This window comes from Serratia sp. Nf2 (assembly GCF_003028435.1).
In the GTDB taxonomy this organism is placed as follows: Bacteria; Pseudomonadota; Gammaproteobacteria; order Enterobacterales; family Enterobacteriaceae; genus Serratia; species Serratia marcescens_L.
Window position 1 is genome coordinate 1 of the sequence record NZ_PYTW01000003.1, and the last position, 57,671, is coordinate 57,671.

The following is a 57,671-nucleotide window of genomic DNA, read 5'->3' on the forward strand; positions in this document are numbered from 1 at the left end:
GCACACCGACGCCGATACAGGAAGCCGCCAGGCCGGCGACGAACAGCGCACCCGCCGCCACCGCGCCTGCGGCGGCGATCAGGCCGCCGACAAGGGTGCCGGCAATCATGCCGGCCAGGGCATGGGAGTGCCCGATGGTATCGCCGACGCGGGCCGCTTCGGTCATCGTAAGGTCCTTTTACGTGAAGAGTTCATCGTTATGCCGCCCGGTAGCTGTTCAGCACCTGCAACAGCAGGGCGTCGTCTTGCGGCGTCAGCTTGCGCGCCATCGCCAGGGTGAACACAAGCACCCGGCCTTCCGCCAGCGCGAACACCGCCTGGTTTTGCCAGATGCGCTTGCCGTCGCGCAGGTAGCTGGCGCGCACCCATTCACCGGCGGTTAATCCATCGCCCAGCGTCGCCGGCTCGCGGCTTTTGAACGCCCAGCCTTTCAGCCCCTGCGCCAGCGCATCGAGCTGGCGGGTGACGTAGCCTTCCAGGTTCTCCGCCGGCTGCAGCGCATCGCGGGAAATATTGATTGAGGGGGAAACATCATCGCCGGCCAACAGCACGTTGACGGTGCGATCGGCATAGCCTTCCGGCAAAGCGACGCTGCCTTCGCTGAAAGCGCAGCGGGATAAAGCGGACATGCGAGGATCCTTTTGCATAAATAATGCTTAAGCATCGCATAACTTAGCCTTGAAATAAAACCATCAGGCACCGCCAATGTTGCGCGGCGTGACCGCGTTCACTGTGTACAAGGCCGTGGCCGGAACCTTGCCCGGGATCGGGCCGTAACATTACAGAATTATCTGAAACCATCGGCGCGCCGACGCCCTGATTATGGCTATACTCGGCTATCGCCCTTTTCAGGAGATCAGGATGCTGAGATTCACCCGTAGCGCGCTGCTGTGCACCACGCTGGCCGCGTTCCCCGCCGCCGCCGAAACGCCGAAGTTCGGCCCGGAGCTGCAGGGTTTTCACTACCCTTACCCGTTACAGCAGTTCAGCTTCACCTCGCAGGGGCAGCCGTTAAAAATGGCCTATATGGACGTGCCGCCGGAAGGCACCGCCAATGGCCGCACCGCGCTGTTGCTGCACGGTAAAAACTTCTGCGCCGCCACCTGGCAGGACACCATCAAGGCACTGAGCAAGGCCGGCTACCGCGTCATCGCACCGGATCAAATCGGCTTTTGCTCCTCCACCAAACCGGCGCATTACCAGTACAGCTTCCAGCAGCTGGCGCAAAATACCCACGGCCTGCTGCAGAATCTGAACATCAGCAAGGCCATCGTCATCGGGCACTCCACCGGCGGCATGCTGGCCACGCGCTACAGCCTGATGTATCCGCAGGCAGTGGAGCAACTGGTCATGGTCAACCCGATCGGCCTCGAGGACTGGAAGGCCAAAGGCGTGCCGTGGCGCAGCGTCGATCAATGGTTCAAGCGCGAGCTGAACACCACCGCCGAGGGCATCCGCAACTATGAGCAGCGCACCTACTACGGCGGCCGCTGGAAGCCGGAGTACGATCGCTGGGTGGATATGCTGGCCGGGCTGAACAACGGGCCGGGCCATCGCCTGGTGGCGTGGAACTCGGCGCTGATCTACGACATGATCTTCACCCAGCCGGTGTATTACGAGTTCAAGGATCTGCAAACCCCCACCACGCTGATGATCGGCACCGCCGACACCACCGCCATCGGCAGCGATATCGCCCCGCCGGCGGTCAAGGCCAAAATCGGGCATTACGCGGAGCTGGGCAAACAGGCGGCGAAACTGATCCCGCACGCCACGCTGATCGAGTTCGCCGGGCTGGGCCATGCGCCGCAAATAGAGGAGCCGGCGCGTTTCCATCAGGCACTGCTCAAGGCGCTGCAGCCCTGAGCGGCCGGTTGGCGCAGCCGCCGCGCGGCGGCTAAACTTTCAGCTGGCACTCAACGGCAGGAGACAGCCATGCGACAGATTATTGCCAGCGCCTTCGTCAGCCTCGACGGCGTGATGCAGGCGCCGGGCGGGCAGGACGAAGACCGCAGCGGCGGCTTTCGCTTCGGCGGCTGGACCGCGCCTTACTGGGATGACGCCATTGCGGAAACGATGGGCGATCTTTTCTCGACGCCGTTCGATCTGCTGCTGGGGCGGCGCACCTACGACATTTTCGCCGGCTACTGGCCGCAGATCACCGACGAGGCCGATCCGTTTTCCGCCGACATCGCCCGCGTGTTCAATCAGGCCACCAAGTACGTCGCCACCCACCACGGCGAGACGCTGGCGTGGGAAAACAGCCAGTGGCTGGGGCGGGACATCCTCGCCCGGCTGCGCGAGCTGAAGCGCACCCAAGGGCCGGTGCTGCTGGTGCAGGGCAGCAGCACGCTGATGCAACAGCTGCTGGCTAACGATCTGGTGGACGAACTGCGCCTGCTCACCTACCCGGTGCTGCTTGGCGGCGGCAAGCGGCTGTTCGATGACAACGCGGCGCCGGCGGCCTTCACGCTAGCCCACTCGGTGGTCTCGCCCGGCGGCGTGATCGTGGCCCACTACCGCCGCGCCGGCGCGGTGACGACCGGCTCCTTCGTGGCGGAAAACGCGGCGGCGGCCCAGCCGTAAAAAAAGGGCCGTTCGGCCCTTTTCTCTTTCCCCTTCATTGCCCTCAGGCAAACAAGATATCGCTCTGCTCCACCTGCCCGACCACGTGGATCTTGAAGTCGGCGGCATAGCTGTTGCTCTGGGTGTTCATCAGCAGATCGGTGGTGCCGTTGAAGGCGTCGAAGTTGAGCTGGATCTCGCCCTTCTGGCCGCTGAAGGCGCTGCCGCTGTCGATAAAGCGCAGCTCGCTCAGGCTGTTGTTGAAACGCAGGCCGGAGAGATCGATCTTGTCGATGCCGTGCTCGAAGTCTTCAATCACGTCGAACGCCGCCACCGTGGACTCTTTGGCATTGAGATAGACGAAATAGTCGGTGAAGTTGTTGGCATCTTTGCCGCCCCACAGATGATCCGCCCCCAGGCCGCCGTACAGGATGTCGGAACCGGCGTTGCCCGCCAGCAGGTTGTCCTGATCGTTGCCGATGATCACATCACGCCCGCTGCCGCCGATGGCGTTCTCGATGATCGCCCCGCGCGCGATGGCGACGTTCTGCGTGCCGCCGCCGACGCTGGAGAACGCCCCGTCGTTCAGGTTGATCATCTGCTGCTGGCTGTAGCCGGAGAAGTCCAGCGTGTCGTTGCCGCCGGCGTCCCACACCGCGAAGTTGACCGGTTTGCCGTTGTCCGCCGTGGCGGTCAGGAAATCGCGCCCGGTGTTGGAGTTGAAGCCGTACACCGTGTCGCCGGTGCGGGTGCTCATATTGGCGCCGTACAATTTTTGGATCGCGGCGATATCATCCACCATCGGGCCATAGCCATACATCCCTTTGGTGTCGGCGCCGGTGTAACCGGCGTTGAAATAGCTCATGATCGAGTATTGCAACGAATCCTGATAGTAAGCCGCGTCGTTCTGGTAGCTCGGATTGCCCAACGAGGCATCATAAGATCCCGGGTGCGCCAGCCCCAGGGCATGCCCCAGCTCGTGGGTGAAGGTCTGGCTGCTGAAGTCGCCGCTAACCGGCGCCTGATGGGTGGCGAAGTTTTTGTTGAACCACACCGTGCCGGCAAAGGCGTTATCGCTACCCGGTTTGGAACTCGGCGGGTAATAGGCGTACGCGTTGATGGCATTCGGGCCGCTGCCCTCAGCGGCGCTGCCGTCGGCGCGCTGGGTGAAATACGCGAAGGTGATGTCCGCGCGGTGGTTAATATCGGTGGATGCCGTTTCGGTAAAGGTCACGTTCGCCACGTCGGCCCACGCCTGCATCGATTTCAGCGCCTGTGCCTGCGCCGCCTGAGTCAGCGGTTGCAGCCCTTTGTCACCGTCACCGGTCTGGCCGATGCGGTTCAGTGCGCTCTGCGTCAGGAAGGAATAGGTCAGCGCCACCGGCTGGTGATACACCTGATCGCCGTTGTGCGTCAGGCCCGGCCGCGTCAGCTGATCGGCGGCGCGATCGAAGCTGAAGTTATCGCGGATTTTACCCAGGTTGTTGATGGCTGCCCCGCCGCGCTGGTTGCTGTACAGGTTGGCGTTGTCCAGCGTAAACAGCGCGCCGTAGCCCAATCCGTCATAGCGGCTGCCGGGCTGGTGATAGTAAAACTGATAGTTATGATCGTTGGGGGATGTGGCGGACAGGCTGGTGAACTCATCATCATCTTGCAAAATGTCGTTGTGGCGACTGCTCATTGCATTCTCCTTTTACACAGTAGGAATCCACTCGCTTTGTAAGACTATTCATCAGTCGTTCTAATCTAAGCCAAGGCTTAGGATTGACCAGTATAGTAATTAACCCCGACGGCGCGACCCGACGCCGCCGTGCATCATCGCGCCGGGCGTTAAGACGGAAATAATCATAACGAGTTGTATTAGCGCAGTATTAATGAGAAAGATAAGCGTATCGGCGGGCTAATGACTCGTCTTTTTGAACATGTTATCGCCGGTTAGATCAGAATAATCGAGGATTAAAAAACCTAATCCTTGCCTCATCATCCCGCAGGGAACATGCTAAGGTGTGAATGGACAGCCGAAAGGAGTGACCCGATGCCAACCCATTTCCTTATGCGCGCCTTGCGCCGCGCCAGCCTGACAGGAGTCGTTATGAGCGTATTGTGCAGCAGTGCCCTGGGCAGTTCACTGCCGTTGCTGGAACCCGCCGCGCTGAAGGGCGACTGGCAGCTCGCCGCCATCGGAGACGGTAAAACCGTCTGCGAGGTGCAGCTGAGCGACGAGGTGGTGGCCAACACCAACGCCTTCCGCTTCAGCGCCTCCGCCCAGTGCCTGCAACCGCTGGCGCTGCAAACATTGCCGGTCGCCTGGCGGCCGACGCCGGACGGCATGACGCTGACCGACGCCGAAGGCAGCATGGTGGCGTTTCTGGCCCTGACCGCGCCGAAGCGCTATGAGCTGATCGATCGCGGCGGCCCTTCGCGCTTTATGCTGATCCCGCGCTAATCCCTCAGGCGAACAGCAAGCCGAGCAGCGCGCCGCCCGCCAGCACCCACAGCGGATGGAGGCGCTTGCTCATGCTCAGCCCCGTCGCCAGCGCCACGATCGCCGCCAGCCGCCAGCTGGGTGCGGAGGCCTCGGCGATCAAGATGCCGCTGGCCGCCACCAGCCCCACGGTCAGCGGCACCAGCCCGGCCTGCACGATGCGGCGCCACGGGCGATCCTTAAAGCGCCGCCAGGCGCCCATCACCAGCAGCGTGACGATGGAAGACGGCCCGAACTTGGCGACTGAAGAAACCAGCAGCCCCGCCCAGCCGGCCACATGCCAGCCGACCAGCGGCACGATCATCATGTTCGGCCCCGGCGCGGCCTGCGCCATGGCGAACAGCGCGCTGAACTCCTGGGCGCTCATCCATTGATGCACCTCCACCACCTGCCGCTGCATTTCCGGCAGAATGGTCATGCCGCCGCCAAACGCCAGCAAAGAGAGCTCGGTGAAGATCAGCGCCAGCGCTATCAAAACCCCGCTCATGACGGCCACCGCCACATCAGCAGAATGCTCAGCGGCGCCAGTACCAACATGGTCGGCAACAGCGGCAGGCGCAGCCAGGCGATGGCGATCAAGGCCAGCGCGACGATCGCCAACGCCGGCCATTTACCGCGCAGCGGCAGCAGCATCTTGATCCCGGTCGACAGCAGCAGCCCGGCGGCGGCGGCGGCCAGCCCGGCGAACACATGCTGCACATGCGGATCGTTTTGGAAGCGGGCGTAGACCACGCCCAGTCCCACCACGATCGCCGTCGGCGCGCTGATGAGGCCCAGCAAGGCGCACAGCGCGCCGCGCAGCCCGCGAAACTCCATCCCCACCGCCACCGACAGGTTGATCACATTGCCGCCGGGCAGGAACTGGCACAGCCCGAGCAGCTCGGTGAACTGTTCGCCGCTCAACCAGCGCCGGCGCTCTACCAGCATGCTGCGCGCCAGCGGCAGCACGCCGCCGAAGCCAATCAGCCCCAGCCACAGAAAGCCCACAAACAGCTCCGCATTGCCCGGCGCTGCCGCCGGGTGCGGTTTTAACGTATTGATATCTGACATGTCATTGCCGTTCCACATCGCTTGTTTTGATGTCTGGTATCATGCGCGTCGCCGTGCCATGATGTCTAATGCATTCCGGAACAACTAAAGATACCTTTGAGGTATGGCCATGATCGAACTGCGTCGCCTGCGGGCGTTCGTCACCGTGGTGGAAGAAGGCAACATCACCCGCGCCGCCGAGCGGCTGTTTATCCAGCAGCCGCCGCTCACCCGCCTGCTGCAGGGGCTGGAAGATGAACTGGGCGTAACCTTGTTGCAGCGCCTGCCGCGCGGCGTGCGCGTCACCGAAGCGGGCGGCGTGCTGTTCGAAGAGGCCCGCGCCCTGCTGGCGCGCGCCGAACGCCTGCGCGAAGCGGTGCAGCGCGCCGCTCGCGGCGAGCAAGGGCACATCGCCATCGGCTTCACCAGCTCCGCCGCGCTGCACCCGTTCGTGCCCAACCTGCTGCGCCGCTACCGCGACATCCTGCCGGGCATCACCACCCAGTTGGAAGAAGCCGGCAGCGGCGAACTGATGGAAGCGTTGCTGGAACAGCGCCTCGACGCCGCCTTCGTACGCTCGCCGGCCAGCGGCATTCCCGGCCTGAGCGTGGAGCCGGTGCTCAGCGAACCGATGATCGTCGCCCTGCCGCTGGGCCACCGGCTGGCACAAGAAACGCAGCAGCCGCTGCCGCTGGCCGAACTGGCCCACGAGGCGTTTATTCTCTATCGCCGCCCAGCCGGCCAGGGGCTGTACGACGCCATCCTGGCCGCTTGCCACCGCGCCGGCTTCAGCCCGCGCATCGTGCAGGAAGCGCCGCGCCTGCCGGCCACCCTCAGCCTGGTCGGCGCCGGGTTGGGGCTGTCAGTGGTACCCGGCTCGATGCGGCGGCTGGGCGGCGACGGCATCGTCTACCGCACCCTCGCCGAAGAAGCGCAGCTCAGCGCCCCGCTTTACCTGGCGCTGCGCCGCAGCCCGGCTTCGCCGATCGTCGAGCGCTTTCGCGAACTGGTCGCCGAAGCGGTTCAGGCCTCCGGCTGATCGGTGATGCGCGTCAGGTGGATCATCAAATACAGCAGCTCATCGTTCGACATCTCCATTTGCAGCAGATTCTTCACGTAATCGCGGATCAGTAGCGCGCCGCGATAGGCGTGCGGGTACTCGGCGGTCATCTGGGCAAACAGAAAATCGGCCTTCGAGGCCATCTGCTTGCCGTCAATCATGCGCTGGATAAAGAACTGCATATGCACCAAAAAGCGCGCATAGTTCAGCGAATCGGTGTCGATATTGATGCGAAAGTGATACTTGATGATATTGAAAACATCTTTCAGCATCTTCACCGCCAGCAACGTGTGCTCCATGTTTTGCACTTCGGTCTGGCCATTGACCAGATGAAAGGCGATATTGCCCGCTTCCTCTTCGGGCAGATGGATATTCAGCCGCTGGTTAATGTATGCCAAGGCCTGCAGCCCCACCGCAAACTCTCGCGGGTAGAAGCGCTTCACCTCGAACAGCAGGCGGTTTTGGATGGCAATGCCCTTGTGATGACGCTCAATAGCGAAACTGATGTGATCAGCCAGCGTAAAGAAAATCTGTTCATTAATGTTGCCGTTCAGTTGGCGGTTGGCCTCACAGAGGATCATCTGCACAATTTCGATGTGTTCCGTCGGGGCAGTTTCAATCAGCCGCAGGTAATCGCGCCCCTTTTGCCCCTCCTGCACCACATACACTTTCTCAATGGCGGCCGGGTTGATCTCGTCTCCGGTTTTGCTGTTAAAACCAATTCCCTTACCCATAGCGATAACCTCACGGTTATCGTCGTCCGCGGTTAACACCAGACTGTTGTTGAGAACCTTAATGACTTTCATCGTCTCGGCCGTCACCCTGCTTATTTGCCTAACCGGCCATTGGCGGCGATAAGCCGCCGATACCAGTCAAAACTGCGTTTTTTGATGCGCCGCAGATCCTTAAGATCCCCTTCTCCGCGGTTCACGTAGATAAATCCATAGCGCTTGGCGTAGCCCTGATGCGTACTGACGACGTCAATCGCCGCCCACGGGCAGTAACCGAGCAGCTCGACGCCGTCGTTGATCGCCAGTCGCATCTGTTCGACATGCTGCCGCATAAATTCAATGCGATAGTCGTCGTCGATGGTCTCATCCGCCCGTAATTCATCCGGCGCGCCAATACCGTTCTCCGTGATGAGTATCGGCAGGTGATAACGTTCGAAGGTTTTGCGCAGCGTTAAGCGCAAGCCAACCGGATCGATCACCCATCCGTAGCGCGTCTTGCCGACAAACGGGTTTTCCGCCGCACGATAAACACCCGGTTCGCCGAGCATGATTTGCTGATCGCCGGCGCGTGCGCTCACGTCTGAACCGTCGCCGCGGCTGGCGGCGATCGTGGCGGTGGAATAGTAATTGATCGCCACGTAATCCGGCCGCGCCGCCAACAGCAGCGCCGCGTCCTCCGGCTCGCGGTCCGGCGCCCAGCCCCGATCCTCGAGGTAACGCCAGGCCAGGGCGTTGTAGCGGCCATGCACCGCCACATCGAGAAAGCTCCAACAGCGCAATGTCTCCCAGTTGTGGGCGGCAATGGCATCCAGCGGATGGCAGGTCTCCTGATACATCGACGTGGTATTGATCGCCGGGCCAATTTTCCCGCCGGGACAGCGCTGATGGCATAATGCCATGACTTTGGCCTGAGCGACCAACATATGATGACTCTGCTGATACAGCGTCCGCTTGTCAGGCAACGCGCCGCCTTTGGGCATGCCGATGGCGCCGGGGTGCAGGATCATGGTGTTCTGTTCATTGATGGTGAGCCAATACTTCACCCGATCGCCGAAGGCGTCGAACAGCACGCCGGCGTAGGCGACAAAAGCATCGATGGTGGCGCGATTGGACCAGCCGCCCTGCTGCTCCAGCACATAAGGCAGATCGAAATGGTACAGCGTCACCACCGGCTCGATGCCGTGCGCCAGCAATTCGTCGATCAATTGCCGGTAAAACGCCAGCCCCGGCGCATTGACTGCGCCGACGCCATCGGGCAATACGCGCGTCCAGGCAACCGAAAACCGGTAGGCCTTTAACCCCAGTTCAGCGAACAGCTTCACATCCTCGCGAAAGCGATGATAGTGATCGCTGGCCACCGTAAAATCCGCCGTGCCTGCGGGATGTTCCAGCATATCGACGATCGACGGGCTTTTGCCGTCTTCATTCCATGCGCCCTCCACCTGATAAGCGGAAGTCGACGCGCCCCAGAGAAACTCGGCGGGAAAATCGTGCAAGCGTTGATAAATCATGCCGGCTCCTTATTGGCCTTCAGCGCCATAATCGTCTCACCGGCATGAACGCCATGCGGCTTAGGTAACGCCTGAACCTGAAACGCTTCGCTGTTGACTACCAAGACCGGCGTCGTCAAATCGAAGCCTAATGCGGCGATCTCGTCGATGTCAAAACGCACCAGCTCGTCGCCGACCTTGACGCGATCGCCGACCTGCAGTTCGGAGTCAAAGTGTTGGCCCCCCAGGTTTACCGTGTCGATGCCGATATGCAACAACAGCTCCGCACCGTTGTCGCCCTTGATGCCTACCGCATGTTTTGACGGCAGGAAAGTCACGATCTCGCCGTCCAGCGGCGCGCGCAGCACACCTTCCGAGGGTATGATCGCCATGCCCTGGCCCAACAAGCCTTGGGAGAAGACGTCATCGTTGACCTGATCCAACGTCACGGCTTTGCCGGTCAGCGGGCTGAAAACCGGCGATACTTCGTCGGCCGCCGCCACCTGAGTCTCTTCGTTCGCCTCCTCGATCGGATCGTCGAAGCCAAGGATCCAGGTCAGGGCAAAGGTCACGACGATGGCAATGGCGCATGTGATCAGCGCATGCACGATATTCATCGGGTTCTCACCGATAAACGCCGGCAAAGCGGCCAGGCCAGGAGAAACGAAGGCATAGCGCACCAACCCGCTCAACCCGGCGTAAATGCCGGCGCAGCCGCCGCCGATCATCGCCGCGATCAACGGCTTGCGCAGTTTCAGCGTTACCCCGTACAGCGAGGGTTCAGTGATCCCCAACAGCGCGGTAAAACCGGCGGAGGACGCCAACTGGCGCAAATTCGTGTTCTTGGTGCGGAATGCCACACACAGCGTCGCCGCGCCTTGCGCAATATTGGATGCCAACATGCCCGGCCCGTTAATCATCTCAAAACCGTTCCTGGTCAATTGGCCGGTGGCGATCGGTGTCATCGCCCAGGCGGTGCCGGTGATCACCAAAAACGGCTGCAGCCCGCCCATCAACATCGGAATCAGCCAGCCGGCCTTGCCATCGACGATCGCCGCCCCGGCGGCCACCATGTCATTGAGGAAAATGCCGAACGGCCCGACCACCACCAACGCCAGCGGCGCGGTGACCAGCAGCACAATCATCGGTTTGGTGAAGAACTTGATCATCGTCGGCGAAACCTTCTCGGCAAACCGCTCGATATAGGACATCAGCCACACGGTAAAAATGATCGGCAACACCGAGCCGGCATAATCCGCCAGCCGCACCGGAATGCCGAGAAAATCAATCGCGGTGCCCGCCGCCAGCATCTGAGCCAGATTAGGGTGCAGCAAGGCGCCGGCAAGAGTCATCGCCAGAATGGGGTTGCACTCGAATTTTATCGCGGCGCCGTAAGCCAACAGCACCGGCAGGAAGAAAAAGGCCGCATCGGCGACGGTATCCAGTAATCGATAGGTCGTGCCGGCGGGATCTATCGCCCCGGCCAGCTTGAGGATCGCCAGCAGCGCCTTGATCATCCCCGCGCCGGTAATGGCCGGGATCACCGGGGTAAAGGTCGTGGAAATCACGCTGATAATCCGCGACACCACGCCGCCTTTCGGCTGCTGCTTTTGAGCGCCCGTTTGCGGCTGGCCAATCTCTTTTTGCAGCACGCGGAACGTTTGCTGCACGTTATTGCCGACCACGATCTGAAACTGACCGCCGCGCACCACTACGCTGATGACGCCCGGCAGGGCTTCAATCGCCTTCGAATCCACTTTGCTGTCGTCGTTGAATTCCATGCGCAAACGGGTCGCGCAGTGCGTCAGCTTGCTGACGTTGCCTTTACCGCCGACCCGCGCCAGTATTTCTAAGCCAAGTTTTTGATAGTCCATCGTTTTCCCCGATAAAATGCAAAAAAAAAGACCAAAATGGAAATGCGCCTCGTCACAAGGAGAAGTGCATTCCTATTTTGGTCTTGCCTGCTTTAGCAGTAACACGCCGCAATAAAAATGGGTGTGCGATCTTTTCGACCGCGCTAAAAGTATCGCCATACTTACGAATACTCGGCAATAGCCACGCGTCAGTGTTGTGAAAGGCGTCACGATTTAGCGTAAATGCACTGCAATATCGCCACTGCGCGCTTTTTGCGCCCGCCTATAGCGCAATCGGAGGAATACGCCCAAAAATAATGTATTTCATTGACGCTTCATTTATTTAATCGCAGAGAAAGATTAATTCAGTGCCATGACTATATAGATTAACAATGAATAATCAAACCCGCTCTCACTTAGTAACAAACGCAAACAAATAAGCGCCTACCCAATAAATTCCAGCCGCTAGGATTTAAGGGTCACAGCCTATTCCCGCCGATGACAAAAATACCTCTCAAGGGTAATTACACCTTCCCTGTCGCCTGCCACTGCAGGCGCACGGTTTTATATTGGAGAAAATGCTATGCTATCGCGTCGTGATATATTGAAAGTCTCCGCCGTCAGCGCGGCCGCCGCCGGCATGATCGGCGGCATCGCTAAAAATGCCGCTGCCGACGACCACCGCAATATCGTGCCTCCCAGCAGCTACCAGCCGCCTGCCGATGCGCAGCATCTCTACAAATACAAATTCACCGACAGCAAAAAACGCAGCCTGCCCAGCGGCTGGGCGCGCGAGGCTACCGTCGAGCAATTTCCGATCTCCGAAGGCGTGGCGGGCGTCGACATGACGCTGGAGCCGGGCGGCGTGCGCGAACTGCACTGGCACGCCATCGCCGCCGAATGGGCATTTATGCTGGAAGGCCATGCGCGCATCACCATCCTCGATCCCGAGGGCAAATGCGAAGTGGCGGATTTCGGCCCCGGCGACGTGTGGTATTTCCCGAAAGGCTACGGCCATTCCATTCAGGCGCTGGCGGACGGCGCGCATTTTATTCTGGCATTCGATAACGGGCACTTCTCCGAATTCGGCACCTTCAGCATCACCGATTGGGTGGCGCATATGCCGAAAGAGGTATTGGAAAAAAGCGTCGACATGCCGGCGGCGGTATTTTCCAAGGCCAAACAGGGTGAGGCCTATATTGTCGGCGGCGCCGTCCCGCCCACCTTGCCATTACCGAAAAACGACGGCGGATTAAATAACGCTCCGCTGACCCATCGCTATGAATTAATGAAGCAAAAGCCGTTCTTTGAAAATGACGCCGGGAGCGTGCATTTGGTGTCATCGAAAGAATTTCCCATTTCCACCACCATGACCGGCATCATCGAGATCGTGAAACCCGGCGCGATCCGGGAATTGCACTGGCACCCCAATGCCAACGAATGGCAATACTATATTGCCGGCAAGGGCCGCATGACGGTGTTCAGCTCGCACGGCCACGCGCAGACGGAAGAGTACGCCCCTTCAGACGTCGGCTACGTGCCGCAGGGCTTCGGCCATTACATCGAGAACATCGGCGATGAAGATTTGAAGGTGCTGATCGTGATGGACAACGGCATTTATCAGGATATTTCATTGTCCGACTGGCTGGCGAAAACCCCGGCCTACCTGCTGGCGGATAACTTCAACAATCAGGTTGAGGACTGGCAGGATCGGCCGAAAGACAAGCGAGTCATGTCACGGCGCAGCCGCTGACGCCACGGCGAGGGAGAGACTCCCTCGCCCTCCGGCCTGCGCTTACAGCGTGGCGTTAAAGAACGGCACCAGCTTCTCCAGCGCCTGGGCTACCGGCTCCGGTTTGTCGTAGAGATCGTAATGCGACCAGCCTTCCACCACCACCAGCTCTTTGTGCTGCGATTTGGCGCGGCGCACGATCTCATAGCCGTCGCGCAACGCGCCGAACAGGCCGGGTTTGCTGCCGACGATCACCAACAGCGGCTGGGTCAGCAGCACTTCCGCCAGGTGGAACGCATCCCACCCCACGGCCACTGCGTTATGGGAATACAGCGTCTTGTTTACGCCGTTCGGCTTCTCGCCGCGCGCCGTCCGGTAGTATTCCGTCGCCTCGCGCAGATCGATATCGGCGCCGTCTTTTTGCGCCGCCTCAACGCTTGGGTACAGGCCTACGTCCACGCGCAACGCCGCGCCGCGCGCCTCTGCGGTGCGCTGCCGGGCAATATCCTCCAGAAAAGCCACAGGATCGCCATTGGCCAACACGCCTTCGCGCATTACCCGGCCATAGTTGGCGCCGGTGATGGTCGCCACCGCTTTGATGCGCCGCTCCGTCATCGAAGCGTTGATGGCGTAACCGCCGCCGCCGCAGATGCCGAGCACGCCGATACGCTGATCATCAACGTAATCCAGCGTCACCAGATAATCGGTCACGACGCGAAAATCTTCCACGCGCTGAGCGGGATCTTCAATAAAGCGCGGTTCGCCGCCGCTCTCGCCCTGGAAGCTGGCGTCGAACGCGATGACCACAAAGCCGGCTTTCGCCAGCGCCGCGCCATAGACGTTGCCCGAGGTCTGCTCTTTGCAGCTGCCGATCGGGTGGGCGCTGATGATCGCCGGGTACTTTTTCCGCTCGTCGAAATCCGGCGGGAAATGGATATCCGCCGCGATGTCCCAATACTGACGCTTGATTTTGACCGTTTTCATCATGAGTTCCTCACAGGGTTGCTGGCTCGGGAAACGCGCTCGGCATCGCTTCCGCTGGGATAACGCTTACTTTAGACACCGTATTGTTCTTTGAGAAGCACAGGGAATGGACTACAGTGTTAAGCTGTGGTTTACAATGCGGAGCATATCGATGGATCCTTCCCTGCTTCCCTCACTGGCGTGGTTCGCGCATATCGCGCAGCACCGCAGCTTTACCAAAGCGGCGGCCCAAATGGGCGTTTCCCGCGCCGCGCTGTCGCAAAACCTGAAGGCGCTGGAAAAACAGCTGAACGTCAAGTTGCTCCACCGCACTACCCGCGATATGTCGCTCACGGAGGAAGGACAACGCCTGCTCGAGGCCCTGGCCCCCGCCCTCAGCGCGATCGAACACGCCGTCGGCACGCTGGAAGAGAGCCGCCACGAGCCGGCGGGGCTGCTGCGGATAAACGCCTCGCGCACGGCCGCCAAGCACTTTATCGAACCGCATGTCGGCGAATTTCTGGCGCGCTATCCCAGATTGAAGCTTGAACTGGTGATGGACGACGGCATGGCCAGCATCATTTCCGAAGGCTACGACGCCGGCGTGCGGCTGGGTGAAAGCCTCGCCGAGCATATGGTGGCGATCCCCATCACCCCGCAGGTGGAACTGGTGGCGGTGGCCACGCCGCAATACCTCAGCCGTTACAGCACGCCCGCCACGCCGGCGGATCTGGTCAACCACAACTGCATCGCTTTTCGCCACGCAACCAGCGGCGCCATTTATCAATGGGAGTTTTCCACTATCGAGCGGCACGCGCGCCATACCTTTTCCGTCGAGCCGCAAGGCAGCATGATCACCAACGACGACGACGGCATGATCCGCGCCGCGTTGCAACATGTCGGCATTATTCAGCACTTTGATTTCGCCGTGAAGGCGCTGGTGGAACGCGGTGAACTGGTGCGGATCCTGCAGCCCTGGTCGCAGCCGTTTCCCGGCTTCTACCTGTATATCCCCTCCCGTGAGCACATGTCTTCCAAGGTCAGGGCGCTGCTGGACTTTCTGGTCGAGAAGCGCGCAGGCTAAGCCGGCCCGCGCGCCTTTTCGCTTTACTGCTTGCGTTGCTCCGCCACCTGTTTGGCGGTGACGTTGCCCTGCTTATCGCCGAAGTGGCCGACCACGAAGTTGGCGACCGCCGCCACTTCCTCGTCGGAATAGGCGCTGCCGAACGCCGGCATCATTTCATGCCGATCGCCGATGCTGATGCTCGTCCCCTTCAGAATGGCCTGCACCACGCTGCGCCCCTGCGGATCGTTCACCGCCGTACTGCCCACCAGCGACGCGTACTCGCTCTGGCGGCCCGGCCCGTTCCACTGGTGGCATCCGCTGCAGTCGTTGGCGAACACCCGGCGCCCGAGCGAACTGTCTTGCCCGCCCGGCAGGATCGGCGTGGAAGCCCCCGCGCCCTTCGGCTGCAGGTTCACCGCCGCCGCGCCGTCGCCGGCGATCGGTTCGATATCGCGCAGGTATTTCACCAGCGCCAGATTGTCTTCCGGCGTCAGGAACTGCAGGCTGTTTTCCACCGCTTCCGCCATCGGGCCGGCGGCGCTGCTGCGCCCCGGCGCATGGCCAGTGGCCAGATACTGCGACAGCTGCTGGTCGCTCCAGCCGCCGATGCCGGTCTGTTTGTCCGGCGTGATGTTGGCGGCGAACCAGCCCTGCACCACTTCACCGCTCAGGTGCTTGCTCTGGTTGAGGCCGAATCCCAGATTGCGCGGCGTATGGCACTCGCCGCAGTGGCCCAGCGCCGTCGCCAGATAGGCGCCGCGGTTCCACTGCTCATCCTTGTTGAGGTCCGGCGCAAAGCGCTGCTCATGGAAGAACGCCAGGTTCCAGAATTTCATGCCCCAGCGCTGGTTGAACGGGAACGACAGGTCGTTTTGCGGGTTGGTCTGTTTCACCGGCGGCAGGCTGAACAGATAATCCTTGATCGCCAGCACGTCGTCGCGGCTCAGTTCGGTGTACGAGGTGTACGGCATCGCCGGATACAGGTTGCCCTGCGGGCCGATGCCCTCACGCACCGCGCGCACGAACTGATCGTCGCTCCAGTTGCCGATGCCGGTCTCCTTGTCGGCGGTGATGTTGGTGCCGTAAATGGTGCCGAACGGCAGCTTGAAGGCGAAGCCGCCCGCATACGGCGTGCCGCCCGGCGCGGTGTGGCACGCCACGCAGTCGGCAGCGCGCGCCAGGTACTCGCCGCGCGCCAGTTTATCGGTGATGCCGGCCGGCGCCCCGGCGATCGGCGCCGCAGGCTCCGCGCCGGTGGGCCGTAGCAGCGTGTACAGCGCGTATCCTCCCGCCAACACCACCACGGCGATAATCAGCCATAACAGCCCTTTCAAGGCGTTGCTCATCGCATCTCTCCCTAACCCAACGCCTTGGCGGCCTGGTGGATGGCGGCGCGAATGCGCACATAGGTGGCGCAGCGGCAGACGTTGCCGCCCATCGCCGCGTCGATGTCCGCATCGCTCGGGTTCTTGCTTTGCACCAGCAGCGCGCTGGCGCTCATGATCTGGCCGGACTGGCAGTAGCCACACTGCACCACGTCCAGATCAAGCCAGGCTTCCTGCACCGCCTTGCCTTCCGGCGTGGCGCCCACGGCTTCGATGGTGGTGATTTTTTTGCCGACGGCGGCCGAAACCGGCGTCATGCACGATCGCACCGGCACACCGTCCAGATGCACGGTACAGGCACCGCACATGGCGATGCCGCAGCCGAACTTGGTGCCGGTCAGGCCGGCTTCGTCACGCAAGAACCACAGCAGCGGCATGTGCGGATCGCCCTCGAAGGTCAGCGGCTGCTCGTTTACGGTTAATTGAATCATCAGGTTCTCTCCTTGTCAGACGCCGGGTTCGCAGTGGGATTATGCAGCGGCAGGCTCAGCGAGGTGCGCGGCCGCCCGAGCAGCGCCAGTGCGTTGCCGACCGCTGGGGCGATGGTCGGCACCCCCAGCTCGCCCACGCCGGTCGGTTTCTCGCTCGAGGGCACGATGATCACCTCGATCTCCGGCATCTCATCGATGCGCAGCGGGCGGAAGTTATTGAAGTTGGACTGTTCGACCACGCCGTCTTTCAGCGTGATATTGCCGTACAGCGCCAGGCTCAGGCCGTAGCCGATACCGCCCTCGATCTGCGCGCGGATCACGTCGGGGTTCACCGCCACGCCGCAGTCCACCGCGCACCACACCTTGTGCACTTTCGGGATGCCGCCTTCGCCGATCGACACCTCGGCCACCTGCGCCACATAGGTATCGAAGGCCTTGGCGACGCCCACGCCGCGCGCGCGCCCGTCCACCACTTTCGCACCCTGCCAGTCAGCGGCTTTCGCTACCGCGCGCAGCACGCCCGCCGCGCGCGGCGCATCGCCCATCAGCGCCAGCCGCCCTTCGACCGGATCCTGGTCGGTTTCCTGCAACAGCTGATCGATAAAGCTCTCCACCGCGTGGCCGGTGTGGGTACTGGCGACCGACCGCAGCGAGGTGGTCGGCACCTTGCCGGGCACGATATGCGCATCGCAGCGGAAGGCTTCGAAGGTGTATGACACCTCGCTGGCGCCCTCGACCATCATCTGATCGAGGCCGTTGACCACCAGCGCATCCATCGCGCTGTGGCGCGTCCAGGAGTGGCCGACCACGGTATCGGTCCAGCCCACCACCTTGCCGCCGCGAATGGCGCCGCGCAGGCGGTGCAGGATCATCGGGCGATACCAGCCGTTGCGGATGTCGTCCTCGCGTGTCCATACCACCTTCACGCCGTGGCCAGGGCCGATGCCCTTGGCCGCCGCCGCCATGTCGGCCGCCAGATCCGGCCCCAGCGTCGGGTTACCTAAATCGATGCGCCGGCCGAAGCTGCCGCCCGCCAGAATGGTTTCAATCTGCACCTTGTCCGGCGGCAACTCGAACAGATCGCACAGCTGCTTGTGATCGAGCGTTTGGATTTGGCAGCCGTAGCGCGCCTTGACGCTCTCGCCGTCCCAGAACAAATAGCCGTCCAGTGGCTCCATCGGCGCGTGCGCGACGTACGGGAAGGTGTATTCGGCCTCGATCACCTTGTCGGCCTTGTCGAACACCTCGTCCGGCTTACCGAGACTCTTCGCCACCACGCCGGTTTTCTGCGCCACCTGGCGGAATTCGGCGTAGATCTCCTCGGTGTTGCGCCGTTCGGCCTGCGCGTCGTCCCACGTCACCTTCAACCGTTCCCGCCCCTGGATCGCCGCCCAGGTGTTTTTGGCGTAAACCGCCACGCCGGTGGCGACCTGCTTCACCGCCACCACGCCCGGTACTGCCAGCGCCCGCTCGGCGTCGAAGGTCGCCACCTTGCCGCCGAAGCGCGGCGGCTTCTTGATGGTGACGGTCAACATGCCCGGCTCGTGGATATCCTGCGAGAACTGCGCGCTGCCGTTGGTTTTCGCCAATGAATCGACGCGGTGCAGGCCGCGCGTTTTGCCGATCAGGGTGAAATTGGCCGGATCCTTCAACGTCAGGCTGGCGGGATCGGGCGGCGGCAGCGTGGCGGCCAGCGCGGCAAATTCGCCGAAGCCCGCTTCGCGCCCGCTGGCGGCATGGCGGATCTTGCCCGCCTGCACGGTAATTTCCTGCGCCGAGGTTTTCCAACTCTGTGCAGCGGCCTGCACCAGCAGCGCGCGCGCCATGGCGCCCATGCGCCGCATCTGCTCATAGGCATTGGCCACCGAGCTGGAACCGCCGGTGCCCTGGAATCCGAAGGTCAGGTTTTTGTAGATATTGGTGTCCACCGGCGCGGCGACGACCCGTACCTGCGCCCAGTCGGCATCGAGCTCTTCGGCGACCAGCGTCGCCATGCCGGTATAGACCCCCTGGCCCACTTCGGTGTGTTTACTGATCACGGTGACGACGCCGTCGGCGCCGATCTGAACGAAGGCGTTGGCGTCAAACGCCGCCGCGCCGGAGGCGGCCGGGGCAGCCGAACGCGCCAGCGCGCCGGTGGACGGCAGATAGGCGCCGATCACCAACGCCCCGGCGCCGACGATAAACCGCCGCCGCGAAAGCGGAACTTGGGATATGCTCATTGCTCATGACTCCAAAAAAGCCGAAGGCGTCACTGCCTTCGGCGAAACAAATCTTGTTATGGAATGGCTTGTCGCGCCCGTCAGGTGATATAGCGCAACAGAGCAATAATTAGCGTAGCCTATTATTCAGTAGGCTTAATGTTGAAGAGGGATTTTCTATTGGAGAATCGTGCGGTGCGGGCGGGAACCCGCACCGGGGTCAGCTCTGCGTCGTCGCCAGATAGGAGAAAACGCTGAGCAGGCGGATTTGCGCCGCCATGTTGTCGCTGTCGAAGGCCACGGTGAGTGCGTCCTGGCGCTCCACGCCGGGCACCAGGCTGAACAGATCCGCCAGCACCGGTTTGGCCGCCATCAGCGTCAGCCGGTAAGGCGGCATGAAGCGGCGTTCCACCGGCAGTTTCGCGCCCTGGCGCACCTGCTGCATCGCCCGCTCGCGGATCTCGGCGCGCGCCCGCTGCGGGCTGAGCGATTCGGCGGCGGTTTGCGAGATAGCGCGCTTCACGCAAACATAGCCAGACTGCGGATAACGTTCAGCAATCCAGCGTTGCAGCTCGTCGTCACCGCTCACCAGCCACAGCGGCACGTTCAATTCGGCCGCCGCCGCTGCATACAGATCGCTTTCGCCCACCGCTTCGCCGTTCAGGCTGACGCGGTAAAAGGCCCGGCCGTTGATGGTGTGCGCCAGCACGCCATGTTCGCCGGCGGCGCTGTGGTAGCCGATAAACATCAGGCCGTCGTAGCGTTGATGCTGCAGCCCTTCCACCATCGACAGCCCGCGCGGCTTGCCTTGCACCAGCCGCGCGCGCCCATCGATGCGATCGGCGCGCAGGTTCTGCATCATGGCGTGGCTGTCGGCCACCGTCACCTCGGTGGCCCCGCCAGCGAAAGCGCCATCGATGGCGGCGTTAACCTCCTGCTCCATCAGCTCGCGCGCCGCCGCATAGTCGGCGTGGGCCGGGTTGCACTGCTCCGGCCGCATCACGCCGGCAATGCCTTCGATATCCGCAGAGATAAAGACTTTCACATCACACTCCCGTTATTTACGTTGCCGCCGCCAGCCGATCGAGCAGCGGGCCCAGCGCTGCGCGCGCATGCTGCTGGAAACCGCTGACGCCCTCGGCGCTCAGCAACGCATCCAGCACCGCGTATTCGGTGGCGTCCGCCGCCGCTGCAAACAGCGGCTCCAGCCGTTCGTCCGGCAGCGTGGCCCCCAGCAACCGGGTGGAAAACGCCAGCGCGATATCGCCGGAGCCGTGCCCCCAATGGCTACCCACCCGCCCCAGGCCCGCACCCGCTCGGCGGGCGATGCGGTTCAGCTGGCGACTGTCCAGCGCCCGATCGCAGGCGATGATGATAATGACCGAGCCGGCGTCCACCTGCGGCGGCGGATCCGCCAACAGCTTACCCAGCGCCGGGCCAACGCGCACGCCGCTCAGCGTCAGCGAGTCGAGGGTGCCGAAGTTGGCCAGCACCAGCACGCCGAGCATGGTGCCTAATCCCGGGCAATAGCGCGAGGCGGTGCCGATGCCGCCCTTCAGGCCGAAGCTACTCATGCCGCGCCCGGCGCCGACGCTGCCGCGCGCAAAGCGGGTGGAATGGTTATCCAGCGCGCTGAAGACGTGCTCCTCGCGCACCGCCATCGCCTGAATATCGTTGAGGTAGCCGTCGTTACACTCCAGCACCAGCGGATTGATGGTGGCGCTGCCGCGGCCGATCTGCGGGTAGCGCAGGCAGCTGCGCCGCACCATGGCGTTGAACAGCGTGCCGACGGCGAAGGTGTTGCTCAGCAGAATAGGCGTCTGCAACTCCCCCAGCTCATTCAATTGCACCAATCCCAGCGGCTTGGCGAAGCCGTTGAGCACCGCGCTGCCGCACGGCAGCGGCTGGTTGAACAGATCGCCCGGCGGCACGATAGCGGTGACGCCGGTCTGGCATTCGCCATCGGTCAGGGTGTGATGCCCGACGCTGACGCCCGGCACGTCGCACAGGCTGTCGGTCGGCCCGGCCGGATAGCGCGCGCCCGGCAGGCGGCGATGGCGCCGCCAATAGCTCAGCAGATTGTCGAGGCTTTGTTGTTCAAACGCCTGGCTGTCTGTCATGGTTCCCTCATCCGCCGTTAGCCCATCAGAAAACCAGAATATCGCGCAATACGCCGCGCCGTAAATTGAAAACCGGAGCGGGCAGAAAAAATAGCCTGGCCCCAGCACCGTTCATTGCCTGCACCACTTTTTTGCCGCCTCTACGGCCAGGGCGACGCCGCTATCGAGTGAAACAACGGGTGTTGAAAGCGTGCAAGCGCTGCTACCTCACGCACGGCAAAGGCAGGGTCATCGCCCACGGCGGGTATAAAGAACGGGAGAGCAAAATCGGCAAAGGCATCCTCTCCGGCATGCAGGAGACCATTTGAGGTGGACCGCAGGCCTGAGCCTTATTGGGGGGTTAGCGGGCAATCGTATAGTATAAAAAATTGAATGATTCAAAACTGGATTATGGCTCATCTGAATAAATAAACCATGACCATAGTAATGATAAAAATAGAACAGAGCAATAAATCACCGGAAAAGTTTCTCAATGAGTCCAAATAGTCATTGCTGTTCTTATTTAGTTTGTTAATGGCATCATTCTCGTTCTCAGCGTCTACTTCAACATGATGCTTTCTGAACCCCTTTTGCTTCATATCTTTAATTATTTCTCGTGTAACCACTTCCTTTCTCAGCACCCTTGATTCATCACTCTTTATAAAAACAACATATTTACTCATCATATCCCCCATAAAAGCACAGAATTTTACTTCTGCGCTAGGATTGCAGCGGTTAATTAGCGTTTGGTTCCGGATTCTCTGGCCTCTCTCGGTCCAGTGCCATTGCCGCCATACCCATTTCCTGTAGAGCTGCCATTCCCCCAGAAACCACTGGCTCCGTAACCGCTGCCACAAGGGCTGTTTTTTGACAAGAATGACTGAAAGTGTATTCTCAATGCTGGAAATAATCATATTAGAATAAAATACAGAATAATATACCTGACCTAATTACACATAAGTGCTATCGATTTAATTAATTGAACGCCAAACAATCTCAACGCCCAAGATTAATAACCCAATAAAGAAAAGGCGACGAAAAATCAGCGGACTGCTGTGACGACGTACGATACCGCCCAGCCACATGCCGGCCAACGCCGGCAACAGCGCCAACAGCGAACCACCGAGCAGCGCGCCGGGCAGCGCTTGATGCCAGGCTAATCCGGCGGCCAGCGCCAGCGTCGAGACGGTGAACGACAGCCCCAGCGCCTGCACCAGATCGTCACGCGCCAGGCCCAATGCGTTCAGATAGGGCACCGCCGGTATGACGAATACGCCGGTGGCGCCGGTCAGCGCACCGGTCACCAGGCCGCACAGCGGCCCCAGCCAAGGCTCCGCCGTGGCGGAAACGCGCCAATCGAAACGGGTGAATCCCAACAGCGCATAGCCGATCAGGCAAACGCCCAGCGCCAGCGGCGCCAGGCGGCCGTCGGTAGCGGTGAGCGCGCCGGCGCTCAGCAACGTGCCCAGCGTGACGCACAGCATCATCGGCCAGAGCCGGCGGCACAGCGGCCCCAGTCGCGGCCCGCACAGCAACTGCCACAGATTGGTGACCAGCGAAGGCAACAGCAGCAGCGCGGCGGCCTGTCCCGGCGGCATCATCAGGCTGAGCAGCCCCATCGACACCGTCGGCAAGCCCAGGCCGATCGCTCCCTTGACCGTGCCGGCCAGCGTAAAAATGCCCGTCAGGGCGATAATCTCGAGTAACGTCAGCGGCATACGTCTATCCTTATGGCAATCAACGGCCCGATTGTGGCCGGCGGCACGGCGCGGCACAATGCGGCAATGGCAGAGCCTGCCTGCGGCAAAAACAGAGGAAGAACGCATGCATTTTGACTTTATCGATCTGCGACTGTTGGCGGCGGTGCTTGAGACCGGCAGCATCACCGCCGGCGCCGAGCGCGTCGGGCTGTCGCTGGCCGCCGCCAGCGCACGCATGCGCGGGCTGGAGCAACAGGCCGGCGTGGCGCTGCTGACGCGCAATCCACGCGGCGTCCAGGCGACGCCCGCCGGTGAGCGCCTGTTGCAACACGCGCGCGTGCTGCTGCTGCAGCGCGACCTGCTGCGCGGTGACATGGCCGAGTTTGCGCCGGGCCAGCGCAGCCAGCTGCGCATCGTCGCCAATACCGTCGCCGCCGACGCCTTTTTGCCGGAGCTGTTGGCGGATTTTCTGGTGCTGCACCCGCACACTGACATCGCACTGGAGGAGCTGCCCAGCCCGGCCATCGCGCAGGCGATCGCCGAACGGGCGGCGGATATCGGCATCGTGGCGGATCACGCCGATCTGCGCGGGCTGGCAAGCTACCCCTTCCGGCAGGATCGTCTGGTGCTGGCGCTGCCGCCGGGGCATGCGCTCAGCGGCCGCCGCCCACTCAGCTTTGCGGATGCCCTGCCTTTTGATTTCATCGGCCTGCCGGAACAGAGCGCGCTGCAACAGCATCTGGAGCAGCTGGCGATACGCAGCGGCGGCCCGATGCGGCTACGGGCGCGCGCCGCTAATTTCGACGCCATCTGCCGCATGGTGCTGCGCGGCGCCGGGCTGGCGGTGGTGCCGGAAGAGAGCGCCCAACGCCATCCGGAGATCCGGCATGGCGCTCTGCCGCTCACGGACGACTGGGCGACCCGGAACCTGTCGATTGTGGTACGTGAACGGGCGCAGCTGCCGCTGCCGGCGCAGCGGCTGGTGGCATTCCTGCGCCAGGGGGGAGACGGTCTTACAGGTGATCGTTGAACCAGGCGATCTGACGCCCGATGATGCCGGCGAAATGCGGGCCGGCGTACATGTCATAGTGCTTCGCATTCTGCTCGACATGCAGCGCCTTCTTCGCGCTGCCTACTGCCTCATACAGCGCGATGCCCTGCTCCGGCGGATTGACGGTATCGCCGCCCGCCACCACCACCAGCGCCGGGCATGTGACTCGCGCCGCATTGTCACGCGGCTGATAGCGCAGCGTTTCGCGCACGGTCAGGAACGGGATCTTGATGTCCATCGCCGGGTAACGCGCCTTGTTCTCCTCGAAGAACGCCTTCGACTCGTCATCGCTCAACACCCGGGTGACGGCGACAAACATCTCTTTGCCGGTGGCCTGCTTCTTCTCCGCCATTTTGTCCAGCGTGGCGATGAACGCCTGTTTTTCGTCGGCGGCCATTTTCCCCGTCACGATGGTTTCCCCGTCGGCGAAAGCCAACTGGCTAACGACGCACTTGATGGCCGGATCGGCCGCGGCAGCGCCGAACACGTGGCAGCCGCCAAACGACGTGCCCCACAGGCCGATGCGCTCGCTGTCGATCTGCGGCTGCGTTTGCACCCACCGGCTCACCGCCAGGATATCCTCAATCTGCAGCGCCGGTACCAGCCGCCCGCGTTCACCCTCGCTGGCGCCGAAGCCGCGATAGTCAAACGTCACCGCCGCAAAACCGGCGTTGACGAAGGCCTCGGCAAAGGCCGGCAGCAACAGCTCCTGAATGCCGCAGAAGCCGTGACACAGAATAATCGCCGGAACCTTGGCCGGGTTCTCAGGTAAACGAACTGTTACGGCCAGGCCGCTTTCCATTTTATGCGTGGTTAATTCCATGTTAACATCCTGTTTTTTATAGGTAAGGTAAAAATCAGGCTCACATTAATCCCCGAATGAACGTCGCCAGTCAATAACCCAATGTAACAATTTACAATGTTAATGATTCCCCGGCTCCGCGCGCAGCCGCGCCACCTGTGCCTCCACGTCGCGCCAGGCCGGTTTGTCGCCGGCATAGCGTTGGCGCAGATAATTCACCAGCGCCGTCACCTGCCGATCGGAAAAACTGTCCTTAAAGCCCGGCATAAACCCCAATTCAGCGGTGGCCGGTTGGGGGATCCCTTGCAGGATCACCTTGATCAGGTTATCGGGGCGATCGCTGAAGATATTGGTGTTATTGGCCAGATCCGGGCTGACGCCGAACAGCTGCGGCCCCCCGGCGGCGGCGCTGTGGCAGGCCTGGCAAGCGCCCTGAAACAGCCGCTCGCCGGCCAGTTGCCCCGTCGCCGGCAAGGCGCGGGCCGCCAACTGCGCCTGCGGTTCCACATTCAGCGTTGCCTTGGTGCTCAGCGACATCACATAGTTGGCCATCGCCCGCAAATCACTCTCCGGCAACGTCGCCAGTTCACTGACCACCGGCCCCATCGGCCCGGCCGCCACGCCGTGCTCGGCGGAATGCCCGCTGCGGAAGTACTGAAACAGCTGTTCCTCGGTCCAGGGTTTGTCCGCATTGGCCAATTGATTCAGCGCCGGTGCTTCCCATCCGTCCACCATCCCCCCCGCCAGGAAAGCCGCGCCGCCCTTTTCCGCCCCCAGCAGATTGCGCGGCGAATGGCAGGCGGCGCAGTGGCCGAGCCCGTTGACCAGATAAGCGCCGCGGTTCCATTGCGCGCTTTGTTGCGGATCGGGTTGATATTCTCCCTGGCGCAGAAACAGCGCGTTCCAGCCGGCCATCAGCGGCCGCAGGTTAAACGGGAAGCGCATCTGATTGGCCGGATTGCTCTGGCGCACCGCCGGTTGCGACATCAGATAAGCGTACAGCGCCTGCATGTCACCGTCGGTCATCTTGCTGAATGCGGTGTAAGGAAATGCCGGATACAGATGACGGCCGTCGCGGGCGATGCCCTGGCGCATCGCCCGATCGAACGCGGTAAACGACCAGTTGCCGATGCCGGTTGCCACGTCCGGGGTAATGTTGGTGCTGTAGAGCGTGCCGAACGGCGTCGCCATCGCCAGCCCGCCGGCGTTGGTCGCCCCTTCCGACGCAGTATGGCAAACCGCGCAGTCTCCGGCGGCGGCCAACTGGCGGCCGCGCTCTAGCGTGGCAGCCGACCAGGTGCCGGCGCCGGGCGTCGCCACCGGCGCGATCTCCGCCCGCCACGGCAAGGCGCTGCCCGCGATGCCCAGCACCGCGCCGAACAGCCCCGCCGCACCGCCGAACCACCATTTGCCGCGCTTCTTTTTCTTGGGCGGCGCGGCCTGCCGCTCGGCGTCCGGTCCGTTCAGCGCCTCTCGCAGCTTATCTGAGGTGATCGGCAGCTCGCGAAAACGAATGCCGGTGGCGTCGAACACCGCGTTGGCGATGGCCGCCGCGCTGGGTACCGACGCCGACTCCCCGGCGCCCAGCGGCGGATCGTAAGGGCGCGGCATCATCACCACGTCCACTTCCGGCACCTCCGGGAAGGTCAGGATCGGGTAAGCCCCCCATTCTTTGGCGGAGACCGTCGATTCCTCAAAGGTCACGCGCTCTTTCAACACCCGGCTGGTCGATTGCAACACGTTGCCGTGAATTTGGTGGCGCACGCCGTCCGGGTTGACCATCATGCCTGCGTCGTGTCCGACCACGATGCGCGTCACCGCCACTTCGCCGCTGGCTTTGTCGATCGCCACGTCGGCCACCCAGGCGGCCCAGGCCGCGCCAAAGCCGGGAAACTTGCTGTGGATGTAACGGGCGTAGGCAAAGCCGCGCCCGCGCAGCACGCCGTCTTCCGCCGGGGTCTGCATCGGTTCGGTATGCGGCGTCCAGCCGGCGCGCTCTGCGGTGCTGCGCATCAGCTCACTGGCGCGTTCGTCATGGATATAGCGCAACCGGTATTCCAGCGGATCGACGCCGGCGGCGTGGGCCAGCTCATCGATATAAGATTCGTGGGCGAAGGTGTTCGGCAAGGCGGAAACGCCGCGCATCCAGGAGGCGCGCACGATCGGCGCCATGTCTTCGATGCTGACACGCAGCGCCGGATACTCATAAGGCGGCACCGAGGTGCGGTCGCCCATTTCATAGGCCACCGGCAGCGGCTCGACCCGGCCGGTCAGCAGCAGCGCCAGCGTCGGCGCGCCGTTGGAAGGATAATAGGTGCGAAAATCGTAGGCGACCGGGTGCCCGGCGGCGTCCAGCCCGCCGTCCACCTCCATCAGCTGTGCCGTGCCCTTCGGTTCCCACACATGTTCTTGTTCGCGGGTCAGCTGCACCCGCACCGGCCTGCCCACGGCGCGCGACAGCAGCGCCGCGTCGGCGCAGACGTCATCGGCGCAATTGCGGCCATAGCAACCGGCCGCCTCCATGCGAACGATCTCGATCTGCGCTTCCGGGTATTCCAGCAGCCAGGCCAGATCGGCGCGCAGCAGGTGCGGGTTCTGGCTGCCTGACCAGACCTGCAGGCGCTCCGGCCGGTAGTCCGCCAGCGCGCAGGAAGGGCCAATCGAGGCATGCAGCTGATACGGCCACAGGTAGCTACGGGTGAAACGCCGGTCGGCCGCCGCCAGCGCAGCGTCCACATCGCCGGTATCGTGCACCACCCGGGTCGAATGCGGGTTGTCGCGCAGCGCCTGCGCCACGTCTGTCATCTGCGGCAAATTACGCCGCCAGTCTTTCCAACTGACCTGCAGCGCCTGCGCCGCCTTGATCGCCTGCTCTTCGCGCTCGGCGACAATGCCGATGAAATCGCCAATCACCACCAGTTTGACGATGCCGGGAATATGCGCGATCGAGGTTTCGTCCACTGCCAGCAGGCTGGTGCCGACAAATTCGCCGCTGTCGTAACCGGCATAGGGCGGTCGCACCACCCGACCGTGCAGCATGTTTGGCAGGCGCATATCGTGTACGTAGGTGGTTTCGCCGGTCGCCTTGGCCGGAATATCGACGCGCGCGGCGCTGGTGCCCACCAGGCGATATTCTGCCTGCGGTTTCAGCGGTGCGTCGCCGGAAATCGACAGCTCGACATGACCGCCGGCCACCAGCTCGGCGTAGCTGAGCGCCGGCCCCTGCGGGCTGCGGATCACGCCCTCCTCCAGCGTCAGCTGTTCCACCGGTGCATCGAAGCGCTGCGCCGCCTGGCGCAACAGCCAACGGCGTGCTTCGGCGGCGGCGTTGCGCAGCGGCACGGCGGAGATCTGCAGCGTGGCGCTGGCGATGGTCGCGCCCTGATTCGGCGCGCGCTCGGTATCGCCCAACACCATTTGCACCTGATCCATGCGCAGGTACAGCTCTTCGGCGACAATCTGGCCGAGCGCGGTGCGCACGCCGGTGCCGAGATCGACATGGCCGTTAAAGGCATAGATTTCGCCGCTGCCGCACAGGGCGATAAACAGCCCCTGCTCTTTGGGCTTAAGCACCGGCGTTTGCCCTTTGGGCACCGGCCCCGACGGCGGTTGCACGCTGTCGACGATCAGCAGCACGCCGTCGCGCTGCAGCAATTCGGCCTGGCTCGGCGATGGGGCACGGGAATCAGTCATGAGCGTGGGCGTCCTCATCGCGGCAGAGAATGATGGCGCGCTGAACCGCACGCAGGATTTCGAGATGGGTACCGCAGCGGCACAGGTTGCCGGACAGCGCCTGACGGATCTCCGCCTCGCTCGGGGCGGGATTGCGATCCAACAGGGCTTTGGTGGTCATGATCATGCCATTGAGGCAGTAGCCGCATTGCGCCGCCTGCTCTTCGATAAAGGCACGCTGCACCGGATGCAGGCGCTGGCGATCGCCAAGGCCTTCCAGGGTCACGATCGCCCGGCCGGACACGCCGAGCGCCGGGATCACGCAGGAGCGCGCCGCCACGCCGTCGATCAACACGGTACAGGCGCCGCATTCGCCCAGGCCGCAGCCGTATTTCGGGCCGTTGAGCGCCAGATCGTTGCGCAGTACCAGCAAGAGCGGCGTATCCGCCATCACCTGCACATGAAGCTGTTCGCCGTTCACCGACAGCATCAGCGGATGCTCCGTCAGCGTGGTGTTCGCGCCTTCCCTGGGCGACTGCACTTCAGATATCGCCATTGTTCGCGTCTCCGCCTGCACGTGATGGTCTTATGGGCTGGCCTCTCGCCACCGACCACCAGGCAACCGACGTTGCGCGGGCGAATCAGCCGGTGGGCGGATCTTCCAGCATTTTATTCAGCAGGAATATCAGCGCTATCCGTTCGGCCGGGTTGAGCGTGCCGAACGTCAGCTCCGTGATTTTCGCCGCCTGCGGCACCGTTTCCGTCAGCAGCACGGCGCCGGCGTCGGTCAGGCCGACCACCACCTTGCGCCGATCGACCGGATCCGGCGTCACGGTGATCAGATCGCGCGCCTTCAGCCGCTCGACGATGCCGCGTATGGTGGCCTGATCCACCGCCGTCACCTGCACCAGCTCGGTCAGCGAGCTCGGCCCCATATCGCGCACCGCGCACAGGGTGATGAACTGCACCGCCGTCAGCTGCGAATCGCCGACGTTTTGCTGGAAAATCGCCAGGTGGCGCTGATAAACCTTGCGCAGCAGGTGCCCGACTTGCTCGGTAAAATGATAATTTTCGGGTTGGCCGCTCACGGCTGACGGGTATTCGGGGGGCGTCATTGCGTTACTCTCACCATCTATGGAATCCACGAGAATAGTACAAACCCCCGCCGTTGGCAGCAACGATTACGCCCGGCGCACGCGCGAGGCCTCCGGCGCCACCACTTCCCCGTCCGCCACCACCGTTTGCCCGTCGAGGCGGATATCGCAGCGGCGCAGCGCGATGTCCATATGGCAAGGCGTTTTGCGCGTGCCGCCCACTTCGGTGTTCGGCCCGGTGGAGAACAGGAAGTTGCCGTAGAACGCGCGCGCGTCCATGCACATGCCGTCGTTCTTGTCGTGCAGGCCCATCGCCGTCCACTGGGCGCGCGGCTGCAGGCCCCAGCCGATGTGCGAGATGCCGTACACCTCCGGATCGTCAAAGTATTTCATGTATTCGCGCAGGTATTCCGCCTCGAAGCCGCCGTGAATGCGGGTGACGAACCCTTGTTCGATCTCCAGCGTGATGCGTTCGCGCGCATAGCTTTTGAACGGCAGCAAGATATCGCCGACCTCCAGCACCAGCACCCCTTCCGCCTGCTCCTCATTCGGCCAGGTGAACAGGAAGCCGCTCGGCCAGTGATCCCAGCGCCCCGGTTCATCGGCATAGCCGTACTCGGTCACCGTCGGGTATTGCCCGAGCGGCGCGCGGAAATCACTGCCGGCGCTGGAGGTCACCTGCATCAGCTTCGCCTGCTCCAGCACGGCGGCGGCGGCCAGCACCCGCGCCTTGTCCTCCGCGTTGGGCAACATGCGTGCCAGTACCTCCGGCGGCTCCACCGCCAGCAGGATGCGGGTGCCGGTTTTCAGGATCTGCTCCTGCTCCGGTGAATGCAGCAGCATCATGGTATCGACGATCAGGTCGGCGGCCTCCAGCGCACGCTGCGCCGCCAGGTTGCCGGTCAGCGCGGTGTCGCCGCAATAGGCGGTCATGTCGTTGCCCATCGCCCGCGGATGGTTGAACGCCGGCAGCTCAACGGCATACACCCTGGCGCCCAGCCGCAGCGCCGCGTCGGTCGCGGCACGCACCGTGCGCGCATCGGAATAATGGCTTTTCAAAATCGCCACGCTCTGCGAAGCATCGACCTTCGACAGCGTAAGCACCTGCTCGAACAGCTGTACCAACTGGGTTTCATTGACCGCCATGGCCTGTCTCCTGTCTCGTCAAGGGGGTCCGACGCCCGCAAGGCGGCGGTGATTTTTCAAACAATTTAAAGCGAACACACTCGTTTTTTATCTAAGTCAAAAAAGCAAAGGAAAGCAAGTCGCGACTATCCATCATAAGAAAGTCCTATTTCATCCCTCTGCAATCCTGTGATTAACATGAGTTTAACAGTAATGCGCCGTCAATTAGCGTGAGCAAGATCTGATTTAACACTTTTGCAACTTTGCGTTATCTAGTGCATACACTATAAATCGATCGTCCAGCCACGCGTTGGGCCTACGCTGAAAAAAGCCAACAGACAGGGGAAATATGATGAGCAAACAACCACGCATCGCCGTCGTCGGCGCCGGGCTGGGGGGCGCCGCCGCCGCCGGGCTGCTGCAAAAAGCCGGCTTTACCGTCGATCTGTATGAACAGAGCCCGGCGTTCTCGCGCCTCGGCGCCGGCATTCACATGGGGCCGAACGTCCTGAAGATTTTCCGCCGGCTCGGCATTGAGCAGCGGCTGGAGCAGATGGCGTCTCATCCCGATTTCTGGTTCAGCCGCGATGCCGAGAGCGGCGACTATCTGTCGCGCATCGAACTGGGCGCCTTCGCCCGCCGGGAGTACGGCGCCGCCTATGTGACGGTGCACCGCGGTGATTTGCAGGCGTTGCAGCTCTCCGCGCTGCAGCCCGGCACCCTGCACTTCGGCAAATGCCTGAGTAGGATTGAAGATCGCGGTGACGAGGTGGTGCTGAACTTCGTCGACGGCACCTCGGCCCACGCCGACATCGTGATCGGCGCCGACGGTATCAACTCGCGCATCCGCGAACATCTGCTGGGGGCGGAAGCGCCGACCTACAGCGGCTGGGTGGCCCATCGCGCGCTGATCCGCGGCGAGAAGCTGGCAAAATACAATCTGACGTTCGAAGACTGCGTGAAGTGGTGGTCGGCGGATCGCCATCTGATGGTCTATTACACCACCCAGCGGCGCGACGAGTATTACTACGTCAGCGGCGTGCCGCACCCGGCCTGGGATTTCCAGGGCAGCTTCATCGACAGCAGCCGCGAAGAGATGTTCGAGACCTTTGCCGGCTACCACCCGATCGTGCAGGCGCTGATCGAATCCAGCGAGCAGGTCACCAAATGGCCATTGCTGAACCGCAAACCGCTGCCGCTGTGGAGCGAAGGCCGCCTGGTGCTGCTCGGCGACGCCTGCCACCCGATGAAACCGCACATGGCGCAGGGCGCGGCGATGGCGATCGAAGACGCCGCCATGCTGACCCGCTGCCTGCAGGAAACCGGCCTCGGTGACTACCGTACCGCCTTCCAGCTGTATGAAGCCAACCGCAAGGAGCGCGCATCCAGGGTGCAGGCGGTGTCCAACGCCAACACCTTCCTGCGCACCCAGGAAGATCCGGCCTGGGTCTACGGCTATGACCTGTACGCGCAAGCGCTGAAATCGGAGAACGCCGCATGAGCACCTTCCTCTACGGCGCACACGTTCACGCCAACGGCATTCGCCAACACTATCTGCGCTACGGCGGCCGCGGCCCGGCGCTGCTCCTGATCCCCGGCATCACCAGCCCGGCGATCACCTGGGGCTTCGTCGCCGAGCGGCTGGGGGAAAAATACGACGTCTACGTGCTCGACGTACGCGGCCGTGGTTTGTCGTCCAGCGGCCCGGAACTGGCTTATGACGCAGAGACCTGCGCACAGGACGTCAACGCCTTCGCCGCCGCGCTGAATCTGGACAGTTACGCCCTGCTCGGCCATTCGATGGGTGCCCGCTTCGCCCTGCGCGCCGCCGTTTTGCGGCCCGCCGGCGTGCGGCGGCTGGTGCTGGTCGATCCGCCGGTTTCCGGACCCGGCCGCCGCGCCTATCCCGGCCAATGGCCATGGTACGCCGACTCGATCCGGCAGTCGCTGCCGGGCATGAGCGCCGAGCAGATGCGCGCCTTCTGCCCGACCTGGAGCGAAGAGCAGCGCCGGCTGCGCGCCGAGTGGTTGCACACCTGCTATGAGCCGGCGATCCAACGCGCCTACGACGATTTTCATCAGGTGGACAGCCACCGCGACTACCCGCTGCTGACCCTGCCGACGCTGCTGATCGCCGCGGGCAAAGGCGGCGTCATTCAACCCGAAGACCGGGCGGAGATCCGCGCGCTGCAGCCGGAGATCGCCATCGTCGAGGTCGAGAACGCCGGACACATGATCCCGTGGGACGATTTCGACGGCTTCTTCCGCGCCCTGGGCGATTTTCTGGATTAACTGAGGAACACCGACATGAGCAACCACTACCGCATCGGCCAGATCGTGCCCAGCTCCAACACCACAATGGAAACCGAGATCCCGGCGATGCTGGGCGCGCGCCAGCTGATACGCCCGGAGCGTTTCACCTTTCACTCCAGCCGCATGCGCATGAAACACGTCAATAAAGAAGAGCTGGCGGCGATGGACGCCGAGTCCGATCGCTGCGCACTGGAGCTCTCCGACGCGCGGGTCGACGTGCTCGGCTACGCCTGCCTGGTGGCCATCATGGCGATGGGGCTGGGCTACCACCGCGAATCGCAGGCCCGGCTGGCGCAGGTGACGAAAGACAATCAGGCCGCCGCGCCGGTTATCAGCAGCGCCGGCGCGCTGGTCAACGGCCTGAAAGTGATCGGCGCCAAACGCATCGCGCTGGTGGCGCCCTATATGAAACCGCTGACCCAGCTGGTGGTGGACTACATCCAGCACGAAGGCATTGAGGTCAAGGTATGGCGCGCGCTGGAGATCCCAGACAACCTCGACGTCGGCCGGCACGATCCGGCCAGGCTGCCGGGGATCGTCGCCGAGATGGATTTACGCGAGGTCGACGCTATCGTGCTGTCCGCCTGCGTGCAGATGCCTTCGCTGCCGGCCGTTCCGACGGTGGAGGCCCAAACCGGCAAACCGGTGATCACCGCCGCTATCGCCACCACTTACGCGATGCTGACCGCGCTGGAGCTGGAGCCGATCGTCCCCGGCGCCGGCGCCCTGCTGTCCGGCGCCTATTGAGGAGGCAGAATGAACGACACCCTCAGCGACAACTATCGCGGCGTCTGGGGCCAGCGCCTCGGCTTCGGCCGGCGCCCGGCGCTGCTGGCGATCGACTTTATGCAGGCCTACACCACCGAAGGCGCACCGCTGTTCGCGCCGGGCGTGGTGAGCGCGGTCGAGGAAAGCCGCGAACTGCTGGCCTGTGCGCGCCGCACGGGAATTCCGGTGATCCATACCCACATCCGCTATCATGCAGGGCATTTTGCCGATGGCGGCCTGTGGGTCAAGAAAGCGCCGGTAATGAAGGACATGGTGGCGGGCAACCCGCTGGCGGCGTTCTGCCCGCCGGTGGCGCCGCTGGCCGATGAGGTGGTGCTGAGCAAGCAATACGCCAGCGCCTTCTTCGGCACCGCGCTGGCGCCGCTGCTGGTGGCGCAAGGGATCGACACGCTGCTGATGATCGGCTGCTCCACCAGCGGCTGTATCCGTGCCAGCGCGGTGGACGCGGTGCAACACGGCTTTCGCGCCATGGTGGTGCGCGAGTGCGTCGGCGATCGTCACCCCGGCCCGCACGAAGCCAACCTGTTCGACATCGACAGCAAATACGGCGACGTGGTGCACAAACGGGAGGCGCTCGACTACCTGAACCGGTTATGAGTCAACGATTCACCTGCAACGACAATAACGAAGGCGCAGACAGCGCCTCACGCGACCGCCCGAAACAGGGCGGCGCCCATGCAACGCAAACACAACAGGCGCCTCCTGCGGAGGCCAACACGCACCACCTGGAGACAACATCATGGCCATTGTCGACACCCCGCTGGCGGGGAAGGCGGACGCAGAATCGCTGCTGCTGTACCGCAAAATCACCTGGAAACTGATCCCGTTTCTTTGCCTGTGTTACCTGGCGGCCTACCTCGATCGCATCAACGTCGGGCTGGCCAAGCTGCAAATGGCCGACGCGCTGCAGCTGAGCGAAGCGGCCTTCGGCCTGGGCGCCGGGCTGTTCTTCGTCGGCTATATTCTGTTCGAGGTGCCGAGCAACCTGATCCTGCAGCGCGTCGGCGCCAAGATGTGGATCGCCCGCATCATGATCACCTGGGGGCTGCTGTCCACCGCCACCATGTTCGTCACCACGCCGACCCAGTTCTACGTCATCCGCTTTCTGCTCGGCGTGGCGGAGGCCGGTTTCCTGCCCGGCGTGCTCTTTTACCTGACGCTGTGGTTCCCGACCTATCGCCGCGGCCGCATCATCGCGCTGTTCATGATCGGCCTGCCGCTGTCCAGCGTGATCGGCGGGCCGCTCTCCGGCTGGATCATGGGCCATTTCGACATGCGCCACGGGCTGCACGGCTGGCAGTGGCTGTTTTTGCTGGAGGGCATTCCCAGCGTGCTGTTGGGCGTGCTGACCTTCTGGCTGTTGCCTAATACCTACCAGCAGGCCAAGTGGCTGACGCCCGAGGAGAAACAGCGCATCGCCGACGATTTGGCGCGCGACGACGCCGAGGCCGATCACGGCAAGCACAGCTTCCGCGACGGCTTCTTCAATCTGAAAGTGTGGATGCTCGGCGGCATTGACTTCGCCATTCTGCTCAGCGCCTACGCCATGGGCTTTTGGATGCCGACCTTCATCAAAACCGCCGGCGTCACCGATATCACCACCATCGGCTACCTCACGGCGATCCCCAGCGTCGCCGCCCTGCTCGGCATGCTGCTGATAGGCAGCAGTTCCGACCGGCTGCGCGAACGGCGCTGGCATATCATCGTGCCGTTTATCGTCGGTGCGCTGGCGATGGCCGGCAGCACCTTCTTCACCCACAATGCGCTGGCCACGGTGCTGCTGTTCTCCATCGCCCAGGCGGCGATCATCGGCGCGGTGCCGGTGTTCTTCAGCCTGCCGGCTACCTTCCTGCGCGGCACGGCGGCGGCGACCGGCTTCGCGCTGGCCTGTTCGCTGGCCAACATCGCCGGGCTGGTGAGCAATTCGCTGATGGGGCTGGCGCTGGATCTGACCGGCAAGAGCGGCGGCGCGCTCTGGGCCTTCGCCGGCTGCCTGCTGCTCAGCTCGTTGCTGGTGGTGGCCCTGCCGGCCAAGGTGGTGAACCGCTGAATGTCGGCCAAGCCGAAAAAGACCAAGGGCGCATAACGCGCCCTTTTGTTTACTTACCGGGAATGGCCGAACTTACTCGTCCTTCAGCCCGCGGTTGATCAGCATCGGCTCGATGCTCGGCTCTTTGCCGCGCCAGTCGATGTACAGCTTCTCCAGATCCTGACTGTTGCCGCGCGACAGGATCATGTCGCGGAAGCGCTGGCCGTTTTCGGCGGTCAGGCCACCGTGTTCGGTGAACCACTGGAAGGCGTCGTCCGCCAGCATTTCCGTCCACAGATAGGCGTAGTAGCCCGCGGCGTAGCCGTTACCCCAGATGTGCTGGAAATAGCTGGAACGGTAGCGCGGCGGCACGTAGCTGAGATCGACCTTGTCTTTTTGCAGCGACTCAGCCTCGAACTTGTCCACGTCCTGCTGCGGCTGATCGGCGGTCAGCATGTGCCAGTGCATGTCCAGCAGCGCGGCGGACAACAGCTCGGTCATGCTGTAGCCCTTGTTGAACTTGTCGGCCTTCTTGATCTTGTCGACCAGTTCCTGCGGCATCGCCTCACCGGTCTGGTAGTGCTTGGCGAAGTGGCTGAACACTTTCGGATCGCTGACCCAGTGCTCGTTGAACTGCGACGGGAACTCGACGAAGTCGCGCGCGGTGTTGGTGCCCGACAGGCTCGGGTATTCCTGATCGGCGAACATGCCGTGCAGCGCATGGCCGAACTCGTGGAACAGGGTGATTACGTCGTCATACGACAGCAGCGCCGGCTGGCCCGGCGCCGGTTTGGTGAAGTTGGCGACGTTGTAAATCACCGGCTTGGTGCCGTTGAGCTTCGACTGATCGACGAAGTTGCTCATCCAGGCGCCGCCGCCCTTGTTGTCGCGCTTGAAGTAGTCGGTGTAGAACAGCGCCAGCGATTTGCCGTCCTTGTCGAACACTTCATACACCTTGACGTCCGCCTGGTAGACCGGGATGTCCTTGCGCTCTTTGAAGCTGATGCCGTACAGCAGGTTAGCGGCGTAGAACACGCCGTTGTTCAGCACGTTGTTCAGCTCGAAGTAAGGCTTGATCTGCGACTCGTCCAGATCGTACTTGGCCTTGCGCACCTGTTCGGCGTAGAACTGCCAGTCCCAGGCCTGCACCTTGAAGTCGCCTTTCTGCTGGTCGATCACCGCCTGAATGTCTTTGGCTTCACGCTCGGCGCGCGCGGTGGCCGCCGGCACGATATTGCGCATAAAGCTCAGCGCGGCATCCGGCGTCTTGGCCATCTGGTTTTGCAGTTTCCAGGCGGCGTAGTTCGGGTAGCCCAGCAGCTTGGCCTGCTCGGCGCGCACCTTGGCCAGACGGGAGATGGTTTGGCGGGTATCGTTGCCGTCGCCCTTCTCCGCACGCGTCCAGGAGGCGTCGAACAGCGCTTGGCGGGTGTCGCGATCTTTCAGGCTCTGCAGCAACGGCTGTTGCGTGGTGTTTTGCAGCACCAGCAGCCACTGTTTCTCCAGCTTGCGTTCGGCGGCCGCCTGGGCCGCCGCAGCCAGCTCACCTTCCGACAGGCCGTCCAGCTTCGCCGGGTCGGTTATCGCCAGCGCGCCGTTTTTGCTCGCCGCCAGCAGTTTGTTGGTGAACTGGGTGCTCAGCGTCGCCGCTTCCTGGTTCAGCGCCTTCAGCTTGGCCTTGTCGGCGTCCGACAGATTGGCACCCGCCAGCTCGAAGTTCTTGTAGGTCACTTCCACCAGCCGGCGCGATTCCGGATCCAGCTTCAGCGCATCGCGATCCTGATAAATGGCCTTGATGCGCGCGAACAGCTTGCCGTTGAGCATGATGTCGTCGTTCAATGCCGCCAGCGTCGGCGAGGTTTCTTCATCCAGCTTCTGCAGCGCATCGCTGGTGTTGGCCGAGGTCATGGCGCCGAACACGTTCATCACCCGCGTCAGCAGCGAACCGGCCTGCTCCAGCGCCACCAAGGTATTTTTGAAGTTGGGCTTGGCCGGGTTGTTGGCGATCTTCTCCACCTCTTCCCGCTTTTGCTTGATGCCCGCTTCGATCGCCGGCGCGTAGTCGCTTTCCTTGATCAGGTTGAACGGTGGCGCCTGGAACGGCAGACGGCTTTGATAGAAGAACGGATTCTGAGTCTTTTGCTTGTCGTGCTGATTGGCTTCACCGGTCACGGTAGCCTCCTTCGCCTGGCCGCTGGGCAGCGCGCTATGGTCGGCGTGAGGTTGGGTTTCTGCTGCCTGTGCCTGCGAGCCCAGCGCCATGCCGATCGCCAGCACCAATGTGGATAAACGCATCAAATCGAAACTCCTCCATGTTCACGGAATAAGGTCTCGGGGAATCACTCCCTCTGAATCACCTCCTAGCTTAGGTGCAGTTGGCAGTTTGAGCAAAAACAAGTGATTAGAAGTTAGCCGCCTCGCCGGCCGCAGCCAGAAACGTCGGTGACATCTTTATTTTTTTATTTCCAGCACATAGTCACTAAATGTAATCATTTTATGATTAATTAATTCAATACCATGATAAATAAAGAAGAATCATAAAATACCCTGTTGACTTATCCGGTTACCCAATGTAACTTGATGTAAATTTTGATTAATGGAGCTAATCAAATTGCAGCTTATAACGGAAATAGTTCTTATTGTCATTTTCATCCTCATTATCAGTGCGATTTATAAAAACGCGAAGAAAAAAGGCTTGCGCACGTACCATATCGTCATGCTGTTCTTGATATTCCCCCTTGCCGTATTTTTAGACTATTGCCTGCAGCGCCAGGCGATCCTTTTGGATACGGCGGCCCTTAAAATCACGGCAATGTATGGTTTGCCGATGGCGGTTATTTTTTCGCTTGTGTTATCCATTACCTCTCGCAAGAAGGAGCTTAAATGAGAGCCTTAACGGAAGTTGAGTTGTCATGTATTAACGGATCTGACGGCAATGATTCTTATAATCCGACTTCGCTTATTGTCGGCAGCCTGAGCACAATAGCGAAATTGCCCACCCCCGTATCATTAGCCGTGGGCGTGGGCACGGAAATCGCTATTCAGGCCGCACCGCACATGCCGGTTAACGTTGCTATTCCACAGGTTCCCATGGGCCCAACATGGAATGGCAGTGGCGGTGGTCGCCCTTCACCGTCGTCGTCACTTTCAACACCGGATTCTTCAAATTAAAAAACGCGGCCTTATTACCCCTTGTATAATAAGGCCGGTATTTAACTTGCCCTGCACCCATAAAAATAACGATTTAAAAAATGAAAAACCTCGCCATGCTTCACGAAAGCTTGATTCCTTTCGTCGCAAAAAAGACAGGTGCTCAATTACTCTGGCACAACGGATTAAACCCTGCAGAGCAGAGCGAACTGAAAAATGAGACCAGCTATCTCATCGAAGAAAATAATCGTCATGCTATTTTTGATGACGGCACGCCGCTCTTAAACGATGAAAAAGTCTTTTTCGCCGAACGTTATGGCGGCGGGGCTATTTCGCGCAACGGCGGCGGCGCACGCTGTGGCTTTGATGGGCGATGGCAGGTTAAAGGCATCGGAGCCAATGCGTTAGTCGGTCAAGGGGCGAAGCATGTCGATGGCGAGTTGACAATGACCGGCGCAGTATTGGAGGCATTATGGGGAAACGTCATGGCCAAACTGCTGCCTTACGGTGCCGTGCCCAATAAGGCGATCTTGCTGACCGACAACCCCATCGCCACCCTCTCTCCTGCATCGGCGGGAGGCGTCCATAACCGCAAGGCGTTGCTGGTGCGCGAACCCGTCGTGCGCCCTGCACATTTTTGCCGCGCGCCCTACTATCATCCTCATGATGCGATGCAAAGGCAGCCTTCGGATATTGAGCGGACCAAAAAGCTCATTGTCGCCGCACCAACCTTTCTGCCTCGTCCCTCTGAGTTTGACGCTGCGCGCTGGTTGGCGTTGCCGCAGGAAGAACGAGCCTTCTACGGGCTCTGCGAGCTTGCACGGCGCCTTGCGACGCAGATAGCTTACTGCCGTACCCGCCATTTGGTGATGATGACCTCACCCTCCAATTGCGATATGGCCGGCAGGCTGCTGGACTTTCATGGTGTTCGCAGTGTTTTTCCCGCAGAACGTCGCGATCCCGGCCGCAGCTACATTCAGCACAACAAACTCAACGAAGACGCCCCTTTGTTGCTGAGAGGCGTGCAAGATCTCGCTTTTTATTTAGCCAAGCATCAATTTGGCCCGGCATTTCTCGCGGCAGCGCACCAAGGCATCGGCGCGGCCTTTAATATGGCCTACACGCGAGCCTGCCTGCTGGATAATCTCGGTATGGCGGGTTTTGACTCTGCATTTTTACAACGCCTGCCTCTCACCGCCGACTGGTTCGCCTTAGGCGAACGCTTGCAAAAAATGTTCGATTTGGCTCCCGGCATCTTTAGCCGTCGACAAGGTCTGGGCCAGGGGAATGCTCATCCGGCGATTGCCCTGTTACATCGGCTCATCGACTCGCCCGTCAGGGTTTCCGCCGAACAACAGGGTACGACAGCGGAAGAGAGATTTTCTCTGGCATTCCAGCGGTTATACGCGAAGTACCTTCAGGAAACATCAGCGGATCAAACCGCCGCCGGATTACAACAGGCGATGAAGCAGACCGTCACCAGAAGGTTGGGCTCCCGCGCGTTCATGCGCCGTGAAGTGATTTTTCAAGAAATTGCCGGCTGGCGCGGTGAATTCAGCGAGATCAGCGAACAGTTGCAAATCTATCTGGATCGTTTCGAGCGTCAGGCGATCAACGTATTACAATAATAATGCTGAGGATATTTCGTGAGTTTTATCAAAGAAAACCAGCAGGGTAAAAGTAAGTTCAGTCAATACGAGAGCCTGGGCTTCGCCGTTAGCTGTATGTTGATGAATAAAAATTACAGTTTGTACCATATAAAAACGTTGCAGCTATGGACTCAGGAAGCGATTAATCAAAATCAATTCAAAATATTATTCGATCATTTGGATAATCCGTTAGGATATATAACCTGGGCCTACCTGAGAGATGAGACGCTGGGTCGATTTATTAACGATCCGCAGTTTCTTCTGCATAACTCAGAATGGGATGAGGGCGGCACGCTGTGTATTTTAGACTTTTGCTGCAAGCCAGGCAGCGCGCATTTATGTTTGGAACACCTTAAAACAGTTTACCCAATCGCAGAACGTCGCACGGTTGTATGGCGTTCCCGCCGAACGGGCAAACTGATGACGGTAAAAAAATAAAGAAAAATAAACATCAGGGATGAGCCGATGAGCAAGCATCAACTATTGGATTCACAGACGGGATTTTACTATGGCACCAAAATCGGCGATGACAAATCGAGCTATAATATCGCGGAATATGTCGAAATAAATCACACTCTCGATATCGCAAGAATGAAACGTGCCATTCATCGCGTCATCAGCCAAACGCCGACGTTGCACGTTTTGTTTGATGAAGATAACGGCACGCCTTATCAATATCCCGTCACCGCCAACATCTCAGTGGAATGGGTAGATCTTTCACAGCACGCCAACGATATGGCCACCGCTATCGAATTAATGGAAGCGGATGCTAAGCGCCCCTTCTCGTTGAACGCTGCGCCGTTATTCAGACAAAAAATCATCAGACTGGGTGAGCAACGCTTTCTGTGGTATTTCTGCAGCCACCATCTGCTGCTTGATGGTTACGGCACTTATTTGCTGATCCATCAAGTGGCGCAGGCCTACCGAGGCCAAACGCAGCAACCGCAAGACGTACCTGCGATCGATGCCTTGCTCAGGGCTGAATCTGAGTACAAACAGTCAGCCGCCTATCAAGCGGACCGACATTTTTGGCAAACGGCCAGCACCTCACTGCCAGACCCGATGACATTAGCCTGCGCTAATATTCCTTCGGGACAGACGATCCGCCATGTGACGTCGTTGCCCTATCCTGCCGAGCGCCTTGCGCTGCAAACCGGGCACCCTTCTTGGCTGGCGCGCACTTTCGTGGCAGTGATGGCATATTTGTACTTGTGTACCGGCGAGAAACAGCAAACGATCGGCGTCCCAATGATGGCGCGAACAGACTTCCTGACGAGGCAGGCGCTGACTTGCAAGACCAACGTTGTTCCCTTGACTCTCGATATTGAGGACACGGCCTCATGCCGACAGTTGGCGCAAACCATTGAACACATACTCAGGCAACTCAAAAAACATCAAGCATTCCGTTACGAAGAGATAAAAAGTCTGCGGAGCGTCACCAGCCGCTCGCCGCTGTTCAACATCGTGGTCAATATCATTCCCTTTGAAGCGGCAGCCTCATTTTCTTCCGCGCAGCGCAGCGAAATCCGTAATTTACGCTCAGGAGGCGCGCAGGATCTGGTCTTCAACATGCGTCCCGATCTCGATAACCAAACGCTTCGGCTGGAGATCGATGCCGACTCAGGGCTTTACGATGCGGCCAGCCTGGTGCGGCACAGCCAGGGGATACAGACCTTGTGCGCCTTGCTGTACGACAACCCGGAAAATCTTTCCGTCGCGGCATTGCGACAACGTTTCCCGCTCTCGCTGCAGGGTAAAGCAGCCAACGACAACGTGGTCGATATAATGCAACGTATCGATCGTGCCGTCGTTCAAGCGCCGCAACGCACGGCGATCCTCACGCCCGCACACGCTTCGTTGTCGCTAAGAGCGCTGTCTTATGCCGTTTTGCAGCAACAGTGGCGTGCGCTGGCCGATGCCCTGGCCCCCGCCCGTGCCGCGAACACCGTGCTGTTGCTCGACTTGCCGCAAGGGCCGGAAGCCATCATCTGCATGCTTGCTGCGCTGCAGTTGAAAATGCCGTTCGTCAACCTGAATGCCAAAGGGGATGGCGTGGCTCATCGTCAGCGACTTGAACAATTTAGCGACGCTATCCTGATTACCGATCGCACACTTCCCTCCTTTCATTCCGAACCTGACGCATTGGCGCATTGGCGCGCATCGACACTCGATATGCCGGCGGATTTCGCGCACTTCACCGTGTTTCGCCGGCAAACAGCGACTGAGGCGCCGGCGTTCCCGGACGGAACCGGCTATATCATGTTTACCTCTGGCTCGACGGGAATGCCTAAAGGCGTGATAGGCGCCCGACATGCTCTCAGCGTTTTTGTCGATGCGGCGATAACATGCTATGGCATTCAACCGCACGAACGCGTGTTGCAATTTGCGCCCTTGCATTTCGATGCGTGCATTGAAGAAATTTTCATGACGCTGGGTGCCGGCGCCCACCTGTGTATCGCCCCCGAGGCCGTCAAGCACAGCTTTGCCGCGTTCTTCACATTCTGCGCCGATCATCAAATCAGCCTGTTGGATCTGCCGACCGCCTACTTTAATGAGATGCTGTTCGCCTCCGGTGGTGAACAGACGCTGCCGCCGGCCGTCACTACCGTTATCATCGGCGGCGAAAGCCTTTCACCGCGATCCAAAGAACGCTGGTTCGCGCACTATCCCAAAGGCAGAAAGTTATTCAACTCCTACGGCCCAACCGAGACAACCGTGGTGGCGACGGCCGCGGAAATCAAAAACGATGGCACCGCCGTGACGATAGGCGCACCGCTGGACGGTATATACACGGCGATCGTCGGCGAGGATCTCAGGCTGTTGCCGCTCGGCTGCAGCGGCGAATTACTGATAGCCGGAGCGACCGTCGGCCTGGGGTATTTGCATCAGCCAACGCTGAGCGCGGAAAAGTTCGTCACCCTTGAGGTTAACGGCCATCCCATGCCCGCCTTTCGTACCGGCGATATCGCCTGCCAGCGCCAGGATGGGCAGTTGCTGTTCCTTGGCCGCAAAATTCGTGAAGCGAAAATCGCCGGGCAACGCGTCAATATGGGTGAGATAGAAAGCTGTCTGGCCCGGTTGCCCGCAATTGTCGAAATTGCCGTACTGGCCAAAAGCGGCGACGCGGGAACGGAACTGTATGCGCATTATCACAGCCGGCAGCCGCTCAGCGAGGCAATGCGCCGAACGCTGTACGGCGAACTGCCCAGTGCACATATTCCTCAGCGCTTCGTGCATCATCCAACGCCGCTGGTCAAACTGGCTAACGGCAAGATTGATTATCGCACCCTGGAAAGACAATCCCGGATGCCTGAACCCACACGGGAATTGCGTTCGACGACATTCAACACCCTGGTGCATGAGGTTTGGCTGGCGACGCTGGGGAGTGACGATGGCGACTTCTTCACGCTCGGCGGTGAGTCGCTGCAGGCCATAAAAATCATTAACGCGCTTAACGCCCACTGTCGGTTGGATCTGAACCTGAGCGACATTTTTGAACATCCGAGACTCACCGATTTCTGCCGACACCTAACGCAGCTGGCCCATGCACGCTATGGCCTGGATCCGCAGCATCTGAACATCCGATGCGCTATCGGCCGCCGCCTGTCAACCGAGGCGCCGGCCAGCAGCCGGCTGTTTATTCAATCACCCGAAGGCGCAGATGAACGGCTTTTGTTGGCCGCCCTCGCCGACAAACACGGTGTGGACATTCTGTCACCGCAGGCGTTGCCATTGCATGCTGAATGGCCGCTGAACGCGGCCATATTCAACGTACCGAACGAAGCCACGCAATATGCCAGTTGGCTTGATGCGCTTTCGGCCCTGCTGCACGCCCTGCCCGGCCGAGTTAACTACATGATCTTTATGCATGATACGGTCGGCGGCGCCAGACTCACGCAAGGCCTGCTGCGCGATTTTCGGCATGAGCGACTGCTGTTGCTGCATAAAGCCGATTCGCGCCGCCAAGCTGTCGACGCCGGCGTTACTGAGTTGATAGCCTTTTCCGCGCGGCTTGGCTATTTCCCGCACATCCGGTTCGATACGGCCAATGGGCGATTGAACGGCTGCGTACTGAGGATCTTCGGTTTCGATGATGGCGAGAATTTCGATCATCGCGCCGCCTTCACAATGGCACAGCGGAGAAACCCGGGAGTGCAGTTGTGTAGCTTGTCGCATTGGCTGAATTTGATTTCCGCCCACAGCGACAAACGCCCGAATAAAAGCGGTCGAACAGGGAACGCTATCGACGTCAACATGGAAGGAGTGCACTGATGAGCGTCATCGGCCTGATCAATCTGATGGAAATGGCGAAACAGGGAGCCACATTCGGCGAGCTGTCGCCTCGACGCCAAGCCATCGAGCATGTCGACGCCGCCGCACTCAGTGCGGTGCAGGAAGACATCACCGCATTTTTATCTGTTTGTACGCCAGATAATGCAGAGCGAGACACCGGGGAGAAGCCTTGTTACACCGTCAATCACTACGCGGGGCAATACCTGTGGCTGTATGAAAACTTCACCAAGAACAGCCCGCTGTATAACATTCCGATCGCCAAAGAGATCCTGGGGCCCTTTGAACCCGCGCGTTTACTCACCGCGCTGAAAAAACTGCTCAAGCGGCACGGTGCGCTTTGCGGCCGCTATCGGCTAGACGGGGAAACCATCACCGTTGACATCGTGCATCCTGATGAAACCATTTTCGAACACAGCCTCGAGGACATCAGCGGGCTGAATAGTGAGGAGCAGCAAAAAAGTATGCTGGCGGCGCTTAACGCCCAGTGCACGATTCCGTTTGATCTCGGTGCCGAGTATCCCCTGCGCTGCCGGATCTTGAGAAAGAGCGCGCAGCACCACTATCTGTTCTTGACCTTTCACCATTGCGTGGTCGACGGCTGGACGGCCAATTTGCTGGTGGATGAACTGAGCCGTGGCTATCACGCGCACAAAGAGCATGGTCATTATGACAACGGCCAGGCGTTTTTCCGCTATCTTGAAGACCCTTTCCTCGCCGTCGCCAATGTCGATGACAGCATGGCGTTTTGGCGCGATGAACTGGATGGTGCGCCGGAAAAACACGCGCTTGAATACGATATCGCCATCACCGCGGCAGGCAAAACACAGAATATCGTCAGAACATCGCTGACGAACGAACTGCAGTCGGCCCTGGCCCAGTTAGCCAAACATAACGGTACGACGCTGTTTACGCTGTTGCACTCCGCCTTCGCGTTACTGATTGCCAGAGAATCTGCGACGGAGCGTGTAGTCATCGGTAGCCCGATCGCCAACAGGAACGAGCCGACGTTAAACGACGCCGTGGGCAGCTTCGTCAACACGATCGCCCACCAATTCATCATCACTGGCGACGACAGTTTCACCACGCTGCTGCAAAAGAACGCAAATAAATTTGCGCGCGCTTTCAAACATCAAGGGTTGCCATTCTCTTACCTGGTTGAACAACTCAAGCCCACGCGCGGCAAGTTTCACCCCATTTTTCAAATCATGTTCGTCTGCCAACATCGCAAAAGCAATGAGCTGAATATTGGCGGTGCGCAGGTTAACACCCTGCCGAGACGCTATGCGCCGCCCAAGTTTGATCTGGTTCTGGAAGTGATTTCCAGCGTGGAGGGCATTCAGTTGGAATGGCAATACAACGCCAAGCTATTTACGCCGGAGCGCATTAACGGATTGGCGCAAGCTTACGCATTACTGCTGCAGCAAATTGCCTGCGATCCCTCGCGGGCCGTCGGCCACTATTCGCTGGCGTCAATGGCCGATAACCGGCAATTGCGTCAGCTCTCCGTCGGACAGGCGATGCCCGCATCCTTGCGGCAACCTCTTTCCGATCGGCTGTTACACACTGCTCTCCAGCAGGCGGATCGCCCGGCGTTGTACGAGGGCGATAGCGTGTGGCATTACGATCGGCTGTTGCGGCACGCCGGCCTCGTGGCGCATTGGCTGATCGCCCATACCGCCCCAGGCGCGCTCATCGCCATCGATCTTCCACGTGGCGCTCATCAGGCTATTGCGGCGCTCGGCGTGATCCTCGCCGGACGGGCCTACTTGCCGTTGGCCGCAGGATTGCCGGATGCCCGCGCAGCGGCCATTATGCGGATATCAGGTTGCGCCTGGGTTTTGAGCAACCAGGCTCACCATCACGCCCGCTATCCGCAGACTATCCGCGTTCAGGATCTGGAGGCGCTGTTTTCCCCTCATGTCCTAGACACAGCGCCCTTTCCGCCAGGCGAAGCGGAAGCGCTCGCCTATGTCATTTATACGTCGGGGACGACCGGTACGCCAAAAGGTGTGGCTATGGAACAGGGGGCCGTCACCAATACCTTGCTGACTATGAACCGACTGTTTAACGTTTCTCATCGTGACAACGTATTGGCACTCGCCGATCTGGCCTTCGATTTATCGGTCTATGACCTGTTAGGCAGTTGGCTAGCCGGTGCATCAGTAACGGTGCTATCGCCGCACGAAGCGAAAGAGCCGTCAGCATGGCTAAATGCGATACGCCAGCGGCAAATCAGCATCTGGAACTCGGTTCCCGCCATCTTGCAAATGCTGGTGCAATATTGCGCACAAGAAAACATCCTGTCGCTGCCTCAACTGCGGCATATTTGGCTGAGCGGCGATCGCATCTCTCCACAGCTGATCGCCGAGGCACATCGGCTTTGCCCCAACGCCACCATCACCAGCCTTGGCGGTGCCACTGAAGGGGCAATATGGTCAATTTATCATCCGGTCACACGAGATACGCACTACAGAAACGCCATCCCCTATGGAACCGCATTGCCAAATCAGAGCATATGGGTGTTGAATGAAAAACTCGAGCCGTGCGGTTTCGGCGTTACCGGCGACATTTATATCGGTGGCGTTGGCGTTGCCCGCGAGTATTGGCGCGATAGCCAAACCACCGCCGGCAGCTTTGTGCTTTTCCCAACCACCGGAGAACGCATATACCGCACCGGCGATCGCGGCCGTTGGCATCGCAGCGGTTACATCGAGTTTCTCGGCCGCGAAGACCAACAGGTGAAACTGCAGGGTTTTCGCGTCGAATTGGGTGACGTCGAATTCGCGCTCAAAAGCAGCGAACTGGTCGCTGAAGCGTGTGTCGTCTGTCGCGATGAAACCGGGAACGGCACACCGCATCTGGAAGCCTACATCACATTGACCGAGGCGGGGAAAGCCAGCGTCCAGGCAGAGCAAAGAATACGCGAGCAGGTTACGGCCGCATTGCCCGCGTATATGGCGCCATCCCGCTATCACCTCATTGAACGTTTCCCGCTTTCACGCAACGGCAAATTGGATCGCACCTTGCTCTCGCCAGTCACCGAACGGAGTCAGGCCAGCGAGGTTACACCCGCTGCGTCCGCGGAACTCATGCTACTACGAGAGCTGTTGGCGGATACGTTAGGCTGTACTCCAGACAAGATCGACCCACATGCCAGCTTCTTCAGCAATGGCGGCAGCTCGCTTTCCGGCATCACGTTCTTGGGCAACATCAAGCGCGCCCTTAATGTGGAATTAACCCTGGCGGAAATCCTCGGCTACTCACAGCTCGATAAACTTGCCGAGCGTCTGCGCGAGAATGCGCCCCTGCCGTTATCGATGCTGTCCGGCTCAGCCGATCGCCCCTCTCTGCCCACCTTGTATTTGGTGCATGGCGCCGGCGGCCAGGTTCATCAATATGCAAAGTGGACAAAACAGCTTTGCGCCTGCGCCAACATCATCACCATCGCCAGCCCGGGGTTGGCCGCACCCGGTGCCGACGACACACTCACCCTGCAGCGATTGGCCGCCTCCCATTTGGCGGCCATACCGCGTGCCAAACGCGGCACGGCCGTTATCGCCGGCTGGTCATTGGGCGGCCAATTAGCTGTCCATATGGCGGCGCAGGCCACGGAACAAGGCGCGCCCTTTGCGCATGCGTTGGTTGTCGACAGCGGTTTGCCCGCCCAGCGGACCGCCGTGAAGCGACGTTTCAGCGTGGCGCAAAGTTACCTCAGTCTGTTCGACTCTCTCGGTATTGCGCGCCATTTGTGTCGGCATCAAGAAACGAATGCGATAGACAGCTTCGCCGACGAGATAAAAATGCACTATGCGCTGAATCAGAGCGTGCTTGCGGAGAAGATCACGCTGGAACATGCCGAAACCTTCTGTTGGGCGCTGAAAAAATCGTTCGAACTGACGAATAACGCCGGCCCCCTGCCGCAGATAGCGATACCGCTGACGCTTTGGCTTAGCCAGCAACGTCAGCGTAAACACCCCCAGCTTGCACAACGCTGGGAGATGCAATCCTCGCATGGCGTTCAACTCAGTTATTGTGCAGAAACGCATTACAGCATTTTAAACAACGCTCAACTTCTTCGAGCGCTGACGCAATTGCTGCGCGCGTTATCAACATCATTGGAATAACGCGAGAAGATACCTCCTATCAATCAAACCTATCGAGGCAATGATGAAATTACCAAGCAGTTGGATTTTTTTGTTCTGCTTTTACTACACATTTATGGATATTTTTTATTCGTTATTTTTTTCCGAAGACAGGAGGTTTACCAGCACAATCATTCAATCCTTTATCTTTTCAACCTTGCTAGTGGCATTTTTCTGGTATCGGAAAACTGCAAAAACCAAAAACCAATAATATAAGGAAGTCATTATGAGAGAGCTTACACTTAATGAAGTGAACTTTATTGCGGCAGCTGGGGATTTCAGCTATGCGGAATTGGGCGGGGCCGTCGCTGCCGGCGCGGTTGGTGGCGCGATGACCGGCGCCATGGCTGGCGGCGTCGGTGCCGGCCCAGGCGCTGTTGCCGGTGCCGTTATCGGTGGTGCCGCCTATACCGCTGGCAAAATGGTGGAATCCATGTTGGGTGGCAATAAACAAACATCGACGAACAATCCTGCCGACAGTAACTAATGTAGGAAGATTCGTATCCATCATATGAAAAAATCATTCATTGTATTGTTCGCCATTTTAATCGGGCTTGTTGTTGGCACGACTGCGGATTATTTCAGCCTCAATCGTTTCTTGAAATACGCCCTTATCGCCTTTGCCGTTATCGCCACGCATAAATTGCTCAATAGCGATCGCGGGCAACGCTCAGCATGATCAACGTGGCTTATTTTAAAATTTAATTACTAAGGAGCAAGTATGCGCAATCTTACCTCTGAAGAGTGTTCAATCATTTCCGGTGCAGGAGATCGCAGCGGTACATTGACGGTTTCCGCAGAAACTGTCGGCGCAGCGATCGGCGGCGGAATCGGCTCTATCGGCGGCGTGGCGGGCGGCGTTGTCGGCACCATTGTCGGCGGTGCTGTCGGTAACTATGTCACCGGCGATCGTGCCCCCGGCTCAGTTGGCCCATCAGGCATTCCCTGGGGCGGGAGCAACGGCGGCGGTACCATGTGGGGGAACAACAACAATACCGATTCGAACTGATCGGGGCCCTGCAAGCCTCGCGGTTGACCTCAGCGGTTAACATTGGCTTCAGCGCCTAAAGCGTCACTTCATGCCAGGGTTATCATTGTGATAACCCTTTTTTCATGGGCTCACCACCGGGTGAGCTGTGCGGTTGACGTAGCGAAAATATCGGGGTGAAGTGGCCAGGTAAAGCGAAGCTGACGTTACCCGAGTCGAATGACTCTATCCGCAGAGGCAATCGTCGACGGACGGTGCGCAATAATCACGCGGGTAATGTTCAGTTGTGAAATAGCGCGGTTAATATGGGTTTCATTATCTAGATCCAGGTGGCTGGTCGCTTCGTCCATAAACAGAATGCTGGGGCGACGATAGAGCGCACGGGCTATCAATAAGCGCTGTTTCTGCCCGCCAGAAAGGCTTCCCCCCAGTTCGCCGATCAATGTTTCATAGCCCATCGGCATGTTTTGAATATCATCATGCATATTGCAACGCCGTGCGCACGCCTCAATACGCTTCAGATCCATTTCGGCATCAAATCCTGAAATATTTTCAGCGATAGACCCCGCCAGCAGCTTGTCATCCTGCAACACGCAAGCGATGCATTGGCGATAATTATTAACGCCAATGTTGCTGATATCCATACCGTCGACCAGCACGGCCCCTTCATCCGGCGATAGCAGCCCACACATTAACTTCATCAACGTGGTTTTACCCGCGCCGGAGGGACCGACAATCGCCACGCTTTCTCCCGCGGCAATGCTGAGATTCAAATCCGCGATAATGGGTTTCGCCAAGCGATCATACTGGTAGCGCAGATTCCGCACCTGAAGCTCCGCGGCGTTGCCTTTTGTGAAGAGCTGGCGCGCGGGCATTTGCGATTCCGGTGACGAAAGCACAATGTCCGCCACCCTTTCATTATGCAAACTCAACATTCGCAGCTGAAGCATCATGTCGATCAGGCTGCTGGCACGCTCCGAAAACTGCCCGCGGTAGGCGTTAAACGCGATAAACATGCCGATCGTCATTTGATTGTCTATGACCAATGCTGCGCCGAGCCAAAGGATGATCACCTGATCGCAGGTGGCGATAAACGCCCCCAGGCCGCCAAACATCATGTTTAATTTGGTCAGCTTGATACCGGCATTGATCGTTTCTACGTTTAGATTCAGCCAATACTGCGAACGGGTTTCAGATAACCCCAACGCCTTTAACGTACTGACGCTATACAACGTTTCCATGAAATGAGACCCGGCTCGCGCCCCTTTCACCAACTGCTCTTCCGACAGCTGCCGATAATATTGATAGGTCGACAGCCTGAGAATAACGTATATCGCCGTAAAGCCGAGCACCACCCAAACCAACCAGCCGCCATAGAGCAGCATCATGATAAATACGCCTACGGACATGATGCCATCAATAATACTGCTGACGATGCTGGTAGTGAAAGTCGCTCTTATCGTATCCAATGAGCCGAAGCGGGATTGAATATCACCCAACTTGCGCTTCTCAAAGAAGGAAAGCGGCAATTTCATCAGATGATCGAATACTCCCGCCTTCCATTGCACGTCTATCAACGCGCCCATGACGATAGAGATCCACGAGCGCAACATGGATACGCCGGTACGGAATAAAATAAAGAACAGCAACCCTATGCATATCAGCGCTAAAAGATCATGATCGCCGGCCAGAATCACATGGTCCATGACCAACTGCGTACCGACGGGCAACAGCAGATTAACCGCTTCAATCACGATCGACAGACAGAAGATCTTTAGCAAGGCCCCTTTGAGGCCGCGCACATTGCTCATCAGCTTGCGAAAACGCAATCTGCTTTGCTGTTTGATCGGCTGAAATTCACTGTCTGGCCATAGCTCAAGCGCTACGCCGGTAAAATGCCGCGACAGTTCATGCAACCCCAGCACTTTACGGCCAAAGGCAGGATCATGGATCACCGCCCGCCCTCGGCTGACACTGACAAGCACCACGAAATGCTTCATGTCCCAATGCAGAATACAGGGCATTTTCAATGCCTTAAGCTCATCGATATTCAGCGATAACGCTCTGGATTGCAGTTTCAGTGCGCTCGCGATGTCAATCAGCGCGGACAGCGTCGCCCCGCGCGAAGAAAAGCCGTAGCGGCTGCGCAAATTAAACAGATCGATTTGCAAGCCATGGTAATGGCATACCATCGCCAGACTGGCGAGCCCACATTCCGAGGCTTCCGTTTGCAGGATCTGCGGCACTTTGCGGCGCAGCGACAAATTGAGTTTGCCCTTTAGCGCGTCGAAATAAGATTCAGTCATTGATTGGCCCCATCAGGCTGTTTTTCATATCGTAGAAAGGCGAGAACATCCATTGATATAAAGGCCTTTTTTCCAGAAACAGCGTGGATTGAGCCCGCATGCCGTTAGTGAGCTGCAACGCCTTGCCCTGATAACTGATATGCGTTTCATCCAGGGAAACGGTGACCTTGTAATAAGATGCCGTTTGCGCGTTGGGCTGATGCACGGGAGAACTGCTGTAAGTTGACATTTCTTGCATGGAGGCCGGCACATAAGCGATGCTTTCTATCCTGCCGGGAAACTGGCCAAACTTCTCATAGGGGAAAGCGTCATAACGAATGTTAATGGCGTCCCCCGCTGACACATACGGCACACTGGCGTTCGGCAACCATAAAACTAGCTGATAAATCGCGCCATTACGTGGAATAATCTGTACCAGACTGTCACCGCTATTGACCATCTGACCCGGGGTAACGCTGAGAGATTCAATGCGGCCATCGCTCGGGGCGTTCACGATCAATGCGCCGCTGGCATCGGCTTCCGCTAACTGCCGTTGCAAATCATTACGCTGAAACTGGTACTGTGAAATTTGATTATCGAAATCTGCCGCGCGCGTAACGATGTCGCTTTCCAAATTCGTAATTTGCAACGATTCCTGAATGTGTTGGCTATGCAGGTTTTGGAACAGACTTTGTTGTTGATAAAACGAATAGGTTTGTCCGCTAAGCTGATCTTTGGTAATCAGACCGCGCTGCTGATATTCCTTATAGGAACGCATGTTGTCCTGAGCAAATGCCACCCCTTCTCGTGCGTTATCCAACAGCTGTTTGGACTGCATGTGCGCCAATTCATACTGTTTTTTTTGCGCGCGTAGATTTTCCAGCGTCATGCGCTTGTTGTCTTGCAACTTAAGGATGATGCTGTCGACGTGTTTTAACTGGTTTTCCAGCGCCAGGCGCGTATTGGCGCTCACTTTCCCGTTATCCGTCACCCGGCTGACATCAATCTGATAAAGACGCTGACCTTTTTTAACCACGTCGCCCACTTCGACGAAGCGTTCCGAGATAAAACCCTGCTGGGGTGCAAACACATTGACTGAGCGGGGGAAGGTGGTGATTTCACCATAAACATTAATGCGGCGCGTATAATGACTGAATATAAGAAAAGAGAGGAAAACAAGAATAAATAAAAACGACAAAAGACCAAAGCACCAGGCGGGCAAGCCGTTTATTAATAAGGCCTTACCCGCCCATTTCGCCCGCTGATGATCCGTGGCTTCCTGTCGAAACAAATCACGCATGAAATCCCTTTCCAGAAATAAAGCTCAAGCCAATCCTGGCTCGTAAAATGCGGAAGTACACTGAAAAAACAGCAACAGTGACTAAAACAAGCCCGTTGCTTTTTAAGCAGTGATATCGTAAAGATAATTATTCTCATTATGATATAGAGCACCCCAAAGAAATGCAATGTTTTTTACGCACTTATCCAGCAACATGGCTGTATATCACTAGGTATATTCATAAAAAAACCAATAAAGAGCCTCCTAACCAAATAGCCGTATTCATACTACATCGCGTCATGTTCAATAAATAATCATGCCCCGCCCTTCCATTGTCTGCTTTTCATCCACAGCGTGTGCAGCAATAACGCTATCAAGGCTTCCACTTCCTTATCGTTAAAATTGTCGCCACGCGGTGTCGGCGTATTCCAATATGCCTTTGCGCCAACACCGCGAATGAAATCAGTCTGACTCCGCCGCCTGATAAACCACCTTGCCGTCCACATAGGTGCGGTAAATATTGCGATCGTCCCCCAGCGTCATCAGCACGAACCCTTGCTCCGCCGGCGTGGCGCTGTTGGCGTAGCGTAACTGCTGCAGCGGCGTGACCGCCGGATCGAGCACCACGAAATCCGCCTCTTTGCCGACGTTGAAGTTGCCGATTTTGTCGTCCAGCGACAGCGCGCGGGCGCCGCCCAGGGTGGCGTGGTAGAACGCTTCTACGGCGGAGAGCCGGTAATGCTGCAGCTGGCCGACTTTGTACGCCTCGCCCAGCGTGCGCAGCATATTGAAGGTGGTGCCGGCCCCCACGTCGGTGCCGATGCCAAGCTTCACCCGCTTGCGCCAGGCCTGCTGCAGGTCGAACAGCCCGCTGCCGAGGAACAGGTTGGAGGTGGGGCAAAACGCGATCGCCGAGCGGGTCTCGCACAGGCAGTCCCACTCCTGATCCTCCAGATGCAGGCAGTGAGCGAACACGCTTTTTCCGCCGGTCATGCCGTAACGGTGGTAAACGTCCAGATAGCTTTGGCTCTGCGGGAACAGTGATTTTACCCAGGCCACTTCCTGCGGATTCTCGCTCAGGTGCGTTTGCAGCCAAACATCGGGGAATTCTTCGCGCAGCCGCTGCACCTGCGCCAGCAACGCCGGCGTACTGGTGGGCGCAAAGCGCGGCGTAATGGCGTAACCGAGGCGGCCTTTGCCGTGCCAGCGTTCGATCAGCGCACGTGTCTGGCGGTAACTCTGCTCCGGCGTTTCCAGCAGCGCCTGCGGCGCATGGCGATCCATCATCACCTTACCGGCGATCAGGCGCATGTTCAGCGCTTGCGCCTGGCTGAACAGCGCATCGACCGACTGCGGATGCACGCTGCCGAACACCAGCGCGGTGGTGGTGCCGTTGCTCAGCAACTCCCGCAGAAAGAAGGCCGACATCTCGTCGGCGTGCTGCTCGCAGCCATAACGGCTTTCGGTCGGGAAGGTGTAATTGTTTAACCAGCCCAACAGTTGGTCGCCATAGGCGCCAATCATTTCGGTTTGCGGGTAGTGGATATGGGTATCGATAAACCCCGGCACGATCGGTTTGTCGCGATACTCCGTGACCGCGAAACCCGGCGGCAATAGCGCCTCACCCTGCTGCCAGCTACCGAACCAGACGATGGTGCCCTCGTTGAGCAGCAATAAACCGTCGGGAATGTGCCGCAGGCGTTCGTCGAGCTGTTGCGGTTCCTCCACGCAGGCGGTGATGTCAAAAAAATTGCCACGAATAGCCGTGGTGAATTGCAGTGCCATTATTTTCTTCCTTGTGACGACCGGCCAAGCTCACCCGCGTAATCATCTGCGCCGATGAAGCAATGCCTTTTGTTACCCCAAATTAAAGACCGGGTTAAGCATAGCAAGCCGTGTGCCAACAGCCGGTGATAAAATATATTTTCATGTAAAAACAGAGTGATATTAATTAAACAAAGAAAACCAGCCGATGAAAAAGAATAAACCGTGCGGCGGCCTTCAACGGCAGGCTAATAGCAACCGTTTGCTTGCCGGAATAACACCGTGCCGCTGCACCTTTACGGGGCAAACGAATATCTTCACGGCCACCCGGTTTATTTCAGCGCCACACCTGGGTGCCGCATTCCGGCCTGAGGGCAACGGCGAAACTTGAAACGATAACCATTCTCAATTATCATCCGCGCATCTTTTTGACCAGCAATGCGAAAACCATGTCCGCCACCGCTTCCGCCCCGCACGCCGCGCTGTCGCGCCTTTACGCCACTCATCATGCCTGGTTGCAGGGATGGCTGCGCAGGCGGCTGGGCTGCGCTTTCGACGCGGACGATGTGGCGCAGGACACCTTCATGCGCCTGCTGAAAAGCGACGCTGCGGCGACCCTGCGCGAGCCGAAAGATTTTCTGGTCACCGTCGCCAAGCGGGTGATGGTCGACCTGTTCCGCCGCAGAACGCTGGAGCGCGCCTATCTGGAGATGCTGGCGCTGATCCCGGAAGGCTATGCGCCGTCGCCGGAGCAGCGCCAGAGCCTGCTGGAAAGCCTGCAGCAGATCGACGCCATGCTCGACGGCCTGGGGCCAAAGGTGAAACAGGCCTTCCTGCTGTCGCAGCTCGAAGGCCTGGGCTATGCGGACATCGCCGTGCGCCTCGGCGTGTCGGTCAGCTCGGTTAAAAAATACATGGCCAAGGCCACCGAGCATTGCCTGCTGTTCAGCCTGGAAAACGACGTTTTCTCATGAGCAACGCCATCACCCCCGAGCAGCGCCAAGCGCTGAAGATGGCCGCACACTGGTATGCCCTGCTGTGCGATGAGCACGTCACCGACCGCCAGCGCCAACAGTGGCAAGCCTGGCATCAGCAGCATGACGATCACCGCTGGGCCTGGCAGCGCGTCGAAGCGTTGCAGAGCCAGCTGCAGGGCGTGCCGGGCAAGTTCAGCTACCGCGCGCTCGATCGCGCCGGCCGCCAATCGGCGATCGATCGCCGCACCCTGCTGAAAAGCCTGCTGCTGTTGCTCGGCGTGGGCGGCGGCAGCTTCCTTTACCAGTCGCCACTCAGTCGGGAGCTGCGCGCCGACTACCGCACCGCCACCGGCGAGATCAAACCCATAGTGTTAAGCGACGGTACCCAGCTAGTGCTGAACACCGCCAGCGCGGTGGACGTGCATTACGACGATCGCCAACGGCTGATCCGCTTGCACGCCGGGGAAATCAGCCTGGTTACCGGACGCGACCCCCGGCCGCTGTGGGTGCAAAGCCCACAGGGGGCGATGCACGCGCTCGGCACCCGTTTTTTGGTGCGTGAGAGCGGCGGCGAGACGCGCCTGACGGTGCTGGAGCATGCGGTCGAAGCGCAGCTGGCGCAGGACGCGCGGCAAACGCGCCGGGTGGAGGCCGGAGAACAGATAAGCTTCAGCGCCACGGCCTTCAGCGACAAACAACCGGCTGCGGCGGAGGACGGCTGGCTGCGCGGCGTGCTGAGCGTCAGCCAGTGGCGGCTGGACCGGGTGATCGCCGAACTGGCGCGCTACCGGCGCGGCCATCTGAGCTGCGATCCGGCCGTCGCCGCCCTGCGCGTCAGCGGCAGTTTCCCGCTCAACGATACCGATCGCGCCCTCGCCCTGCTCAGCCAAACGCTGCCGGTGCGCCTGCAGAGCTTTACCCGCTATTGGCTGCAAATCGTTCCCGCCTGAATCTTTTTAAATGAAAATGATAAAAAATCGCATTCTTGATTATCCCTTTTGCTTTGCTCATCCGACTCCCAGGAAAACACTGCAGCAATAAATAAAAAATGATTCAGGAGAAGGTATGAACAACGCTTGGGGAAAGGGAGCGCCGGCTTCGCTTTGGGGAAAACGGGCCACGCCGCTGGCCGTGGCCATTGGCCTGGCCTTCGCCGCACCGCTGGCGGCGAGCGCCGCCAGCGCCGCTGCAACCTATCACATTCCGGCCGGTGAGCTGGACGGCGCGCTGAACGCATTCGCCGCGCGCGCCGGCATCGCGCTCTCGGTGGACGGCACGCTGACCGCCGGCAAACGTTCGCCGGGCCTGAACGGCAGCTACGGCGTCGATGACGGCCTGAACGCCCTGCTGGCCGGCAGCGGCCTGCAGGCTAAAGCGCTCGGTAACAACGGTTACACGCTGGCCAAACTGCCGCAGCCGCAGAAGGAAGAAGACATCACCGTGGTCGGTGACTGGCTGGCGGAAGGCCGTCAGGTAGACGTG

Annotated in this window: 49 protein-coding genes (1 of these 49 running past the window's edge); 25 read left to right on the top strand and 24 right to left on the bottom strand. The window is 59.9% G+C overall.

Features of this window, described 5'->3' with window-relative positions; genetic code table 11:
* Positions 1-197: 197 nt before the first annotated feature.
* Positions 198-629 (bottom strand): DcrB-related protein, encoded by a 432-nt coding sequence (locus C9411_RS07800; protein ID WP_107226812.1) that lies wholly within the window; start codon positions 627-629, stop codon positions 198-200.
* Between the two features lie 232 nt (positions 630-861).
* On the opposite strand from C9411_RS07800, the gene C9411_RS07805 reads away from it, so the two are divergent.
* Together C9411_RS07805 and C9411_RS07810 are read left to right on the top strand one after the other, a co-directional pair.
* On the top strand, positions 862-1,863 hold the full coding sequence (locus C9411_RS07805) for an alpha/beta fold hydrolase (protein WP_107226813.1): 1,002 nt from the start codon (positions 862-864) through the stop codon (positions 1,861-1,863).
* A gap of 69 nt (positions 1,864-1,932) precedes the next feature.
* Positions 1,933-2,583: a dihydrofolate reductase family protein gene (locus tag C9411_RS07810; protein WP_063989813.1), complete on the top strand. Its 651-nt coding sequence runs from the start codon at positions 1,933-1,935 to the stop codon at positions 2,581-2,583.
* A gap of 43 nt (positions 2,584-2,626) precedes the next feature.
* Here C9411_RS07810 and C9411_RS07815 read toward each other — a convergent pair whose 3' ends face one another.
* The gene (locus C9411_RS07815) at positions 2,627-4,243 is read right to left on the bottom strand and encodes a serralysin family metalloprotease (protein ID WP_107226814.1); all 1,617 of its coding nucleotides are present in this window, start codon (positions 4,241-4,243) and stop codon (positions 2,627-2,629) included.
* A 411-nt stretch (positions 4,244-4,654) separates the two neighbouring features.
* Here C9411_RS07815 and C9411_RS07820 point away from each other — a divergent pair, with 411 nt between their 5' ends.
* Entirely contained in the window at positions 4,655-5,008 is a 354-nt protein-coding gene (locus C9411_RS07820; RefSeq protein WP_107226815.1) for an AprI/Inh family metalloprotease inhibitor, read from the top strand.
* Positions 5,009-5,012: 4 nt separating this feature from the next.
* Here the strand turns inward: C9411_RS07820 and C9411_RS07825 are convergent, their stop codons facing one another.
* Positions 5,013-5,534 (bottom strand): chromate transporter, encoded by a 522-nt coding sequence (locus C9411_RS07825; protein ID WP_033634482.1) that lies wholly within the window; start codon positions 5,532-5,534, stop codon positions 5,013-5,015.
* Positions 5,531-6,097, bottom strand: coding sequence for a chromate transporter (locus C9411_RS07830; protein WP_033634481.1), 567 nt, complete (start codon positions 6,095-6,097; stop codon positions 5,531-5,533). The genes C9411_RS07825 and C9411_RS07830 overlap by 4 nt, the downstream gene beginning before the upstream one ends.
* Before the next feature lie 103 nt (positions 6,098-6,200).
* On the opposite strand from C9411_RS07830, the gene C9411_RS07835 reads away from it, so the two are divergent.
* Entirely contained in the window at positions 6,201-7,115 is a 915-nt protein-coding gene (locus C9411_RS07835; RefSeq protein ID WP_063989810.1) for a LysR family transcriptional regulator, read from the top strand.
* Here C9411_RS07835 and licT read toward each other — a convergent pair.
* From licT to C9411_RS07850, 3 genes are read right to left on the bottom strand one after another with little or no spacing between them, the layout of a single operon-like run.
* Complete coding sequence (gene licT, locus C9411_RS07840) at positions 7,100-7,942, bottom strand: BglG family transcription antiterminator LicT (protein WP_107226816.1); 843 nt, start codon at positions 7,940-7,942, stop codon at positions 7,100-7,102. The genes C9411_RS07835 and licT overlap by 16 nt on opposite strands.
* Positions 7,943-7,962: 20 nt before the next feature.
* A complete protein-coding gene (locus C9411_RS07845; protein WP_063989809.1) occupies positions 7,963-9,378 on the bottom strand; it encodes a glycoside hydrolase family 1 protein in 1,416 nt (471 codons plus the stop codon).
* Positions 9,375-11,231 carry a beta-glucoside-specific PTS transporter subunit IIABC gene (locus tag C9411_RS07850; RefSeq protein WP_107226817.1) on the bottom strand — a complete coding sequence of 619 codons (1,857 nt, stop codon included), beginning with the start codon at positions 11,229-11,231 and terminating at the stop codon, positions 9,375-9,377. The genes C9411_RS07845 and C9411_RS07850 overlap by 4 nt, the downstream gene beginning before the upstream one ends.
* A 562-nt stretch (positions 11,232-11,793) precedes the next feature.
* On the opposite strand from C9411_RS07850, the gene C9411_RS07855 reads away from it, so the two are divergent.
* Positions 11,794-12,963, top strand: a complete 1,170-nt coding sequence (locus C9411_RS07855; RefSeq protein ID WP_107226818.1) for a cupin domain-containing protein — start codon at positions 11,794-11,796, stop codon at positions 12,961-12,963.
* Positions 12,964-13,005: 42 nt separating this feature from the next.
* Here the strand turns inward: C9411_RS07855 and C9411_RS07860 are convergent, their stop codons facing one another.
* Positions 13,006-13,926, bottom strand: coding sequence for an alpha/beta hydrolase (locus C9411_RS07860; protein WP_107226819.1), 921 nt, complete (start codon positions 13,924-13,926; stop codon positions 13,006-13,008).
* A gap of 151 nt (positions 13,927-14,077) precedes the next feature.
* Here C9411_RS07860 and C9411_RS07865 point away from each other — a divergent pair, with 151 nt between their 5' ends.
* Entirely contained in the window at positions 14,078-14,989 is a 912-nt protein-coding gene (locus C9411_RS07865; protein ID WP_107226820.1) for a LysR family transcriptional regulator, read from the top strand.
* 23 nt (positions 14,990-15,012) lie between these two features.
* On the opposite strand, the gene C9411_RS07870 is transcribed toward C9411_RS07865, so the two are convergent.
* The 5 genes from C9411_RS07870 to C9411_RS07890 all read right to left on the bottom strand — a co-directional run bounded on the left by C9411_RS07870 (position 15,013) and on the right by C9411_RS07890 (position 21,108).
* Positions 15,013-16,317: a cytochrome c gene (locus C9411_RS07870; RefSeq protein ID WP_063989795.1), complete on the bottom strand. Its 1,305-nt coding sequence runs from the start codon at positions 16,315-16,317 to the stop codon at positions 15,013-15,015.
* Between the two features lie 11 nt (positions 16,318-16,328).
* On the bottom strand, positions 16,329-16,787 hold the full coding sequence (locus C9411_RS07875) for a (2Fe-2S)-binding protein (protein WP_107226821.1): 459 nt from the start codon (positions 16,785-16,787) through the stop codon (positions 16,329-16,331).
* Complete coding sequence (locus C9411_RS07880) at positions 16,787-19,009, bottom strand: molybdopterin cofactor-binding domain-containing protein (protein WP_107226822.1); 2,223 nt, start codon at positions 19,007-19,009, stop codon at positions 16,787-16,789. The genes C9411_RS07875 and C9411_RS07880 overlap by 1 nt, the downstream gene beginning before the upstream one ends.
* Positions 19,010-19,208: 199 nt before the next feature.
* Positions 19,209-20,033: a M55 family metallopeptidase gene (locus C9411_RS07885; protein ID WP_107226823.1), complete on the bottom strand. Its 825-nt coding sequence runs from the start codon at positions 20,031-20,033 to the stop codon at positions 19,209-19,211.
* 16 nt (positions 20,034-20,049) lie between these two features.
* Entirely contained in the window at positions 20,050-21,108 is a 1,059-nt protein-coding gene (locus C9411_RS07890; RefSeq protein ID WP_107226824.1) for a P1 family peptidase, read from the bottom strand.
* 179 nt (positions 21,109-21,287) lie between these two features.
* On the opposite strand from C9411_RS07890, the gene C9411_RS26115 reads away from it, so the two are divergent.
* Positions 21,288-21,416 carry a hypothetical protein gene (locus C9411_RS26115; RefSeq protein WP_255413737.1) on the top strand — a complete coding sequence of 43 codons (129 nt, stop codon included), beginning with the start codon at positions 21,288-21,290 and terminating at the stop codon, positions 21,414-21,416.
* Positions 21,417-21,503: 87 nt separating this feature from the next.
* Here the strand turns inward: C9411_RS26115 and C9411_RS07895 are convergent, their stop codons facing one another.
* Both C9411_RS07895 and C9411_RS07900 read right to left on the bottom strand, forming a co-directional pair.
* Complete coding sequence (locus C9411_RS07895; protein ID WP_107226994.1) at positions 21,504-21,770, bottom strand: hypothetical protein; 267 nt, start codon at positions 21,768-21,770, stop codon at positions 21,504-21,506.
* A gap of 288 nt (positions 21,771-22,058) precedes the next feature.
* On the bottom strand, positions 22,059-22,805 hold the full coding sequence (locus tag C9411_RS07900; RefSeq protein ID WP_107226825.1) for a sulfite exporter TauE/SafE family protein: 747 nt from the start codon (positions 22,803-22,805) through the stop codon (positions 22,059-22,061).
* A gap of 106 nt (positions 22,806-22,911) precedes the next feature.
* On the opposite strand from C9411_RS07900, the gene C9411_RS07905 reads away from it, so the two are divergent.
* A complete protein-coding gene (locus C9411_RS07905) occupies positions 22,912-23,817 on the top strand; it encodes a LysR substrate-binding domain-containing protein (RefSeq protein WP_107226826.1) in 906 nt (301 codons plus the stop codon).
* Here C9411_RS07905 and C9411_RS07910 read toward each other — a convergent pair.
* The 5 genes from C9411_RS07910 to C9411_RS07930 all read right to left on the bottom strand — a co-directional run bounded on the left by C9411_RS07910 (position 23,801) and on the right by C9411_RS07930 (position 30,552).
* Entirely contained in the window at positions 23,801-24,661 is an 861-nt protein-coding gene (locus C9411_RS07910) for an alpha/beta hydrolase (protein ID WP_107226827.1), read from the bottom strand. The two genes, C9411_RS07905 and C9411_RS07910, sit on opposite strands and share 17 nt — an antisense overlap.
* Before the next feature lie 99 nt (positions 24,662-24,760).
* A complete protein-coding gene (locus C9411_RS07915) occupies positions 24,761-28,333 on the bottom strand; it encodes a molybdopterin cofactor-binding domain-containing protein (protein ID WP_107226828.1) in 3,573 nt (1,190 codons plus the stop codon).
* On the bottom strand, positions 28,326-28,868 hold the full coding sequence (locus C9411_RS07920) for a (2Fe-2S)-binding protein (protein WP_107226829.1): 543 nt from the start codon (positions 28,866-28,868) through the stop codon (positions 28,326-28,328). The genes C9411_RS07915 and C9411_RS07920 overlap by 8 nt, the downstream gene beginning before the upstream one ends.
* A gap of 85 nt (positions 28,869-28,953) precedes the next feature.
* Entirely contained in the window at positions 28,954-29,427 is a 474-nt protein-coding gene (locus C9411_RS07925; protein WP_033634451.1) for a MarR family winged helix-turn-helix transcriptional regulator, read from the bottom strand.
* Between the two features lie 66 nt (positions 29,428-29,493).
* A complete protein-coding gene (locus tag C9411_RS07930; RefSeq protein WP_049240135.1) occupies positions 29,494-30,552 on the bottom strand; it encodes a 2,5-dihydroxypyridine 5,6-dioxygenase in 1,059 nt (352 codons plus the stop codon).
* Between the two features lie 328 nt (positions 30,553-30,880).
* On the opposite strand from C9411_RS07930, the gene C9411_RS07935 reads away from it, so the two are divergent.
* The 5 genes from C9411_RS07935 (at position 30,881) to C9411_RS07955 (ending at position 35,683) form a co-directional block, all read left to right on the top strand.
* Positions 30,881-32,032 carry an FAD-dependent monooxygenase gene (locus C9411_RS07935; RefSeq protein WP_107226830.1) on the top strand — a complete coding sequence of 384 codons (1,152 nt, stop codon included), beginning with the start codon at positions 30,881-30,883 and terminating at the stop codon, positions 32,030-32,032.
* Positions 32,029-32,823 carry an alpha/beta hydrolase gene (locus C9411_RS07940; protein ID WP_063989782.1) on the top strand — a complete coding sequence of 265 codons (795 nt, stop codon included), beginning with the start codon at positions 32,029-32,031 and terminating at the stop codon, positions 32,821-32,823. Before C9411_RS07935 ends, C9411_RS07940 begins: the two co-directional genes overlap by 4 nt.
* Positions 32,824-32,889: 66 nt before the next feature.
* The gene (locus C9411_RS07945; protein ID WP_170310522.1) at positions 32,890-33,591 is read left to right on the top strand and encodes an Asp/Glu racemase; all 702 of its coding nucleotides are present in this window, start codon (positions 32,890-32,892) and stop codon (positions 33,589-33,591) included.
* 9 nt (positions 33,592-33,600) lie between these two features.
* Positions 33,601-34,230 (top strand): N-carbamoylsarcosine amidohydrolase, encoded by a 630-nt coding sequence (locus C9411_RS07950; RefSeq protein WP_055312376.1) that lies wholly within the window; start codon positions 33,601-33,603, stop codon positions 34,228-34,230.
* 142 nt (positions 34,231-34,372) lie between these two features.
* The gene (locus C9411_RS07955) at positions 34,373-35,683 is read left to right on the top strand and encodes an MFS transporter (protein WP_004938595.1); all 1,311 of its coding nucleotides are present in this window, start codon (positions 34,373-34,375) and stop codon (positions 35,681-35,683) included.
* Between the two features lie 72 nt (positions 35,684-35,755).
* Here the strand turns inward: C9411_RS07955 and dcp are convergent, their stop codons facing one another.
* Positions 35,756-37,957, bottom strand: coding sequence for a peptidyl-dipeptidase Dcp (dcp, locus tag C9411_RS07960; protein WP_107226831.1), 2,202 nt, complete (start codon positions 37,955-37,957; stop codon positions 35,756-35,758).
* A 316-nt stretch (positions 37,958-38,273) separates the two neighbouring features.
* On the opposite strand from dcp, the gene C9411_RS07965 reads away from it, so the two are divergent.
* From C9411_RS07965 to C9411_RS07995, 9 genes are all read left to right on the top strand, one after another.
* Complete coding sequence (locus C9411_RS07965) at positions 38,274-38,549, top strand: hypothetical protein (protein WP_130018029.1); 276 nt, start codon at positions 38,274-38,276, stop codon at positions 38,547-38,549.
* Complete coding sequence (locus tag C9411_RS25570; RefSeq protein WP_125460888.1) at positions 38,546-38,833, top strand: hypothetical protein; 288 nt, start codon at positions 38,546-38,548, stop codon at positions 38,831-38,833. Before C9411_RS07965 ends, C9411_RS25570 begins: the two co-directional genes overlap by 4 nt.
* A gap of 80 nt (positions 38,834-38,913) precedes the next feature.
* Positions 38,914-40,440: a hypothetical protein gene (locus C9411_RS25805; protein WP_175089916.1), complete on the top strand. Its 1,527-nt coding sequence runs from the start codon at positions 38,914-38,916 to the stop codon at positions 40,438-40,440.
* A gap of 18 nt (positions 40,441-40,458) precedes the next feature.
* Positions 40,459-40,899, top strand: coding sequence for a toxin-activating lysine-acyltransferase (locus C9411_RS07975; protein ID WP_063989778.1), 441 nt, complete (start codon positions 40,459-40,461; stop codon positions 40,897-40,899).
* 27 nt (positions 40,900-40,926) lie between these two features.
* Complete coding sequence (locus C9411_RS07980; protein WP_107226832.1) at positions 40,927-44,733, top strand: AMP-binding protein; 3,807 nt, start codon at positions 40,927-40,929, stop codon at positions 44,731-44,733.
* Positions 44,733-48,878 (top strand): non-ribosomal peptide synthetase, encoded by a 4,146-nt coding sequence (locus C9411_RS07985; protein WP_107226833.1) that lies wholly within the window; start codon positions 44,733-44,735, stop codon positions 48,876-48,878. The genes C9411_RS07980 and C9411_RS07985 overlap by 1 nt, the downstream gene beginning before the upstream one ends.
* A 244-nt stretch (positions 48,879-49,122) precedes the next feature.
* Entirely contained in the window at positions 49,123-49,383 is a 261-nt protein-coding gene (locus C9411_RS07990; protein WP_049196799.1) for a hypothetical protein, read from the top strand.
* A 24-nt stretch (positions 49,384-49,407) separates the two neighbouring features.
* Complete coding sequence (locus C9411_RS25700) at positions 49,408-49,575, top strand: hypothetical protein (RefSeq protein WP_154805963.1); 168 nt, start codon at positions 49,408-49,410, stop codon at positions 49,573-49,575.
* A 42-nt stretch (positions 49,576-49,617) separates the two neighbouring features.
* On the top strand, positions 49,618-49,905 hold the full coding sequence (locus C9411_RS07995) for a hypothetical protein (protein ID WP_025302730.1): 288 nt from the start codon (positions 49,618-49,620) through the stop codon (positions 49,903-49,905).
* A gap of 185 nt (positions 49,906-50,090) precedes the next feature.
* On the opposite strand, the gene C9411_RS08000 is transcribed toward C9411_RS07995, so the two are convergent.
* The 3 genes from C9411_RS08000 to guaD form a co-directional block, all read right to left on the bottom strand.
* Positions 50,091-52,190 carry a peptidase domain-containing ABC transporter gene (locus tag C9411_RS08000; protein WP_107226834.1) on the bottom strand — a complete coding sequence of 700 codons (2,100 nt, stop codon included), beginning with the start codon at positions 52,188-52,190 and terminating at the stop codon, positions 50,091-50,093.
* Complete coding sequence (locus C9411_RS08005; RefSeq protein WP_033648236.1) at positions 52,183-53,469, bottom strand: HlyD family secretion protein; 1,287 nt, start codon at positions 53,467-53,469, stop codon at positions 52,183-52,185. The genes C9411_RS08000 and C9411_RS08005 overlap by 8 nt, the downstream gene beginning before the upstream one ends.
* Before the next feature lie 441 nt (positions 53,470-53,910).
* On the bottom strand, positions 53,911-55,233 hold the full coding sequence (gene guaD, locus C9411_RS08010) for a guanine deaminase (protein WP_063989773.1): 1,323 nt from the start codon (positions 55,231-55,233) through the stop codon (positions 53,911-53,913).
* Positions 55,234-55,661: 428 nt separating this feature from the next.
* Between guaD and fecI the strand changes: the two genes are divergently transcribed.
* The 3 genes from fecI to fecA form a co-directional block, all read left to right on the top strand.
* Positions 55,662-56,186 (top strand): ferric citrate uptake sigma factor FecI, encoded by a 525-nt coding sequence (gene fecI, locus C9411_RS08015; protein WP_063989772.1) that lies wholly within the window; start codon positions 55,662-55,664, stop codon positions 56,184-56,186.
* Positions 56,183-57,139, top strand: coding sequence for a ferric citrate uptake sigma factor regulator FecR (gene fecR / locus C9411_RS08020; RefSeq protein ID WP_107226835.1), 957 nt, complete (start codon positions 56,183-56,185; stop codon positions 57,137-57,139). Before fecI ends, fecR begins: the two co-directional genes overlap by 4 nt.
* 115 nt (positions 57,140-57,254) lie before the next feature.
* Positions 57,255-57,671, top strand: partial view of a TonB-dependent Fe(3+) dicitrate receptor FecA gene (fecA, locus tag C9411_RS08025; RefSeq protein ID WP_107226836.1) — the 5' portion only. It continues 1,935 nt past the right edge of the window; the window shows 417 of its 2,352 coding nt (coding positions 1-417); the start codon lies at positions 57,255-57,257; its stop codon lies beyond the right edge, outside the window.

Bases quoted from the DNA above. Each gene is read 5' to 3' on its own strand.
- C9411_RS07815 (WP_107226814.1), bottom strand. From the start codon at position 4,243: ATGAGCAGTCGCCACAACGACATTTTGCAAGATGATGATGAGTTCACC.
- C9411_RS07945 (WP_170310522.1), top strand. From the start codon at position 32,890: ATGGAAACCGAGATCCCGGCGATGCTGGGCGCGCGCCAGCTGATACGC.
- C9411_RS25805 (WP_175089916.1), top strand. From the start codon at position 38,914: ATGAAAAACCTCGCCATGCTTCACGAAAGCTTGATTCCTTTCGTCGCA.
- C9411_RS07925 (WP_033634451.1), bottom strand. From the start codon at position 29,427: ATGACGCCCCCCGAATACCCGTCAGCCGTGAGCGGCCAACCCGAAAAT.
- C9411_RS07825 (WP_033634482.1), bottom strand. From the start codon at position 5,534: ATGAGCGGGGTTTTGATAGCGCTGGCGCTGATCTTCACCGAGCTCTCT.
- C9411_RS25700 (WP_154805963.1), top strand. From the start codon at position 49,408: ATGAAAAAATCATTCATTGTATTGTTCGCCATTTTAATCGGGCTTGTT.
- fecR (WP_107226835.1), top strand. From the start codon at position 56,183: ATGAGCAACGCCATCACCCCCGAGCAGCGCCAAGCGCTGAAGATGGCC.
- C9411_RS08005 (WP_033648236.1), bottom strand. From the start codon at position 53,469: ATGCGTGATTTGTTTCGACAGGAAGCCACGGATCATCAGCGGGCGAAA.
- C9411_RS07870 (WP_063989795.1), bottom strand. From the start codon at position 16,317: ATGAGCAACGCCTTGAAAGGGCTGTTATGGCTGATTATCGCCGTGGTG.
- C9411_RS07830 (WP_033634481.1), bottom strand. From the start codon at position 6,097: ATGTCAGATATCAATACGTTAAAACCGCACCCGGCGGCAGCGCCGGGC.
- C9411_RS07980 (WP_107226832.1), top strand. From the start codon at position 40,927: ATGAGCAAGCATCAACTATTGGATTCACAGACGGGATTTTACTATGGC.
- C9411_RS07895 (WP_107226994.1), bottom strand. From the start codon at position 21,770: ATGAGTAAATATGTTGTTTTTATAAAGAGTGATGAATCAAGGGTGCTG.
- C9411_RS07800 (WP_107226812.1), bottom strand. From the start codon at position 629: ATGTCCGCTTTATCCCGCTGCGCTTTCAGCGAAGGCAGCGTCGCTTTG.
- C9411_RS07865 (WP_107226820.1), top strand. From the start codon at position 14,078: ATGGATCCTTCCCTGCTTCCCTCACTGGCGTGGTTCGCGCATATCGCG.
- C9411_RS07860 (WP_107226819.1), bottom strand. From the start codon at position 13,926: ATGAAAACGGTCAAAATCAAGCGTCAGTATTGGGACATCGCGGCGGAT.
- licT (WP_107226816.1), bottom strand. From the start codon at position 7,942: ATGAAAGTCATTAAGGTTCTCAACAACAGTCTGGTGTTAACCGCGGAC.
- C9411_RS07910 (WP_107226827.1), bottom strand. From the start codon at position 24,661: ATGGAATTAACCACGCATAAAATGGAAAGCGGCCTGGCCGTAACAGTT.
- fecI (WP_063989772.1), top strand. From the start codon at position 55,662: ATGTCCGCCACCGCTTCCGCCCCGCACGCCGCGCTGTCGCGCCTTTAC.
- C9411_RS08000 (WP_107226834.1), bottom strand. From the start codon at position 52,190: ATGACTGAATCTTATTTCGACGCGCTAAAGGGCAAACTCAATTTGTCG.
- dcp (WP_107226831.1), bottom strand. From the start codon at position 37,957: ATGCGTTTATCCACATTGGTGCTGGCGATCGGCATGGCGCTGGGCTCG.
- C9411_RS07955 (WP_004938595.1), top strand. From the start codon at position 34,373: ATGGCCATTGTCGACACCCCGCTGGCGGGGAAGGCGGACGCAGAATCG.
- C9411_RS07915 (WP_107226828.1), bottom strand. From the start codon at position 28,333: ATGACTGATTCCCGTGCCCCATCGCCGAGCCAGGCCGAATTGCTGCAG.
- C9411_RS07880 (WP_107226822.1), bottom strand. From the start codon at position 19,009: ATGAGCATATCCCAAGTTCCGCTTTCGCGGCGGCGGTTTATCGTCGGC.
- C9411_RS07995 (WP_025302730.1), top strand. From the start codon at position 49,618: ATGCGCAATCTTACCTCTGAAGAGTGTTCAATCATTTCCGGTGCAGGA.
- C9411_RS07905 (WP_107226826.1), top strand. From the start codon at position 22,912: ATGCATTTTGACTTTATCGATCTGCGACTGTTGGCGGCGGTGCTTGAG.
- C9411_RS07920 (WP_107226829.1), bottom strand. From the start codon at position 28,868: ATGGCGATATCTGAAGTGCAGTCGCCCAGGGAAGGCGCGAACACCACG.
- C9411_RS07850 (WP_107226817.1), bottom strand. From the start codon at position 11,231: ATGGACTATCAAAAACTTGGCTTAGAAATACTGGCGCGGGTCGGCGGT.
- C9411_RS07810 (WP_063989813.1), top strand. From the start codon at position 1,933: ATGCGACAGATTATTGCCAGCGCCTTCGTCAGCCTCGACGGCGTGATG.
- C9411_RS25570 (WP_125460888.1), top strand. From the start codon at position 38,546: ATGAGAGCCTTAACGGAAGTTGAGTTGTCATGTATTAACGGATCTGAC.
- C9411_RS07940 (WP_063989782.1), top strand. From the start codon at position 32,029: ATGAGCACCTTCCTCTACGGCGCACACGTTCACGCCAACGGCATTCGC.
- C9411_RS07990 (WP_049196799.1), top strand. From the start codon at position 49,123: ATGAGAGAGCTTACACTTAATGAAGTGAACTTTATTGCGGCAGCTGGG.
- C9411_RS07900 (WP_107226825.1), bottom strand. From the start codon at position 22,805: ATGCCGCTGACGTTACTCGAGATTATCGCCCTGACGGGCATTTTTACG.
- C9411_RS07855 (WP_107226818.1), top strand. From the start codon at position 11,794: ATGCTATCGCGTCGTGATATATTGAAAGTCTCCGCCGTCAGCGCGGCC.
- C9411_RS07930 (WP_049240135.1), bottom strand. From the start codon at position 30,552: ATGGCGGTCAATGAAACCCAGTTGGTACAGCTGTTCGAGCAGGTGCTT.
- C9411_RS07845 (WP_063989809.1), bottom strand. From the start codon at position 9,378: ATGATTTATCAACGCTTGCACGATTTTCCCGCCGAGTTTCTCTGGGGC.
- C9411_RS07835 (WP_063989810.1), top strand. From the start codon at position 6,201: ATGGCCATGATCGAACTGCGTCGCCTGCGGGCGTTCGTCACCGTGGTG.
- guaD (WP_063989773.1), bottom strand. From the start codon at position 55,233: ATGGCACTGCAATTCACCACGGCTATTCGTGGCAATTTTTTTGACATC.
- C9411_RS07805 (WP_107226813.1), top strand. From the start codon at position 862: ATGCTGAGATTCACCCGTAGCGCGCTGCTGTGCACCACGCTGGCCGCG.
- C9411_RS07890 (WP_107226824.1), bottom strand. From the start codon at position 21,108: ATGACAGACAGCCAGGCGTTTGAACAACAAAGCCTCGACAATCTGCTG.
- C9411_RS07935 (WP_107226830.1), top strand. From the start codon at position 30,881: ATGATGAGCAAACAACCACGCATCGCCGTCGTCGGCGCCGGGCTGGGG.
- C9411_RS07820 (WP_107226815.1), top strand. From the start codon at position 4,655: ATGAGCGTATTGTGCAGCAGTGCCCTGGGCAGTTCACTGCCGTTGCTG.
- C9411_RS07985 (WP_107226833.1), top strand. From the start codon at position 44,733: ATGAGCGTCATCGGCCTGATCAATCTGATGGAAATGGCGAAACAGGGA.
- C9411_RS07950 (WP_055312376.1), top strand. From the start codon at position 33,601: ATGAACGACACCCTCAGCGACAACTATCGCGGCGTCTGGGGCCAGCGC.
- C9411_RS07875 (WP_107226821.1), bottom strand. From the start codon at position 16,787: ATGATTCAATTAACCGTAAACGAGCAGCCGCTGACCTTCGAGGGCGAT.